Raw genomic sequence first — 55925 nt, 5'->3', positions numbered from 1 at the left:
TCACCGTTCCGGCGCTCACCGCTCGTGGCGGCAAGACGGGTCAAATCGGTGGTTTCGATGCGCATCTGCTCAAGGAAACCGTCGCCGAAATCGTCGGTGACGTCCATCTTGTCGGCGTAGACGACATTGCCGCCCGGCTCGATGAACTGGATTTCCCCGGATGCATAGATGCGGCCATTCTTCTGGTCGTATTCGACCTGACGGGCCACCATCTTATAGCCGCCGTAGTCGATCTGCACGTTGCCGCGCACGATCACCTTCTCGGCGTCCTTGTTGTAGACGAGCTCATTGGCGGACAGAAGCAGCTTGACGTCTTCTGGCATGTTCGGCCGCAGCGAATCGAGGCGGTCCGAAGTCTGCTGCGCCATCGCAGGCGCACTCATTCCCATGGCAAGTGTCTGCAGCGCCACGCCTGCAAGCAGGGTAGCGTTGATCAGCGTCATGCGTTTGCGGTTCACTACCGCCACTAGCCATCCTCCTGATTTAAAAGAATCGTCGAGCCCAGCGCCATCGCTACAACAACTGGCAACCAGGCTGCAACGAAAGGAGGCACAATGCCGCTGCTCCCGAATGCTTTGACAAGCACGGTGACGACATAAAGCACGAAGCCTGAAAGGATGCCACCGAGAATTACGGAGCTAGATTGGTTGAACCGGCTAAACTTGAGCGACACGCAGGCGGCTATCAGCGTCATGGAGACGAGAAGGAGCGGCAGCGAGAGCATCGAGTGAAATTGGGTTTCCATGCCATTGGTTGAAAAACCGAAGGAGCGAGCCACCTCGATCTTTGCCGGAAGGTCAAAAAACTGAATGGAATCAGCCTTTGCAAGACGTTCCTGAACAAACTCGGCTTTCAGATTGGTGCTGAGTTGTGCTGTTTTCAAACGCCGCGGCAGCTGCCCGTTGCGCGTTTCAGTTACTTCGTTAAGAAGCCAGTAACCATCTTCGAGTTTCGCGGACGTCGCATCCTGTCTCAGAATGATCGTTCCCTGTGGATCGAAGTGGATAACGGTGACGTTGAGGAGCGTCGTGCCATTGTCCTGGACCGAGCGCGCGCCGATGATTGTATCGGTACCGTTGTAGATCTGTCGCAGCCACGGAATCGATCCGGAATCCGAGGATCGCGAGGCGCCCCATTCCGCCAGCAATGCCTCCCCACGCTTCGTTCCCCAGGCCGCCAGTGGGTTGAGCGCAACGACAGCGAGCACGCCGAAGAGGAAGGCGCCAAGGACGAAGGGGCGCAGGAACTGCCAGACGGAAATACCGGCGGCGCGGGTCACGACCAGTTCGTAGCGCCGGTTGAGGGAGATCAGCGCGGCCATTGCCGAAAACAGTGCCACAAACGGAATCGTCTGCTGCAGGATCAGCGGGATGCGGAGGGCGGTCATCAGCAGAGCGCCGGTGATCGAATAGTGCGGCAGGTTCGCCAGGCGGCTCGCCTGCTCGCTGAAGTCGATGATGAAGATCAGCGAGAAGATACCGACGAGGAACCAGAAAGTGGTGATCACATAGCGGATGAAGAAATAGCGTCCGAGCGTGCCCATCATGACGGCTGCCCTCCCTCGGCGTCACGCCGCACCAGGCGCAGGCGAACCAGGAGATCCTGCAGCTTTTCCTGCCCGGTCATCGGGATATCCAGACGTTTGTTGCTCACCAGCTGGTGAATGCAGAGCCCGCCGGCTGCGAGCGGCACGATATACATCAGCGGCACGAACCAGATGGAATCCTCGGCGCTGTTGCCGGCATAGAAGGTCATCCAGCGGATGAGCAGCGCCGTTCCGAGCGCGCTCACCATCGGATGGACGCGTGCTTCCCGGTGAGAGCGCGCATCGCTGCTGAATACCAGTGCGATCAGGCCGAAGAGCAGCGGAAAGGTCCACTCCGTCAGGCGGCGGTTGATCTCGGCTGTGAAGGCAAGCGGATTGTTCTTGTAGACCTGATCGTCCGGATCGGGATTGAGAAGCCCGGCCAGGTCGCGGTCCTTCGCCCGGATCGTCGCCTCGCGCGTGGTCTTGGTCATGTCGGCGAGGTCGAAGGCATAGGAATCGAACTTGATGATCGAGACGCTGCCGTCGGGCAGTTTGCGTTGCACCTCGCCGTCCTTCATCACCAGCGCGGAGCTCTTTTCATCCACCGCGCCTTCGCGGGCGTAATAGACGAGCTCGAAGGCGGGATTGCGCGAATCGGCAACGAAGATGCCCTGCAACACGCCGCCGCTGCGCCGCGCTCCGACCTGAACGTAGAGCCCGTCGGCAACCTTGCGGAACGAATTCTCCTGAACGACCGACGACAGAAGGTCGGCGTTGGCCGTCGCCAGCATCTTGCGTACCGAAACGCGCGAATAGGGCTCGACGAAGTTGTCGACCGCGAAGGACAGGACGCTCAGGGCCGCCGCCAGATAGATGACCGGCCGGATGATGGCCATGCGCGAACTGCCAGCGGCGTTGAGCACGGTCAGTTCCGAATCGGTGTTCATCGTGGTCAGGGTCTGGGTGACGCCGATGACCAGTGCGAAGGGCAGGATGATCGGGATGACCGAAGGCAGGATGAGGGTTGCCAGTTTGGCGAAGGCCAGAACCGACTGGCCGCTGTCGGTGACCAGGTTGACGTTGGCAAGCGCCTGCGTTGTCCACACAATGCCGAGCAATGGCAGGAGTGTCGCGAGGAACATGACCAAGGCACGCCGGAAGATGTAGCGTTCGATCAGCTTCATGCCCGTGTCCGGTCCAAAATCCTGCTCATGTTTCTGTCCGGCGGCGGCGTCGGACCGGGCATTGCCCGGGTCCAAACCGAAGCCCGGTTCTTACCCGCTATTTCGTGTCGCTCAAACTGTGAAGCAACAGGGATAATTTAAGGCGAAGAACCTCGGTTAACCGCATGTAAACATCCAGGGGCATCTTGCCAAGCGGTTGAAAAGCGAGAAGGGTGCCGGCCACAGCTTTGACGGTGGCGAATGTTGCGAATATTTTCCACTGTAACCGCCCGGTAACAGGGCGGATCGCCATAAGCCTCGCCGTGTCATCCAGATGCGTCGCGGCCAGATCACCTTGCCCTGGCGCCCGGCTCTCGGAAGCTACTTTCGATTCTCCGGCTGCGCACCGAAACAGGAAATATCCCGGAGTTTTTCAATGCCGATGAAGTTCGAGTTCAGCTTTGCCAAGTCCCACCGGCCGAGCGGCGGCGTTGCCGTGCTCCTCAAGACGTCGGGCGGCGGAGCCGCGGCCGGCGCGGATGTCGCCGATCCGGAAGACGTCGTGACAAAGGCAGCCAAGGTGAAGAAGTTCACCGGAAAGGTGTTCTCCAGCCTCGATATCGTTGCGCCGCATGGCTCGCCGGCTGACCGAATCATTGTGTTTGGGCTTGGAGAGGCGGATGCGCTTTCGGATCACGATTGGCTGAAGGCCGGCGGCGCCGTTGCGGCGAAACTCGGCTCAGTCGACAAGGTGACCGTATTCGTCGACGCTCCTGGGGTCGACGTGACCGGCAGGGCGGCTGCAGATTTCGCACTCGGCATGGAGATGAACGCCTATAGCTTCGACGGCTACAAGACCAAGAAGGCCGATGACGACGCCAAGTCCTCCGGCAAGCCGACCAAGGTCACGATCGTCACCGGTACCGTCATTGCCGCGAAGAAGGCTTTCGGCACAGCAGAGGCGGTGGCTGAAGGCGTGTTCCTGGCGCGCGACCTGGTGAACGAGCCGGCGAACGTACTGGGGCCGGTCGAGTTTGCCGCCAAGGCGAAGGAACTGGAGAAGCTCGGCGTCGAGGTCGAGATCCTCACGGAAAAGGAAATGAAAAAGCTCGGCATGGGCGCGCTGCTCGGCGTCGCCCAGGGGTCTACCCGACCGCCGCGCCTCGTGATCATGCAGTGGAAGGGCGGCAAGGCCAAGGAACGGCCGCTCGCGTTTGTCGGCAAGGGCGTCGTCTTCGACAGCGGCGGCATCTCGATCAAGCCGGCCGCCGGCATGGAGGAAATGAAGGGCGACATGGGCGGTGCGGCCGCCGTCACCGGCCTCATGCATGTGCTGGCCGCGCGTGAAGCGAAGGTCAACGCCATCGGCATCATCGGCCTTGTGGAAAACATGCCCGACGGCAGCGCCCAGCGCCCCGGCGACATCGTAACCTCGATGTCCGGCCAGACGATCGAAGTGATCAACACGGACGCCGAAGGCCGTCTCGTGCTCTGCGATGCGCTCTGGTATTGCAACGACCGCTTCAAGCCGCAGGCAATCATCGACCTTGCGACGCTGACCGGCGCCATCATGGTTGCGCTTGCGACCCATCACGCCGGCCTGTTCTCCAACGACGACCGTCTGGCCGGGCAGCTCCTTGCCGCCGGCATGGCGACGCAGGAACGCCTGTGGCGCATGCCGCTCGGCAAGGAATACGACAAGATGATCGACAGCAAGTTCGCCGACATGAAGAACACCGGCGGCCGCCACGGCGGCGCGGTGACGGCGGCGCAGTTCCTGAAGCGTTTCGTCAAGGACACGCCCTGGGCGCATCTCGATATCGCCGGCACCGCCATGGGCGCGCCGACGGATGAGGTCAACCAGTCCTGGGGCTCGGGCTTCGGCGTCCGGCTGCTCGATGAACTGGTGCGGGCGAGCTACGAATCCTGACCGGCCGTGCTGGACGTGACGAAAAGCGGGAAGCGATCGGCATGACCGAAATCCTGTTCTATCACCTGACGGAATCGAAGCTCGAAGACGCGCTGCCGCCGTTGCTCGACAAGAGTGTCGAGCGCGGCTGGCGGGTGGCCGTGCAGACGATCGATGCCGAGCGGCGTGACGCGCTGGACACGCATCTCTGGGTCTATCGCGACGAGAGCTTCCTGCCGCATGGCACGGATGTCGGCGAGTTCGCTGCCGATCAGCCGGTGTTGCTGGTGGCGGACGAAGGCAATGCGAATGCGGCGACGGTGCGTTTCGTCATCGATGGCGCCAGCCCGCCTGATGTTTCGACCTATGAGCGCATCGTCTTCATGTTCGACGGCTACGATCAGGATCAGGTCGAAGGCGCGCGCGCCCATTGGAAGCGGCTGAAGGGGGAGGGGCACAGCCTCACCTACTGGCAGCAGAACCGCGACGGCCGGTGGGAAAAGAAGGCCTGAGTTTACAGCGCATTGCGACGAACAAAGCCCGCGGCCGATACCGCGGGCTTTGCGTTTCTGCCTGTCTGGAAAATCAGTCGTGGAACGCTTCGACGAACTTGCGCTTGCCGAGCATGAAGGCGTCGGCGACGTGACGCAGCGGCGCGAGATCGACGTCCGACCGTCCGGCTTTGACGATCTCGGCGAAACGCCGATAGAGCATTGGGTATTCCTGTTCCGGCTCCTGATGCACGAGCTTGCCGTCGACGGCGAGCTTGGCGCCGCCTTCGGACAGCACCATCTCGCCCGCCGCCGTCCGGGCGACGATATCCCAGCTTTGCTTGCCGGTCTGGCGCCAGTCGAATTCGGCGGAAACCGGCAGTTTCTTCCCATCCGTGAAGGTGATGGTGGCAGCAATCGGCGCGTCGCGATTCTCGGGGAATTCGAGCACGGCCGAGGTCACGAACAGCGGGCGCGGCAGAATGTGGGTGACGATCGAAAGCGCGTTGATGCCGGGATCGAAGACGCCGAGGCCACCCGCCGCCCAGATCCATTCCTGGTTCGGGTGCCAGTGGCGCACGTCTTCCTTCCAGATGACCTGGACATCATTGATCGTCGTTGCCGCCAGGAAGGATTTTGCCGCTTCCACGGCCGGCGCGTAGCGGGAGTGCCAGCTCGCAAACAGCGACAGCCCCTTCGATGCCGCCAGCGCCTCGAGGTCTGCGACCTCGCTGAGGGTGGCGCCCGGAGGCTTTTCCAGGAACACATGCTTGCCGGCGTCGAGTGCTGCGCGGGCGGCCTCGTAGCGATACTGCGGCGGCATGCAGAGCGATACGGCCTCGATCGCAGGCACGGCTTCGAGCATCGCCTCGATCGATTTGAAGTTGTCGATGCCGTCGACCGTGCCATGCCGGCTTGCGGCGGCGATCAGGTGATAGTCGCTGTTCTTGGCGATCGCCGGCAGGTGCTGGTCGCGAACGATTTTGCCGACGCCGACAAGGGCAATTTTGATGGGGGCCATGGTGTTCCGCTCGATTTGTATGACTTATTGTCGGCTCTTGTAGCAGATTGCGCAGGGCGGACAAGCGCCGCCGGTCCGTCGCCAGCATATGCCGTCAATGTCGGGGAAATCGACAGATTATCATTCCCTCTGAACGCCACTGCGCTAGCTCTACCACCGGACGTGCCGTTTCGTCCCGTCAACCGGGCTGACGATAGGGCGATCTGACCGCCCAAGAGGAGTGAACCATGCAGCAGCAAATCCGTCGTGCCAGCCGCGCCGAACTCGACGTCATGATCGAGTGGGCGGCCGAGGAGGGGTGGAATCCCGGGCTCGGTGATGTCGGCCCCTTCTGGGCGGCCGATCCGGACGGCTACTGGATAGCCGATGGAGAGGACGGGCCGGTCGGCGCCATCTCGCTGGTGCGATACAACGAAAGCTACGCCTTTCTCGGCTTCTACATCACGCGACCGGAACACCGCGGCAAGGGGATCGGTCGGCAACTGTGGCAACAGGCGATGGTCGTCGCCGGGAACCGCATCGTCGGCCTCGACGGCGTGGTCGCACAGCAGGAGAATTATCGGCGGTCCGGCTTCACCTATGCCCATGCGAACATCCGCTACGGCGGTGTCATCGACGTAATCGAGCCGCCGGGCGCCGACCTCCTGGAGGTCGCCCCGGTCCATATGTCGCTCCTCACCGAGTATGACCGCCGCTTCGTCCCGGCGCGTCGCGAGGCGTTCCTTCGTGAATGGCTGAAGTCGAGCGATGGACGGCGCAGTGTCCTGCTGCTGCGCGACGGCGCAGTCGCGGCCTATGGAACGATCCGGGCTTGCCGAAACGGGTTCAAGATTGGACCGCTCTTCTCCGACACCGAGACCGGCGCCGATCTGGTCTTTCGCAAGGTCGCCGCCGGTGTCAATGGCAGCGAAATTTACCTCGACATCCCCGAACCGAACGCCTCGGCCAAGGCGCTTTGCGATCGCTACAATCTGCGGGCAGCGTTCGAGACGGCGCGCATGTATCGCGGGCCCGACCCCGGGCTGCCGTTGGCACGGATCTACGGCATCACCACGTTCGAACTGGGCTGACCGGTCGGGCAGGCTTCTGTCAGCCGGCCATTGCCTCTTCATACTCGGCGGAAAGCTCAAGCCATTGCTCTTCGGCGTGAGCGAGTTTCACTGCCGCGTCGGAGCGTTCCTTGGCTTTCTGGGCGGCTTTCGCAGGCGACTTTTCGTAGAGCACCGGATTGGCCAGTTCCACATCAAGTGCCTGAATCAGTTTCTCCAGTTTTCCGGTCAAGGATTCGATTTCATTGATCTTCTTGCGGAGCGGCGCCAGCGAAGCGCGCTTGTCGGCATTGACCTTGCGCTGGTCCGCCTTCGAGAGGCTGTCATCGGCTCCGTTCGGCTTGGCCTTGTCGTCCTTGGGCTTGGGTCCGCCGACGATCAGGCTGCGATAATCCTCAAGGTCGCCGTCGTAGCTCGTCACCGTTCCGTCGCGCACCAGCCACAGCCGGTCGGCCGTTGCCTCGATCAGATGGCGATCGTGCGAGATCAGGATGACAGCGCCGGAATAGTCGTTGAGGGCGGTGATCAGCGCGTTGCGGCTGTCGATGTCGAGGTGGTTGGTCGGCTCGTCGAGGATCAGGAGGTTCGGTGCGTCGAAGGCGGCAAGGCCCATCAGCAGCCGTGCTTTCTCGCCACCCGAGAGATCCTTGGCAGGCGTTTCCATTTTTTCCGTCGCCAGCCCCATCTGCGCCACGCGCGAACGCACCTTGGCTTCGGGGGCGTCCGGCATGCGCCGGCGCACATGCTCGACGGCGCTCTGCGTGGGGATGAGGTCGTCGAGCTGGTGCTGGGCGAAGAAACCGACCTTGAGGTTCGGCGCGATCTTCAGTTCGCCCGCCTCCGGCGCCAGTCGGCCGGAGATGAATTTGGCGAAGGTCGACTTGCCGTTGCCGTTCGAACCGAGCAGCGCGATGCGGTCGTCGGTATCGATCCTGAGGTTCAGCCGCTTGAGGATCGGCTTGCTGGGCTCGTAGCCAACGGTACCGCCTGTGACGGCAATGATCGGCGAGGCGGCTTCCTTCTCCGGGTCCGGGAAGGAGAAGCCCTGGACGTGATCCTCGATCACCGCCGCAATCGTGCCCATGCGCTCAAGTGCCTTCACGCGGCTTTGCGCCTGGCGGGCCTTGGTGGCCTTGGCCTTGAAGCGGTCGATGAAGCTCTGCAGGTGCTTGCGCGCCGCATCGTTCTTGGCTTTCGCCTTCATCTGCAGCTCGTCGGCCTCGGCCTTCTGCCGCTCGAACTGGTCATAGGGTCCGCGATAGAAGGTAAGCTTCTTCTGGTCGAGATGCACGATGGCGTTGACCGCAGTGTTCAGCAGATCGCGGTCGTGGCTGATGATGATGACCGTGTGCGGATAGCGGCGAATGTAGTCCTCAAGCCAGAGCGTGCCTTCGAGGTCGAGATAGTTGGTCGGCTCGTCGAGCAGCAACAGGTCCGGCTCGGAGAAGAGCACGCCGGCGAGCGCGACGCGCATGCGCCAGCCGCCGGAGAAGGAGGAGGCCGGGCGCAATTGCGCTTCGTGATCGAAGCCGAGGCCGGCGAGAATGCTCGCGGCCCGCGCTTCGGCCGAGTGGGCGCCGATATCGGCAAGCCGGGTCTGGATCTCGGCGATGCGGTGCGGATCGGTTGCGGTCTCGGCTTCGGCGATCAGGGCCGAGCGTTCCTTGTCGGCCTTCAGCACGATCTCGATCAGCGGTTCCTCGGTGCCGGGCGCTTCCTGGGCCACCTGGCCGATACGGGCGTTCTTCGGCAAGGAGACGCTGCCGGCCTCGGAGGCAAATTCACCGGTGATGATGCGAAACAGCGTCGACTTGCCGGCACCATTGCGCCCCACGAGCCCGGCCTTCGTGCCCGCAGGAAGCGTCACGGATGCGTTTTCGATGAGGAGACGGCCCGCAATGCGGGCGGAAAGGCCGGAAATCTGGATCATTGCGGCCTTTTGCCCGGACTCGTCCGGGAAGGCAAGAGGCGCGGCCTCGACCGCATCCGCCTTGGCTACCCTCTTGTGACCGTTCGCGATTTCAAGGGGTCATTGTTATCGATTTTTGAACAAGGCGTTCCGTCAATCGATACTACACATCCTCATCGTGAGGGACCATCTCATAAACGGAAGGGCGGGGAACGCTCTTCTGACCGGCCTCGATCGACTGAACGCCATCGGCAAGGGCCCCGCGTTTAGAGGGACGACCGATCCGGCCACGGACAATTTAGCTGAAACCTCGTTCATGTGAACGAGCCTCCCAGGAGTGAAGATCATGAAAACTGCAATCCAGACCGCTCTTTCCGCCGCTCTCGTTGCAACCGCTATCCTCGGTGGCGCCTCCGCTGCCTTCGCCGGCGGCAGCTACTACGAAGGCGTCAGCCCGACGCCGCTGTACACCGAGCGCACGCCTGCCGTCACCGGCAAGACCTCCTTCACCATCGGCAATTCGGAAGCTGGCTATGTTGACAGCACCCGGACCGGCTCGGTCGTCAACTACGGCGTTGCGCCGAAGAGCGTGATCGGCGGCGAAGGTGAGTACTATCAGGGTATTTCGCGCTAACCGCGACGAAGAAGGGGTGCGGGTTTCTCCCCCCGCACCCTCTTTCGAGGGATTTGATTGATCATTGCCATGATCCTATGAGGCGACCTCCCAAGCGCCCAGGCGGGGCTTAGCCCCACCGTCTATCTCCACCAAGGAACCGATCTATGAAGAAGTCCATTGCCGCGATCCTCGTTGCGGCCGCCATGCTTGGCGGCGCGTCGGCCGCTGTGGCCGGCGGCAGCTACTATGAGGGTGTGAGCTCCACGCCGCTCTTCACCGGCCGCGCCGAAGCTTCCGCCGGCACCGGTGTCTCCGCGAGCACGACCAGCCGCGGCGACTATTATGCGGGCATCGAAGACAGATCCGTCGACACGACGGCAACCGGCGCGATCGCCGACAGCGGCGCCAAGGCTCTCGGCCAGGCCGACGAAAACAAGCAGTAAGTCACGCCAAACGGTTGACCGAACAGCCCGGTCCCGCCACGCGGGGCCGGGTTGTTTCGTTTGGCGTTGCCAAATGAGGTACATTGCCATGACAGAAAAAATCGAAGTCGCCGAGCGGCTCTTCGATCTCTATCAGTGCGTTCATCGCCTGGTGAACACATCGATGTCGGAGGAAGGCGTTTCGCTCGCGCGCAGCAAATTCCTGTTCTATCTCAACAGGCTGGGGCCCTGTCGCTGCGCGGATATCGCTTCAGCGCTCGGTTTTGCGGCGAGAACCGTCACCGAAGCGATCGACGGGTTGGAACGCGACGGCATGGTCATCCGTGAAGCGGACCCGGAGGATCGCCGCGCGAAGATCATTTCGATAACCGATCGCGGCCGGTTGGCACTGGAAGCGGCGCTACAGCCACGGCATCGCACGATCGACGAATTGTTCTCGGCGCTCGATGATTGCGAGCGCACCGAACTCTTCCGCTTGCTTGGTTGTCTGCGGGAGAAGGCGACGGAGATCGACGAAAACCGCCAGCCGGTTGCCGCCTGACGCGCAACACTCAGGCGGCGTTCTGACCGTAGGTCCAGCCGCGGTCGCGGCCGAGTGCCGCCGAATAGCTAAGGATGCCGGCGCCATCGCGCGCGCCGGCCAGTGCCAGCTCGGCCTGGGTCAGGAGATCGGCGCTCGTTGATGCCGGTTGCGCTATGGTGATGCCGGCCGCAAGCGAGAGCGTCTCGGCGGTGTGCGCGCGCCCGGGAAGGGTGACCTTCAGTTCCTCCACGGATTGGCACAGGCGCCGAACAATGGCTTCGGCGTTTTCGACGCTGACGTCCCGGCAGACGAAGGCGAAGTCCTGCTGACCCACGCGGGCGACGAAGTCGTTCTTCTTGATCGACTTGCGAAATAGCGTCGACAGCTTGGTGAGCGCCTTGCTCGCCACCGTGCCACCGTGTTGCTCGGCCATCTCGCGAAGTCCTTCGACAGAGACGAGAAGCAGGGCAACCGGCTGGTCGGTTCGCTCCGTTTCGAGAATGGAGTCGAGCTTCGCTGTCAGCGCCAGACGGTTCGGCAAGCCGGTAGCGGGGTCGCGGTTGAGCGACCGGCGGCTTTCGGCGAGATCCCCCTCGAGCTCGGCCATGCGCTGCGCGCTGGTTTCCAGGGCGTGCTGCAGGGCATTCTCTTCGTTCATCAAACGGCCTGCCGCTTCGCGCAGCCGCGCGGCGTCGTCCGCGAACTCCGACAGGCCGGCGACGGGGTCAGCTGCCAGCCGACTGGCGAAATGATCGAGTTCCGTCTTGAATGATTGCTTCTGCGCCAGCGCAAGCTTGAGCGTACTGGCCATGTCGGCGAGGGCTTCCTGGGCTGCGGCTCTCGCCCGGTCCGCGGCGAGGGCTGCGTGGGAGACGAGGTGATGTTTGAGGCCCAAGGCGTCCAGCGAGTCCTGTTGCGGCTTGTGCCCGAGCTCGGCAAGCTCCCGGGAAAGCTGGGGCAGGCGACCGGACAGCGCCTCGTAGAAAAGCTCGTAGTTGCGGGGCAGGGCAGCGACCCCGTGCGCGGACATTGCGTGCGCCACTTTCAGAATGATCGCCGCCTGCCTCGCCTGTGATCGGCTGGCGTCCGCTGGAACTTGCCTGGTCATTCTGTCGTGGTCCCCAATGTGTGCCGGATAGTGGTGTCCGGATCCAACGGCACTATGGAAGCCTGCATTTAAGGGAGTCTGAAGATTTCGGCCGGCCGCCCATTCGCGCCCGGTATGGTTGCTGAATTCCCTCTGCTCGCGGTCGGACGCAACCGAGAATCGCATGCCAACTGACAGCCGTCAGTCCGGGCAATCTTTATACTTGACGCCTTTAGTCACCAATTATATTCGGCGCTGCTAATTCGGGCATGGGGGCCCGAGGCAAACAGCGACGGTCAAGGATGTCCCTCTCGTTCATTGCGGATCTGGCGAAATGGGGCGACCGGCCGGCGCTGGTCTTTTCCGGGCAGCGGGTCGTCACTTATCGGGAACTCGGCGAGCGGGTCGCCCGCCAGGCGCTTTCCTTCCGCGGCCCGCGTGGGCTGGTGGCGATCGAGGCCGAGCTTTGCGAACATGCGATCGTCGCTTATCTGGCAGCGCTGACAGCTGGACATGCCGTGGCGATGCAAGCCCCGAAGAACGGGGCCGCCGGCTCCTGGGTCGATGCCTTCGATCCCGATTATGCCTTTCGCCGGATCGGGGGCCGCTGGCGCACGGAACAGCCGCTGCGGCAAAGTGACAGTGCGCCGCATTCCGAGCTGGCGGTGATGCTCTCGACATCGGGCAGCACCGGTTGCGGCAAGGCCGTCCGCTTGTCCCGGGAAAACATCTTCGCAAACGCCGCGTCCATCGCCGACTATCTCGGCCTGACGGCGGATGACCGCGGTTGCCTCATTCTGCCGCTCCATTATTCCTACGGCCTGTCGGTGCTGAATTCTCATCTGACAGTCGGCGCCAGCCTCTATATTCCCGGTGGATCGATCCTCGATGCCGGTTTTCTCGATGGCCTGGCCGAAAGCGGCAGCACGAACCTTGCGGGCGTTCCCTATTCCTACGAATTGCTGGAGAAGGTGGGCTTCCGCGATCGGCGGTTCCCGCGCTTGCGCTTCATGACCGTAGCCGGCGGTCGGTTGAGCCCGGACGTCATCCGTCTCTACAACGACCACCTCAAAGCCCAAGGCGCGGCCTTTTTCGCCATGTACGGCCAGACCGAGGCCACCGCTCGGATCGCCTATGTGCCGCCCACCCTGCTTGCCGGTAACGAAGACAGGATCGGCGTCGCGATCCCCGGCGGGCGCCTTCTGATCGAGAACGAGAGCGGAGCGCCGATCGAAAACGATGGTGTGGCCGGCGAACTCGTCTATCACGGCCCGAACGTCATGATGGGCTATGCCACATCGCGCGACGATCTTTGCCGCGGCGCCGAACTCGCCGAATTGCGCACCGGCGACCTCGCGATGCGCCATGCCGACGGCCTGTTCCAGATCGTCGGCCGCATGAAGCGGATTTCCAAGATCGCCGGCCTCAGGATCGCTCACGATGTGTTGGAAGCGGCGCTCGAAAGGCGCGGCATCACTGCTTCTGTCGTCGGTGACGATGCCGGCCTTCACGCCTTTTATGCCGGCAGCCGCGATGCGGAAGAGATCAGACGGTTCCTCGCACAGGCAAGCGGGCTGACGCTTTCGCATCTCAAGGCCACCCCCCTTGCCGAAATGCCGCGGCTTGCCAGCGGCAAGGTCGACTACAACGCGCTGAACATGGCGGCCCGCCAGGCTGCGGCGAACGTTGACGACGACAACGGCGGCATCGAAGAGCTTTTTGCGCAGGTCTTCTATCCGAAAAGGGTAAAGCGCTCCGACAGTTTTGTGTCGCTGGGCGGCGATTCCCTGCGCTTCGTTCAGCTCTCGATCGGTCTGGAAAAGGCGCTGGGGCAAGTTCCGGACGCCTGGGAGACCTTGTCTATCGCCAAGTTATCGGCCGAGGAGCGTCGCGAGACCGCCACGCGGCGGATCGGGATGGATCTGCTGATTCGCGCACTGGCCATTCTGCTGGTCGTGCTGCACCACGAACTACTTTGGCCCATCCCCGGCGGATCGGCAGCCATGGTCGTTCTCGCGGGCTTCAGCCTCGCCCGCTTCCAGATGGGCCCACTTCTGGCGGGAGACGGCCTGGCCATCCTGCGCCCGCTCGCCCAGGTGCTCGTGCCATACTATCTGATCGTCGCCGCCTATGCGGTCGCCTGGGGCGAGGTGCCCTGGGCCTCGGTCTTCCTCGTCGGCAATTTCGGTGTGGCCCTGCCGGAGACGCACGGCATGGTGCCGTATCTCTACTGGTTCATCGAAGCCTATTGCCAGATGATGCTCGTCTTCGTCGGGCTCTTCGCCATCCCACAGTTCCGGCGGTTCGTGTCGGCAAGGCCTTTCGCCGCCGGTATGAGCCTGCTCCTGGCGGCGCTCGCCGCCAGGCTGGCGCTGCCGCTCCTGTGGCCGATCGGCAATCGCCAGATTTTTACCCTGCCGTGGATCTTCTATCTCGCGGTCATCGGCTGGTGCGCCGCTGTCGCCGAAACGGGCAAACAACGGCTGCTGCTGATGATGGCCGGCACAGGGGCGTTCCTGTTCTTCGGTCTATACGAGGGGGTCTGGATCGGGACGAAGGTCAAGTACCTCCTGCAAATCGCCGTCCTCGCGGCGCTGCTTTATCTCCCGCGCACCAGCGTGCCGCGCTCTGCGGCACAGCTCATCCTGCCTTTGTCGGCGGCGGGCTTCCACATCTACATCCTGCACCGCTTCGTTCCCGAACTTCTGTTGGCGCCGCTGCAACCGGCATTGCCAACCGTGGCGTTTTCGGTCCTGTCGATCGTCGGCGGTGTGGTTCTCGGCCTGGTCGCCTGGCTCGGCCAGCGTCAGGTGCTCAAGAAGCTTGCGGAGTGGCGGGAGCGTGAGCTCCGGCCACTGCGGTCGCCTGGGTTGGGGGCGCTCCGGTCTCCGCTACGCCCACTTTGACCCTTCGGTTCTCAGGAAATACGCGAGATCCAGCGTTATGGATGGGCGGCCGAGTGCGGTCAGCGTTGCATGCGCCTGGCCGCGATGATGGGTCTGATGGTTGAAGAAATGCCCGAGCGTCGGCGCCAGCTTCTGCGTGATGACCGTGGGGTTGGTGAGCGGTGTATAGGTGAGGTCGGCGCTGAGGCGTGCATCACTCAGGCCGTCGATCCAGGCAATGATGCGTTCGTCCTCAGCAGTTCGCGCGGCGGCGAGCGCCGAGAGGTCGTCGTGGAGGATCGTGTCGAGCGAGGCCGGGGTGTCGCCCTCGTGCGTAAAGCGCTTCATCCAGACCCGATCGGCAACGAGGATATGGTTGAGGGTCGAAAGCAGCGAGCCGAAGAAGGCGCCGCGGCTTTCCCGCAATTCGGCATCGGTCAGTTCTGCCGCAGCGGCATAGACCAGGCGGTTCGCCCAGCGGTTATAGTCGGCGAACATGCGAAAGTGATCGAGCATCGGGTATCTCCTTTGAAGGGGCGGCGACGCTAACTCGAAACCGCATTTCTGTGGCTGATATCACTCATGAAATTTACTGATTTGATGACGTGGCCGATTTGTCGTTCAAAGGGACGCCAACCGACCGGGAGTTCATATGTCGAGAAAACTCTATTCGCTTTGCGGGGCCGACAGGACGCGTCCGTTCTCGCCGCATGTGTGGAAGACGAAGATGTCGCTCGCGCACAAGGGGCTCGATTTCGACGTCGTGCCGATCGCCTTCACCGAGATCCACGCGGTCGAGGATGGGGCGACGAGCCTGGTGCCGCTGCTGCGGGACGGAGAACGTCTGGTGAAGGACAGCTTCGAGATCGCGCTTTATCTCGAACAAACCTATCCGGATCGCGCGCTGCTCTTCGCCGGTGAGGGGGCGATGGCGATCTCCCGCTTCGTCGAGGGCTGGTCGCAGACGACGCTGCATCCCGCCATCACCCGCATCATCATCAGGGATATTCACGATCGCCTCGATCCGATCGATCAGGCCTACTTCCGGCAGAGCCGCGAGAAGCGTTTTGGCACGTCGCTTGAAACGGTAGCCGAAAGCGGCGGCGCCGCGCTCGAATCCTTCGCTGAAAAGCTCGAACCTTTGCGCCATATGCTGAAGTTTCAGGAATTCCTGGGCGGCGCCTCGCCGCTTTTCGCCGACTACATCGTCTTCGGCGCGTTTCAGTGGGCGCGCATCGTCTCGCCGCAGCGCCTGCTTCAGCCAGGCGATCCCGTCACCGATTGGTTCGAGCGGTGCCTCGATCTGCACGGTGGGCTCGGACGTAGTGTGACGGCTGCGTGAAACCCGCTTGGCCCGAGCCGAATCATCGGTGAACCCCCTTGTTTTGCGCGGGATTGGCGGCTAATGAACCGCCACTTCTCAAGAAACAAGGGATTTGAGCCAATGGCTATTGAACGTACCTTCTCGATGATCAAGCCGGACGCTACCAAGCGCAACCTGACCGGCGCCATCACCAAGATGCTCGAAGATGCCGGCCTGCGCGTCGTCGCTTCCAAGCGCGTCTGGATGAGCCGCCGCGAAGCCGAAGGCTTCTACGCCGTTCACAAGGAACGTCCGTTCTTCGGCGAACTGGTCGAGTTCATGTCCTCCGGCCCGACCATCGTTCAGGTTCTCGAAGGCGAAAACGCAATCGCCAAGAACCGCGAAGTCATGGGCGCCACCAACCCGGCAAACGCTGACGAAGGCACCATCCGCAAGGTTCACGCCCTGTCGATCGGCGAAAACTCGGTTCACGGTTCGGATGCTCCGGAAACCGCTGCTGAAGAAATCGCCTACTGGTTCTCGGGCACCGAGATCGTCGGCTGATTCAAAATCTTCGGTTCGAGCCGCAAAGGCTTGAATTGACTCGGATTTGAACCGGAGCGGAAACGCTCCGGTTTTTTCATATCGGGCAAGTCGCCGTCTCGAAATGTTCGGGCGCCTTGCCGTCCCTGAAGACCTCGGGGTTCTTGTCGTAAGCGGGGCCTTCGACCAGCGGCTTCGCCGGCAGGATGTCCTGGTCGATATCGGAGACGACTGTGGTCTCCAGTTTCTGCAGCGTTTCGCCGGCAGGTCCTTTGACCTCGATCGTCACCGCATAAGGCCTTTCCTTTTTCACACAGGTCAAATCAGGACTTTCCAGCACCACCCTGTCGAGCTTTGGAAAAAGTTTGCGCGTCAGCGTGAACGGCGCGCCGCCCACTGGATTCTCGAAGGTGGCAATGACGACGCTGCCCTCGGGAACGGGCTCTGTTTTCTGAAGCGTGATCGTGTAGACCGCATAGGCGAGACGATAGTTGAAGACGAACATCTTTCCCGTCAGCTTCAGCGGATCCGGACCGGTCTCGCGCTGGCACCCGGCGGCGAGCAGTGTGATGGCGGCCGCCGCAAGCGTAACGATCATCCTCGTCATAAGCCGGTTTCCTCCCTGTTGCGATGGTAGTGGCGTTTGGCCTTGGTGCGATTGCCGCAGACGGCCATGTCGCACCAGGTCCGGCTGCGGTTGCGGCTGCGGTCGAGAAACAGCCATCCGCAGTTCGGACAGATCTTCAGCCGGTCGGGCTCGGTGCTGGCGGCAAGGCTGAGGGCGGATTGCGCGGTTGCGGTGTCGAGCGAAAGTGCGCCGCCGTGAGGCAGGGAACGGCGGAGAACCGCGGCGATCGCCTCGAGCAAATCGGCCAAGAACTCCGGCCGTCCATTGGCCGATATCGCCGCGCGAAAGTGCCGGTCAGTCGCTTCGCGCAGTTGCAGCAGCCGGCGGCGATTCTCCGCTGCGACGGGCGCCAGCGCACCGAAGCGGGCACTCTCCGCCCCGAAACGGTTGGCCGCTTCCGCAAAAGAATCGATTGCCGCGACATCGGCGAAACGGTCGATCCGGCGCTCCGGATCGGCGCGCAGGATGATGGAATTGGCCACGTCTAGCGCCAGCGCGCCGCCGGCAAATCGATGGGCTGTCCAGGTGAAGGTCATACGAAAATCCTAACTGGTAAAATTGATTTTACCAGTTATATTGATCTTGTCACGCTCCGGATGCGCCATGCTCTATTTTCTGCAGCAGCTCGCCAATGCCGTCCCAATCGCTGCGCTCTATGCGGCGCTCGCCTTCGGCTATGCCATCGCCTTCGCGGTGACGCGTCGGGCGGATCTTACCTATGGCGCGCTCTTTGCCTTCTCGGGCCAGATGTTCGTGCTGTTTGCTGATTTCGGCTGGAACCGGCTGTGGCTGGTGTTGCCGGCCGCCCTTGGCCTCGGCGCGGCTGCGGCCCTGAGCTTCAGCGTTGGCGCCGGGCTCGTCGCCGGGCGTTATGTCATGCGGCCGCTCGCCTTTTCCTCCGCCAACACCGTCGTCGTCGCTTCGCTCGGCTGCCTGCTGGTGCTGATGGAAACGGCGCGGCTCGCCTCTGAGACACGCAGCCTGTGGCTGCCGCCGTTCCTGAACGGGAATATCGTCTTCTGGGACGATCCTCGCTTTCCGGTGACCTTGACGGTCATCCAGCTCGGCAACACCGTGCTCATGGCTGCGCTCGTGGCGGCCGGGCACTGGTATCTCACGCACTCTCGGGCAGGGCGGTTCTGGCGCGCCGTATCGGAGGACAGGGGGGCTGCAGCGCTCTGCGGTGTCGACGCCGCGACCGTTTACATCGCCGCCTATGGCGCGGCATCTTTGATCGCCGCCGTCTGCGGCATTCTCGCAGCCTCCTACTACGGCAACATGGATTTCGGCACGGGGCTCACCTTCGGCGTCAAGGTGCTGTTCATCGCCGCAATCGGCGGCCAGGCTTCGCCGCTTTTTGCAGCCCTTGGCGCCGCCGGGGTCGGTTTCCTCGAAACGCTTTGGAGTGCCTATGGCCCCATCCTCTGGCGCGATTTCGTGATCTTCGGTTTCCTGGTGATCGTGCTGGTCGTGACGCGCCGGGAGAAAGTCATTCCCTAGTCAAACGGGAGGGGAAGTCCCCGCATGTAGCGCTATTTCGTCGACCAGCGGTCCCGCGCCGTGTCGTCGGCATCCTTGGCGCTGACCCAGCCGCCGGTGGTGCCGTCGCCGAGGTGTTCCTTCTTCCAGAAAGGCGCTGAGGTCTTCAGGAAATCCATGATGAAGTTGGCGCCGTCGAAGGCGGCCTGCCGGTGCCGCGAGGCGGCGACGACCAGCACAATATTGTCGCCGGGCATGATCTTGCCGTAACGGTGGATGGCGGTGGCGGCCTGCAGCGAGAAGCGCTCAACCGCCTCGTGGCAGATGCGCTCGATCTCCGCTTCGGCCATGCCTGGATAATGTTCGAGCTCAAGCGCAGCGAGCGTGCCCGCCTCATCTCTGCAAAGCCCGGAGAAAGTGACGACCGCGCCGACGTCCGCCCGTCCGGCAGAGAGCTTCGCGACCTCCGTATTGAGATCGAAGTCCTCGCGCTGAACGCGCACGTTCACCGGCGCGTTCATGGGCTCAGCCGCCCGTCATGGGCGGAAACAGGGCGATCTCACGGGCGCCGGCAATCGGCTCCTTGTGGTCGACATGTTCCTGGTTGATGGCCGCGCGGATGACGTTTTCATGTTCGAGCGCCGCTTCGTATTCGTCGCCGAGCGTCTTCAGATGCTGGAGCAAGTCGGCAATGGTGACGACGCTGGCGGGAACGTCCAGGGTCTCTTCGCCCTTGCCGATGCGCTCGCGCACCCAGGAGAAATAGACGAGATTGACGGTGCTCATTCGTTGACCACGTGCTTGAGGCCGGCGCGGAAATAGTCGTAGCCCGTGTAGAGCGTGATGGCGGCGGCGATCCACAGGAGCACGATACCCGCTTCCGTCGTGTAGGGCAAAATCTTGTCGCCAGCAGGACCGGCGAGCAGGAAGGCGATGGCGACCATCTGGATCGTCGTCTTCCACTTGGCGATGCGGGTGACGGGCACGCTGACCTTGAGTGCCGCCAGATATTCGCGCAGGCCGGACACCAGGATTTCTCGGCAGAGGATGATGATCGCAGCCCAGATCGACCAGCCGGCGATCGTGCCGTCAGCGGCGACCAGCAGCAGGATCGAGGCGACAAGCAGCTTGTCGGCGATCGGATCCAGCATCTTGCCGATGTTCGACGTCTGCTTCCAGATGCGGGCGAGATAGCCATCGAAGAAGTCGGTGATCGACGCAATCGCGAAGAGCGTGACCGCCGTCCAGCGCGCGAAATCCGAACTGTGCAGCCGCCCTTCGATGAAGAAGCAAAGGACGATCAGCGGCACGATCAGGATTCGGAAATAGGTGAGCAGGTTCGGGATGCTGTAGGCGACGGGCGTGGGCATGGATTCGTGTTCTCTGGTTCGTCAGGTACAGAATGACTTTGCTGACCGGAGGTCAACAGGTCATCACGCGGCAATTGTCATATTTGCCTGATTCCATGTGAACGCCCGGTGAATTGTGACACCCGGTTGTCATTTGGCACCATCGTCGTGGAAATGTTCGTAGACCAGCCGGGCCACCGTCTCGGAAATCCCGGCGACGGCCATCAGGTCGTTGATGCCCGCGCGCGAGACGGCCTTCGCGGTGCCGAAATGCGTCAACAGCGCGCGCTTACGCGTCGGCCCGATGCCGGCGATTTCGTCGAGCGGGTTCTTGACCATCTCCTTCTTGCGGCGGGCGCGATGCGAGCCGATCGCAAAACGGTGCGCTTCATCGCGCAGTCGCTGAATGAAGTAGAGCACCGGATCGCGCGGCGGCAGCGTGAAGCTGTCGCGGCCAAGCGCGAAGAAGCGTTCGCGTCCGGCGTCGCGGTCGACACCCTTGGCGACGCCGATCGCGGTGACGCAGTCTTCGACATCGAGCTCCTTCAGGATGGCCCGCACGGCGGTCATCTGCCCCTGGCCGCCGTCGATGAGGATTACATCGGGCCAGGCGGGGAAAGCGCCGTCGTCAGACTCTACGGTCCGGTCCGGCTTGCCTTCTTCCTTCAGCAGTCGCGAGAACCGCCGCGTCATCACTTCCCGCATCATGCCGAAGTCGTCGCCCGGCGTAATGTCGGTCGATTTGATGTTGAACTTGCGGTACTGGCCTTTGACGAAACCTTCCGGCCCCGCCACCACCATGCCGCCGACGGCATTGGTGCCCATGATGTGGGAGTTGTCGTAGATCTCGATGCGGCGCGGCACCCGCTCAAGCTTGAAGGTTTCCGAGAAGCCTTCGAGCAGGCGCGATTGCGAGGCGGTTTCCGCCAGCTTGCGGCCATGGGCTTCGCGCGCGTTGGCGAGCGCATGATCGACGAGATCTTTCTTCTCACCGCGCTGCGGCACCTGGATCGCGACCTTGTATCCGGACTTTTCGCTCAGCGCCTGGCCGAGCAATTCCTGCTCCTCCACCGCCTCGCAAAGAAGGATCTGCCGGGGACAGGGCTTGTCGTCGTAGAACTGCGCCAGGAACTGCGAAAGCACCTCCGCTGTCGGCAGCGACGGGTCCGCCTTCGGGAAATAGGCGCGGTTTCCCCAGTTCTGACCGGTGCGGAAGAAGAAGACCTGGATGCAGGATATGCCGCCCTCGTGATGGATCGCGAAGACATCGGCCTCCTCGACACCGGCGGGATTGATGCCCTGGTGGCTCTGGACGTGGCTGAGCGCTGCCAGCCGGTCGCGGTAAAGGGCGGCCCTCTCGAAGTCGAGGTTCTCCGAAGCCTCGCCCATGGCAGCCGCAATGGTTGCCTTCACCGCCTGGCTCTTGCCCGACAGGAAGTCCTTGGCTTCGCGCACCAGTTCCGCATAGTCGGGGTCGCTGATTTCGCGGGTGCAGGGCGCCGAACAGCGCTTGATCTGGTAGAGCAGGCAGGGGCGCGTCCGGGTCTCAAAGACGCTGTCGGTACAGGTCCTGAGCAGGAAGGCGCGCTGCAGCGAATTGATCGTTCGCCCGACGGCACCAGCCGACGCGAAGGGGCCGAAGAAGTCCCCCTTGCGGCTGCGTGCGCCGCGGTGCTTGTAAAGCGCCGGCGCCCGGCTGTCGCCCGTCACCAGAATATAGGGAAACGACTTGTCGTCGCGCAAAAGCACGTTGAAGCGCGGCCGGAGGCGCTTGATCAGGTTCGCTTCGAGCAGCAGCGCCTCGATCTCGGTGCGCGTCGTCACGAACTCCATGTTGGCGGTCTCGCGCACCATGCGCGCGATGCGGTTGGAATGGCCGCGTCCCTGGGCATAGTTGCTGACGCGCTTCTTCAGGCTGCGCGCCTTGCCGACATAGAGAACGTCGCCGGTCTCGTTGAACATGCGGTAGACGCCAGGGCCGTTTGGCAGGAGCTTGACGAAGGCCTGGATCAGCTCTGCGCCCTTCAAGCCTTCCATTTCGGCGCGATTCTCGTTCCACTCGACGGGTGGCGTGGCACTCGTGCTTTCTGTGACCTCGATCAGATCGTCGTCGTCTTCCGCTTCGCTGCCGTCATAGAGGATGCCGCCGTCTGTCGGCACGCGTCCGTTCATTCCACTATCTCCCTGATGTCGGGCGTTTCCCAGGCGAGGTGCTGGCCCCCGTCGAGCGCGATCATCTGTCCGGTAATCGACGGCGTGTCGAACAGGAAGCGGATCGTCCGTCCGAATTCGTCGAGCGTCGGCCCGCGTCTGAGAATCAGGGCTTCGACCTGCGCCTCAAAATCCTGCGGGTCCTGCCGCTCGTTTGGCAAAGTCGGCCCGGGGCCGATACCGTTGACGCGGATGCGCGGGGCGAGCGCCTGCGCCATCGTCCGGGTAGCGGTCCAAAGCGCCGACTTCGACAACATATAGGAATAAAAGCGCGGATTGGGAGCCCAGACGCGCTGGTCGATCACGTTGACAATGAGTCCATTGGCGTCCGCCGGAAGCAGTTCAGCGAAATCGCGCGCCAACAGGGAAGGGGCCTTCACATGCAGGGCGAAGTGCTGATCCCAGATTGATTCGTCGAAAGCGTCGAGGCTGTCCTTCTTGAAGACCGAGGCATTGTTGACGAGCAGGTTCAGCGGGCCAAGCGCCTCTGCGGCGCGTGCGATGAGCGTCGAAGTCTCCGCCGTATCGGTGAGGTCGGCGCGAAGCGCGATGGCCTTCGTTCCACCTTTCGAGAGTGCTTCGACCAGAGCTTCCGCTTCGTCAAATGAGGCGTCGGCATGAATGGCGACCGAAAAGCCATGGGCCGCGAGGTCCTCAACTATAGCTTTGCCGATCCGCTTGGCGCCCCCGGTCACGAGGGCGGCCTTTCGTGCTTTCTTCAACGTTTCATCCCGCTTTTTCGAATCTTCGCGTCAGCCGACCAAGATATAGGCAAGAAACGTGAGCCTGAAACACTCCCTGACAGTTCCTTGCCGAAAAATTAATGGAATTGGCGTAAATTGTATTATTTTGTATGTGTATAGTATATCTTTCGTTAATCTTGAATCATGGTTAATAAATCCCCTGTTGCGCCAAGGCAACATCAAATTTCGGGCGTGTTTGTGCCACCAAAATTTCACATTTTGGCTCTTGTGAATCCGCATTTGCTGACCAATTTCAGCTCAACCGGGCGGGTTAATTGAAAGTTGTCCGATGTTTCACTGTGGGACCCCAAGCCCAAGGGGCATCGGTACGAAAAGGAGAATATTTATGCGTACGCTCACCACCACCCTCATGGCTTCGGCTATGACCCTCATCGCCTTCCAGGCCGCCCAGGCTGCTGATGCGATCGACGAAGTTCCGGCTGCTCCGCAGGCCGAATACACCGAGCCGGCGCAGAAGAACTGGTCGGGCGCCTATGTCGGTGGTACCGCCGATTGGCACCATGGTCAGTTTGACGCGACCGGCAGCAACACGGCAGCCGGCTTCGGCGGCGGTCTCTACGGCGGCTACAACATGCAGAGCGGCCAGATCGTATACGGCGGCGAAGCGGATGTCGGCTACTCCGGTCAGGATTCGAGCAAGGGCAACCTGCGCATGAAGCAGGGCGTCAACGGCTCGCTGCGCGCACGCGTCGGCGTCGATCTGAACCCGGTTCTGCTTTACGGCACCGCCGGTCTCGCCGTCGGCCAGGCCAAGGGCACCGTTGGTGGCGCTTCCGACAAGAACACCATGGTCGGCTGGACCGCAGGTGCCGGCGCGGAAACCTTTGTCACCGACAACATCACCGCACGCGTCGAGTACCGTTACACGGACTACGGCTCGAAGGACTTCCGGATGGGCGGCACCAACGTCTCCTCCGGTTACGACGAACACAGCGTTCGCGTCGGTATGGGCGTGAAGTTCTGATCGGCTCTCGCCGGATCAAACAAGAAGGCCGGGGCGACCCGGCCTTTTTTGTGCGCGTTTCCTACGCTTTGAACTTGGAATAGTCGGGAAAGTGCTTTTCGAACTTCGCCGGCCAGTTCTTGAGTTTGGCGCGACCCTTCTGCCATTCGCCGGCAAAGCGCAACTCGATGTAGCGCAGCATCGCCGCAAGGGCGAAATGGCCGCCATGGAGCTTGGCTCCGGTCTTCGGCAGGTTGGCGTTCAGATGGTCGAGGCTGCGTTCGACCTTTTCCCATTGCCGGTCGATCCAGGGCTGATGCACCTTCTCCGGCGGGTGTGAACGTTTCTCGTAGACGATCGCCAGCAGGCTGTCGCAGACACCGTCGCACAAAGCTTCGAGGATCTCGACATCGGTCCGCTTGCCCGCGTTCTTCGGGTAAAGCTTGCCCTTCGTTTCCCGATCGATGAAGTGCATGATCGCGCGGCTGTCATAGACCGAACGCCCATCGTTAAGGATGAGTGTCGGTATCTTGCCGAGCGGATTGTTGCCGATCAGTTCGGGTGGATTGGCTCCGGTGTCGGTCAGGACGCTGTCGGCGGAGAACCCGGCATAATGCGCCGCCATCCGAACCTTGTTCGAATAGGGCGAGGCAGGAGAGTACAGTATCTTCATCGAGCGTCTTTCTTCTGGTCCAGAGCAATTCCGACGAGAGTGCGAAGCGGAATTGCGTCCGGAATTGCCTAAGAACAAATACCTATGGAGCCGGAGGCAGTGAAACGCTGTCTTTCCTGCATGCCTGGCGATCGACCGCCGGGCAGGATCGGAAATTCAGCGACTTGTCGAAGCAGATCCGGATTTCTTCGAGCATGTTGCCTTCGCACGTAACCGCGACCGCGTCTTTTGTCATGCCAGGGTTTTGGGCGACGAGCGTGCTTTCGATCGCGTTGACGGACATGTTCGTTTGTTGCCGGGGCGGGGAGAGTTCTGCTGGTAGCGCGAGCCTGTTCCAGGCCGCGCGTGTGACGGCGAAGTAGTCCTCCTGACTGAGCCCGGAACAGGTGCCGTGCTTGCGCCACTGATGGCCGATCAGGCCCATCGACGGAATGAGATCGAGATACCGCTTGCCGAGCGAGGAGGGCACACGGTCCGATTGCCGCGTCGGGCAGAAATCCGGGAAACCTCTTTCGTTCTGAGGCCATAGGCCGTGCACAATCAGGCCGCGGTTGCTGCCGATCTCGCATTGGCTGGATTTTCCGTTGGGATCGTTGTCGCCGCACCAGGTCGGCGACCAGGAGAGCGAAAGCACATAGAAATCGAATCCGCTGCCGACCGGCACCGCGGCGATTGCTTTTGCAGGTTTCGTCTCGGCAGCCGGCGGCGCCTTCTCGGTACTCTGATCGCTGCAGCCGGCCAGGCTAGCCGCAACGAGAAGCGCCGGCAGAAGCCGGCGCGCATTCCGGATTGCTTTCATGATTAGCGGAGCGAGGCGCAATGCGCGCCATAGACATACCAGGGATCAAGCCCGCCGACGCAGAACTCGATGCTTCTGCCGACGCCGGCAAAGCCCCAGGGGCGTTCGACGAGGTAGTAGAGCGAGCGCTGCTGGCCGTCGGTCATGACCGCCGTAGCATAGCAATATTCACGCTCGACCAGATGAGTCTCATCGCGGAACTCTTGCCGGTTCTGTCCCATGTTGCGGATATCGGCGATCGACAGATTGGCGTGCAGGTAGTTCGCATCCCGGTATTCGAAGCGCGAAGTGATGAAACCGAGCACCGAGGACTCGCTGCAAACACCTGCGTTATAGGATTGGACCTGGCCGCTGCCGATATAGTCGGCGGCGGATGCGCCCGGCGCTGCGGCGGCGGCGAGGGAAAGCGAGATGAGAAGCGTTGCTGCGAGCGTGCGAGTCATGGGCGTCTCCCTATATCGTCACAGGAGATTGCGGTGTGTCGCGCCCGTCCGTCAAGCCCCTCGGGTTGCCTGTTCTTCACCGCGCAGCCAGAAGCAGCGGGCGGAGGCGAAGCGATCCTGCGCCAACCGTGCTTTCAGGAACGGCAGCAGCAGATCGAGTTCGCCCTTCAGCGTGAAGGGTGGATTGACGATGATGAGACCGGAGCCGGAGAGGCCGGTGGTTTCGCGGTCGCTGCGGACCGACAGTTCGGCGCAGAGCATCTTCGGAATTTCGAGCGCCTTCAGTGCTTCGTGGAAAGCCTTGATGGGCGCGCCCTGCTTCAAAGGATACCAGAGGCAATAGATGCCGCCGGCAAAGCGCCGGTAGGCGCGCGCCAGGCCATCGGCGAGGCGTTCGTATTCGCCTTCCTTTTCAAAGGGCGGATCGACGAGGATCAGCCCGCGCTTCTCTTTCGGTGGCAGGTGGGCGCCGAGCGCCAGCCAGCCGTCCAGTTCGGTGATCCGGCTCTGGAAGTCGCCGTCGAAAAGCCGATGCAGGGTTTCATAGTCGTCCGGGTGCAACTCCATGGCAGACAGCCGGTCCTGCGGACGGAAGAGCATGCGCGTAAGCTTCGGCGAGCCGGGATAAAGCTTCAGCTCGCTGCCGGGATTGAGCGTACGGATGGTTTCGAGATACGGGGCGAGGATCGCAGCGATTTCGGCGGGTAGATCACCCTCGAGAAGCCGGCCGACGCCGTCGCGCCATTCCCCGGTCTTTTGCGCTTCTTCGCTCGATAGGTCGTAAAGCCCGGTGCCGGCATGGGTGTCGAGCACGCGAAACGCCTTCTCCTTCTGTTGAAGATAGCTGACGAGCCGCGCCAGCACCGCGTGCTTCAGGACGTCGGCGAAATTGCCCGCATGGTAGATGTGCCGATAGTTCATGAGCGCCGCCGATGGCTGGATCAATTGTTGCGATGGGTGAACGATTGGCTCTTTGAGCCCGTTTGTCGATGCCATATAGAAAAGCCATGAACGTTGCGACCCCCATCAAAGCAGAAAAATCGATCGGCCATTCGGTCTGTCCGCACGACTGTCCCTCCGCTTGCGTGCTGGAAGTGGATCTGACTGCCGAAGGGCGGATCGGCCGCGTGCGTGGCGCTTCCGCCAACACCTATACCGCCGGTGTGATCTGCGCCAAGGTGGCGCGCTATTCCGAGCGCATCTACCATCCCGGCCGCCTCATGGTGCCGCAGCGCCGCAAGGGTGCCAAGGGCGAGGGCAACTGGCAGGACGTCAGCTGGGAAGCGGCGCTCGACGAGATCGCCGACCAGTTCATCCGCGCCGAGCAGAAACACGGTGCGGAGGCGATCTGGCCCTACTTCTATGCCGGAACCATGGGGCAAGTGCAGCGCGATTCAATCGAGCGCCTGCGCCACGCCAAGCGTTACTCCGGCTTCTTCGGCTCGATCTGTACCAACATGGCCTGGACCGGCTTCGCCATGGCGACAGGGGCGCTTCGCGGTCCCGATCCGCGCGAGATGGCCAAGGCCGATTGCGTGGTGATCTGGGGGACGAACGCTGTCGCGACCCAGGTCAACGTAATGACGCACGCGGTGAAGGCGCGCAAGGATCGCGGCGCAAAGATCGTCGTCATAGACATTTACGACAACCCGACGGTCAAACAGGCAGATATGGGTCTCGTCTTGAAGCCCGGCACCGACGCAGCGCTCGCCTGCGCCGTGATGCACATCGCATTTCGCGACGGCTATGCCGACCGGGCCTATATGACGGAATTCGCCGACGACCCCGCCGGGCTCGAAGCACATCTCAAGTCGCGCGGACCGGAATGGGCTTCCGCCATCACTGGTCTTTCGGTCGATGAAATCGAAGCCTTCGCCAAGCTTGTCGGAACGACGCCCAGAACCTATTTCCGCCTCGGCTACGGCTTTACCCGCCAGCGCAACGGCTCGGTCGCCATCCATGCGGCGGCCTCCGTCGCCACCGTTCTTGGCTCCTGGAAGCATGAAGGCGGCGGTGCCTTCCACTCCAACAACGACATCTTCAAGCTCGACAAGCGCGAGCTGGTGGGCTCGGCCTTCCACGATCCGGATGTCCGCATGCTCGACCAGTCGCAGATCGGCCGCGTGCTGACCGGTGATGCCGAGGCGCTGCGCCACCGTGGTCCGGTGACCGCGATGCTGATCCAGAACACCAATCCGGTGAACGTCGCGCCGGAACAGCGGCTGGTGAAGCGTGGCTTCCTGCGCGATGATCTCTTCGTCGCCGTGCACGAGCAGTTCATGACCGATACGGCCGCCGTTGCCGATATCGTGCTGCCGGCCACCATGTTCCTCGAACATGACGATCTCTATCGTGGCGGCGGTCACCAGCACATCCTGATCGGCCCCAAGGTGGTGGAGCCGCCGTCGACCGTGCGCACCAACCTCTTCGTCATCGAGGAACTGGCCAAGCGCTTGGGCGTTGCCGACCATGGCGGCTTCGGCCTGACGGAGCGCCAGCATATCGACCGGCTGCTCGCCAATTACGGCATCGGCTACGAGGAGATGAGACAAGAGAAGTGGCTGGACTGCCAGCCGGCATTCGAAGACGCGCACTACCTCAAAGGCTTCGGTCATCCGGACGGCAAGTTCCGCTTCAAGCCGGACTGGACGGGAACGCCGGCGGCGAACCGGCCGCCGAAGTCCATGGGCATTCAAGGGCCGCATGCAGCGCTGCCGGAGTTTCCTGATCATGTCGACCTGATTGAGGTCGCTGATGCCGAGCATCCCTTCCGCCTCGCGACCTCGCCGGCCCGCTCCTTCCTCAACTCGACCTTTGCCGAGACGCCGTCCTCCATCCAGAAGGAAGTGCGCCCGGAAGTGATGCTCCATGCGGAAGACGCCGAGGCACTCGGCATCGCCGATGGCGATATCGTTCAGCTCGGCAATCAGCGTGGTGAGATCCGCCTGCATGCGAAGATCGGCGGGGGAACGCGTCGCGGCGTTGTGATCGCCGAGGGGCTCTGGCCGAACGGCGCCCATCTCGACGGGGAAGGGATCAACGTGCTGACCGGTGCCGATGCGGTGGCGCCCTATGGCGGTGCTGCCTTCCACGACAATAGGGTCTGGGTCAGGTTGGCGCGCTAAATCAGGTTGTTCAACGGCAGACGGAACCCTCCATGAGCGGCGACCACCACCATGCAGATGTCAGTAGCACGCCGGTTTCGAGGCTCTGGGCTTCGCTCGGCCTGACCGGCGGCTTCATGCTGGCGGAGGTCGTCGGCGGTGTACTGACCGGCAGCCTGGCGCTGATTTCCGACGCCATGCACATGTTGACCGACACCGCGGCCCTTGCGATCGCGCTCGTGGCCATCCATGTGGGCCGCCGCCCATCCGATCTGCTGCGCACCTACGGTTATGCGCGTTTCGAAATCCTCGCGGCCGCCTTCAACGCGCTGCTCTTGCTCGCCGTTGCCTTCTACATTCTCTACGAAGCCTGGAAGCGGCTGTCGGAGCCGCAGGAAATCCAGTCGGGCGGGATGCTGGTGATCGCCGTCATCGGCCTGCTCGTCAATCTCGCCTCGATGCGCCTCCTGACGAGCCACAAGGACGAGAGCCTCAACGTCAAGGGTGCCTATCTCGAGGTCTGGTCGGACATGCTCGGCTCGCTCGCCGTCATCGTCGGTGCCGCGGTCATCTGGTTCACCGGCTGGCAATGGGTGGACTCCCTGCTCGCCGTCGGTATCGGCTTCATGGTCTTCCCGCGCACCTGGGTGCTGCTGAAGGAGTGCATCAACATCCTGCTCGAAGGCGTGCCGCCGGGCATACGGCTCGCCGATGTCCACGCGACGATCGCCGCGGTTCCGGGCGTCTTGTCGGTGCATGACCTTCACCTATGGGCGATTACCCAGAGCCAGCCGTCGCTGACGGCGCATGCGGTGCTCACGGATGGCGCTGACGGCGAGACCGTGCGCCGGGCGATCGAGGCGCGCTTGCGCGAAGACTTTGACCTTCACCACACGACGTTGCAGATGGAGCGGGAAGACCGCGCGGCGTTGGAACATGTTCACTGAAGGCAGGAACGGCCGGATTGCCCCCGCCAAAGAAGGATTTCGCATGAGCACACATCACGATCCGCGCGTCAGGATCATCGGTCGCCGCACGCTTTGGGACGGGTTCATCCATCTTGAGGAAGTGACGCTCGAACAGGACATGTCGAACGGCATGACCGCGACCTTGAAGCGCGAGGTTCACGATCATGGCAGTGCGGCGACCATCCTGCTCGTCGACGCCAAGCGGCAAAGCGTGGTGCTTGTGCGGCAGCTGCGCGTTCCCGTGCTCTTGCAGGGGGACGAGGCCTACATGATCGAAGCGGTGGCCGGGTTGTTGGACGACGACACCCCGGAAGTTGCGATCGCCCGCGAGGCGTTGGAAGAGACCGGCTACCATGTCGAAGGCGCCACCCACCTTTTCGATGCCTATATGAGCCCGGGCGCGCTCACCGAGCGCACGAGCTTTTTCGTCGGCCACATCGACGTCACGGAAAAGCGTGGGGATGGCGGCGGGCTTGCGCATGAGGGAGAGCACATCGAAGTTCTCGAAATACCGCTTGATCGGGCCTTCGCTATGATCGCCACCGGCGAGATTTGCGACGCCAAGACGATCATGCTGCTGCAATGGGCAAAGCTCAACCGCAACGAACTCAGCGGCTAAATCATTGTTTTATAAGAAGATAATTTATTACGGATATTTCACTTTTTGATCGGTATCGGGTAAGCTAAAGCGCTGATGTTCTCATCATTGACATGGGCGCCCCATGACATCCTCCCTTTCGGAAAGCGCAACCGACGACGAGCAGCAGGCGGAGGGGGGCTGGATTTCCTTCCTGCGCCGCAACCGTCGCTCTCTTTCGGCCGCTGGTACGCTATTTGTGATCGCTCTCTTCGGCTTTGCGATCTTTCACCTGACATCCGAAGTTCAGTACGATGAAGTCGTCCAAGCCTTGGCAGATACGCCCTGGGCGTCGCTTGCGGCGGCGGTGTTCTTCACGGCGCTGAGCTTCCTGGCGCTGACCTTCTATGACGTCGGCGCGCTCGATTATGTCCGGCGCAAGCTGCCCTATGCCGATGTGGCGCTGACGGCCGCTTGCGCCTATGCGGTCGGCAACACCGCCGGTTTTGGCGCCTTGAGCGGTGGCGCGATCCGCTACCGGTCCTATTCCCGCCTCGGCATCGAGCCGGAAAATATTGCCCGGATCATTGCCTTCGTGACGCTTGCCTTTGGGCTCGGCCTTCTGACGGTGACCTGCCTCAGCCTGCTGGCGGTCGGCGAATATGTGGCGCCGATGACCGGGCTCGATCCGCTTTTGCTGCGCCTGATCGCCGTCGTCATCCTCGGCGGGTTGTTCACCGTGTTCTTCCTTGCGCGCGACGGCCGCGAGGTCAGCCTCGGACGCCTGACATTGCGGCTGCCGGATTCGCGCACGGTCTCGCGCCAGTTCCTGGTGACCGCGCTCGATCTCGCCGCTTCGGCAACCGTCCTCTATGTGCTCCTGCCGGCCGGCACCATCGGCTGGCCGGCTTTCCTCGCCGTCTACTCGCTCGCCGTCGGCGTCGGTGTTCTCAGTCACGTTCCAGCCGGCCTCGGCGTCTTCGAGACGATCATCATCGCGACGCTCGGCCACAACACCGATGTCGACACCATTCTCGGCGCGCTGGTTCTCTATCGCGTGATCTATCACGTGCTGCCGCTGGTGATTGCGATCGCCGTCGTTATCGGCATCGAGCTCCGCCAGCTCTCCGGCCATCCGGTCGCCTCAAGTGTGCGCCGCGTTGGCGGCCGGATGACGCCGCTGCTGCTGGCGACGCTCGGCGTCGTGCTCGCGATCATGCTGGTGCTTTCGAGCGTGACGCCGACACCCGACGAAAATCTGGCCTTTCTTGAAAGCCTGCTGCCCCTGCCGATCGTCGAGGGCGCCCATTTCCTCGCAAGCCTGCTCGGCCTTGCGCTCGTCGTCGTCTCCCGCGGCCTGGCGCTGCGCCTGGATGGTGCCTGGTGGGCGTCGATCGTGATTGCGATCGCCGCACTCCTGCTGTCGCTGATCAAGGCGATCGCGGTGGTGGAAGCGGGCATGCTCGCCTTCTTTCTCGTGGGGCTGCTCGTCAGCCGGCGCCTGTTCGTCCGTCCGGCATCCCTCTTTGGCCAGGCGCTCACCATACCGTGGCTGACGGCGCTTGGGGTCATCTGCCTCGGCGGACTGGTCGTCCTGCTCTTTGTCTACCGCGATGTCGAATACAGCCACGAGCTCTGGTGGCAGTTCGAATTTTCGGCCGAGGCGCCGCGCGGGCTGCGGGCGCTCCTGGGCGTCACCATCGGTGCCAGCATGCTTGCGATCTGGAGCCTGATGCGCCCGGCAACCGGGGCGGCGGAGCCCGCCTCCGACGATGCGATGGAGCGCGCCTTGGCGATCGTCGAGGCGCAAAACATGTCCGACGCCAATCTGGTGCGCATGGGCGACAAGAGCATCCTGTTCTCGGCCGACCGGCGGGCCTTCATCATGTACGGCCAGCGGGCCCGTTCCTGGATTGCGCTCTTCGATCCGGTCGGGCCAATCGACGCCTGGCCGGAACTGATCTGGCATTTCATCGAGAAGGCGCGAGCCGCCGGTTGCCGGGCTGTGTTCTATCAGGTTTCGGCCGAGGGGCTTGCCTACTATGCCGATGCGGGGCTGCGCGCCTTCCGGCTCGGTGAACTGGCGCGCGTCGATCTCGCCCGTTTCGAGATGAAGGGCGGCAAGTGGGCAAACTTGCGCCAGCAGGTCAGCCGCGCCCAGCGCGACGGGCTGGAGTTTCAGGTCGTGCCGCCGGCGGACGTTCCTGAAATCATGGCCGACCTGACGGCTGTTTCCGATGCCTGGCTCGCGCATCACAACGCCAAGGAAAAGGGCTTCTCGCTCGGCGCCTTCGATCCGGACTACCTGGCCGAACAACCGGTTGCGATCCTCACATGCAACGGACGCATCGTCGCTTTCGCCAATATCCTCGTGACCGGGACGAAGGAGGAGGGCACCGTCGATCTGATGCGCTTCTCGCCGGACGCGCCGAAGGGAGCCATGGATTTCCTCTTCGCCCAGGTAATGGAATATCTGAAGGGGGAGGGGTTCCGCGCCTTCAATCTCGGCATGGCACCCCTGTCCGGCATGTCGACGCGCCAGATCGCGCCGGTGTGGGACCGGGCCGGCCGTACCTTCTTCGAACACGGCGAGCGCTTCTACAACTTCAAGGGCCTGCGCGCCTTCAAGTCGAAGTTTCATCCGCAGTGGCAACCGCGCTATCTTGTCGCCAGTGGCGGCATCAATCCGATCCTCGCCTTGATGGATGCGACATTCCTGATCGGCGGCGGTCTCAAGGGAGTGGTGAAGAAATGATCCGTGTCGCGAACGCCTGGAAATGCCTCACCTCGGCGGCGTTGCTGCTTTCGGTTTCCATTCTTCCTGCTGCCGCGGAAGACGCGCCGAAGAGCTACGATACCGGGATGATCCCGTCGCCGCGCATCATGTTGCCCAAGGAAAAGGCGACCGCACTGGTCGTGCTGCTTTCGGATGCTTCAGGCTGGACGGACAAGGAGCAGGCGGTCGCTGATACGCTCACCGGTGACAAGACCATCGTCATCGGTGTCGATCTCAAGGCTTATCTCGCGTCGCTCGCCAAGGATGACGGCGACTGCATCTACATGGTCTCCGATATCGAATCGCTCAGCCAGCAGGTACAGCGCGCCATCGGCAGCGATGCCTACCAACTGCCGATCGTTGCCGGTGTCGGCGCCGGTGGCGCCATGGCGCTCGCGATTGCCGCCCAGACGCCGCCAGCCACGATCGGCCAGACGCTGGCGGTCGATCCGGAGGAGGGCATCGCGCTCAGGAAACAGCTCTGCACTCCGGCCGATAAGGTGAAGAAAGGCGACCGCATGGTCTATGGCTTGACCGATGGTGCCTTGCCGGACCCGGTCTCCGTCGTCTTCTCGCCGGCAGCCTCCGCGGATGGGCGCTCGCATGTGGCCGCGCTTATCGCAAAGCATCCGGATGTCGATCAGGAAGACAGTGACGATGATGCCTTCACGGCATTGTCCGACCATCTCTCGGATATCATCGACAGCGAAAGCGACGCCGGCAACCCGTTCGGCCTGCCGCTGACCATTCTCGACGCCAAGCCGACGCGCGATACGATGGCGGTGATCTATTCGGGTGACGGCGGCTGGCGTGACATCGACAAGGAAGTCGGCGACGTCCTCCAGCAGCAGGGGGTGCCGGTCGTCGGCTTCGATTCCCTGCATTATTTCTGGTCGGAACGCGATCCCCAGGCGACGGCGGACGACCTTGCCAAAGTGATGAGCTACTACCGCAAGCACTGGAACGTGCGCAACGTACTGCTGATCGGCTATTCCTTCGGTGCCGACGTTCTGCCGCGAACCTTCAACCTGCTGCCATCAGGCGAAAAGGCGCATGTCCGCCAGGTGACGCTGATGGCGCTGTCGCACTTGGTCGACTACAAGGTGTCGGTGCTCGGCTGGCTGGGTGCGGAAGGCGATGGCAAGGGCGGCGATCCGCTCGACGACATCAAGCGCATCGATCCGGCGCTGGTGCAATGCATCTACGGCACCGACGAAGAGGATGATGCCTGCCCTGAATTGAAGGGAACGGGCGTCGACATCATCGGCATCGACGGTGGCCATCACTTCGACGAGGACTATCCGGCATTGACGCGGCGTGTGCTCGATGCGCTCGATCGCAGGCTGGCGTCGGCGAAGTGATGAATTGATCCAGCGCATCTTCCGCTTCCAGTAATTTCACTGAAAGCGGGGTGCTCTAATCAGGCGGCAGGCGAGATCAGCGTGGCGGTTGCTTCGGCAGCGCTATGGCTCACCGCGCGACCATCTTCCATGCGCACCTTGCCCTCGGCCATCAGCCGGAGCGCCATCGGATAGGTGCGGTGCTCGACGGTCAGCACCCGCGCTGCAAGGCTTTCGGATGTATCGCCGGGGAGAACCGGCACCACTGCCTGCGCGAGGATCGGGCCTTCGTCCATGCCTTCGGTCACGAAGTGCACCGTGCAGCCGGCGACCTTCATGCCGGCGTCGATCGCCCGCTGATGGGTGTGCAAGCCGGGGAAGAGCGGCAGCAGCGAGGGGTGGATGTTGAGGATCCGCCCTTGATGGCGCTGGATGAAGGTTGCCGAAAGCAGCCGCATATAGCCGGCCAGGCAGATGATATCCGGCGATAGGCGATCGAGCTCGGCAAGGATTGCCGCCTCGTGGGCGTCCTTGCTGTCGAAATCCTTGCGCAGGAAACTGCGTGTGGCAATACCGAGTGCTGCCGCCTTGACGAGGCCGCCGGCATCCGCCTTGTCGGCGATGACCGCAACGATCTCGGCGGGAAAACCTGGCTCGGCCGCGGCTTTCGCCAGCGCCAGCATGTTGGAGCCGCCACCCGAAATGAAGACGACGACCCGCTTCTTGCCCGTCGAGACCTCAGTCGTCATAGGGCGAGGGTGCCCTTGTAGATCGTGCCGGCAGCACCTTCGTCGCGCGCGACCATCCGGCCGAGCGTGAAGACGGTTTCACCTTCGCCGGTCAGCACAGAGGCGATCTCCGCAGCCTTGTCCGCCGGGACGACGACGATCATGCCGACGCCGCAGTTGAAGGTGCGCAGCATCTCGTTGGCAGCAACGCCGCCGGTCTGTGCAAGCCAGGAGAACACCTTCGGCGCCTTGATCGCATCGAGGTCGATCTCGGCGGCGAGGTGCTTCGGCAGCACGCGCGGAATGTTCTCGGGGAAGCCGCCGCCGGTGATATGGGCGAGCGCCTTGATCGCGCCGGTCTCGCGGATCGCCTTCAAGAGCGGCTTCACATAGATGCGCGTCGGCGTCATCAGGAGATCGGCAAGCGTGCCTTCGCCGAACGGCGCGGGTGCGTCCCAGGCAAGGCCCGAGAGCGTGACGATCTTGCGCACCAGCGAATAGCCGTTGGAGTGAACGCCCGACGATGCGAGGCCGAGGATGACGTCGCCTTCGCCGATGTCTCCGGCCGGCAACAGTTGTCCGCGCTCGGCGGCACCCACGGCGAAGCCGGCAAGGTCATAATCGCCACCCGAATACATGCCGGGCATTTCGGCCGTCTCGCCGCCGATCAGCGCGCAGCCCGCTTCGCGGCAGCCGCTGGCGATGCCAGCGACGATCGCGGCACCCTGGTCCGGGTCGAGCTTGCCGGTCGCGAAATAGTCGAGGAAGAACAGCGGCTCGGCGCCCTGGACCACGAGGTCGTTGACGCACATGGCGACAAGGTCGATGCCGACAGTGTCGTGCTTGTTGGCATCGATGGCGATCTTGAGCTTGGTGCCGACGCCGTCATTGGCGGCAACCAGAACCGGGTCGGTGAAGCCTGCCGCCTTCAGGTCGAAGAGACCGCCGAAGCCGCCGATCTCACCGTCGGCGCCCGGACGCCTCGTCGAGCGCACATGCGGCTTGATCTTCTCGACCATCAGGTTGCCGGCGTCGATGTCCACGCCCGCGTCGCTATAGGTGAGGCCGTTCTTTCCCGACTGGCTCATGCTCGTTCTCCAAGGCTCGTCGTGCGACAGGTATTTTGCGGATGCGATTGGCACGGCAGGCAAGGGAGTGCAAGCCGAGACCACGGATTGGCGGCGTTTTTTCAACATTTTGCCCATATCCCACGGTAGAAGCAAAGCAGCATAGCTCCAAACCGCGCGGCCTCACCCGGTTGGACTTGACCGGCGCCCGCGCCGCCCCCTATCTCCTTTAAAGGGTTGTGATACGCGATCGGCGCATGCGGCGCGCCAGGGCGGGATGTGGAAAAGTGTGTGCGGTGTTACGCCGGCATCCTGCTCTCGCTTACGAGAAACGGTCACGTTGATGATTTCAGGTCGATCCGACCTAAGAGCACGTGATCTAAAGGAGTGTCATGGATATCAAGGTCAGCGGTTCCGGATTGCAGCGCCAGGTCATCTTCTGGCTGCTGGTGCTTGCCGCCTTCATTGCATTCCTCATGGTTTTCAGCTCGATCCTGCTGCCGTTCCTTGCCGGCATGGCGCTTGCCTATTTCCTCGATCCGGTCGCCGACCGTCTCGAGCGGCTTGGCCTCAGCCGGTTGATGGCGACGGTCGTCATCTTGATCGGCTTCGTCGTGGTCTTCGTGCTGGCGCTCATGGTCATCATTCCTGTTGTCGTCAGCCAGGCGGCCGATTTCATCGCGAACATCCCCGGCTACGCCTCGAAGCTGCAAGTGCTGGTCAACGAAGCGCAGACGCGTCTGATCCCCGATTGGCTGGCGAGCCAGATGCCGTCGCTCAAGCAGAGCTCCGGCAAGCTGCTGGAACAGGGAGCCGCTTTCGTCGGCACGCTCTTCCAGCAGATCTGGAACTCCGGCGTGGCGCTGCTCGATGTCATCTCGCTGCTGGTCGTTACCCCTGTCGTCGCCTTCTATATTCTGCTCGACTGGGACCGGATGGTGGAGAAGGTCGATAGCTGGGTTCCGCGCGACTACGTCTCGGATGTGCGCCAGATCGCCCGCGACATGAACACGACGATCGCCGGCTTCGTGCGCGGGCAGGGCTCGCTCTGCGTCATCCTTGGCCTTTATTACGGTATCGGCCTGTCGCTGGTCGGTCTCAATTTCGGCCTGCTGATCGGCCTCTTCGCCGGCATGATCAGCTTCATTCCCTATGTCGGATCCATGGTCGGCCTCGTGCTCGCTGTTGGCGTTGCCCTGGTGCAGTTCTGGCCGGACTATCTTTGGATCGGCCTCGTGCTTGCAGTTTTCTTCAGCGGTCAGTTCATGGAGGGCAACATCCTCCAGCCGAAGCTGGTGGGCAAAAGCGTCGGCCTGCATCCGGTCTGGTTGATGTTTGCGCTCCTTGCCTTCGGCGCGCTCTTCGGCTTCGTCGGTCTGCTGGTGGCGGTGCCGGCAGCAGCGGCCATCGGCGTGCTTGTCCGCTTCGGCATCCAGCGGTACCTTGATAGCGACCTCTATCACGGGCACGGCAAGGCCGTGGAAAAGAAGGCGAAGAGCGACAAGGCCGCCTGATTTCCGACGATTGTCCCGAGTACAGCATGACAAAACGCGCATTCGAACAAATACCCCTGGCCTTCGGCCACGACCCGGCGACGGGCCGTGAGGACCTGCTCGTCTCCGACAGGCTGAGCGCTGCGATCGCCATCGTCGACCACTGGCCGGACTGGCCGTCGCCGGTCGTCATCATCGCCGGGCCCGTCGGCTCCGGCAAATCGCATCTCGCCAGCATCTGGAAAGAGCGGGCAGGGGCCGAAACGATCCATCCGCTCGCCGGCTCGGATGCCGCGCTGATTGCGGCGGAGAAGCCTGTCCTCTTCGAGGACGCCGACCGCAGTGGCTTTGACGACACGACGCTTTTCCACGTCATCAACAACGTGCGCCAGCATGGCACCGGTCTCCTGATGACGACGCGGCTATGGCCGATGTCCTGGCCGGTGACGCTGCCGGATCTGCGCTCGCGCCTGAAGGCGGCGACCATCGTCGAGATCGGCGAGCCGGATGACGAGTTGCTGACGCAGGTGCTGATCAAGCTTTTCGCCGACCGCCAGCTCTTCGTCGACGAGCGGCTCGTGGGCTATATCGTTCAGCGCATGGAGCGGTCGCTGGAGGCGGCGCAGACGATCGTCGAGCGCATCGACCATCTGGCACTTTCCCGCGGAACGAAGCTCAGCCGGGCACTTGCTTCCGAAGTTCTCGAAGAACTGGGGAATCGGCGGCGGTCCGATTGACTGTCACAGAACCGTCGTCAAACTGAGATAGCCGGTGCAACCGGAGCAATGGGATCGAATGAGCATGGATAACGCGGTATCGGCGGTGAACGAAAACCAGGCGGCAGTGGAGGACATCGATCTGCTGACCAGCCCGCGGCGCTTCATCAACCGCGAATTCTCCTGGCTGCAGTTCAATCGTCGCGTGCTCGAAGAAACGCTGAATACGGCACATCCGCTGCTGGAGCGGATTCGCTTCCTGTCGATCTCCGCTGCCAACCTCGACGAGTTCTTCATGGTGCGCGTTGCGGGCCTGGAAGGGCAGGTGCGCCAGGGCCTTTCCATGCGCTCGCCCGATGGTAAGACGCCGGTCGAACAGCTCGAAGACATCCTCAAGGAAATCGACAATCTGCAGATGGAGCAGCAGGCCTCGCTTGCGGTCCTGCAGCAGTATCTCGCCAAGGAAGACATCCTGATCGTGCGCCCGGCGTCGCTGTCGGCGCAGGACAGGAGCTGGCTTGCCAACGAGTTCGACCAGTCGATCTTCCCGGTGCTGACGCCGCTCTCGATCGATCCGGCGCACCCGTTCCCGTTCATTCCGAACTTAGGCTTCTCGATGGGCCTGCAGCTCGTCAGCAAGACTGGCCGCGAGCCGATGACCGCGCTCTTGCGCCTGCCGGTCGCGCTCGACCGCTTTATCCGGCTGCCCGACGTCAAGAACGTCATCCGCTATATTACGCTCGAAGATATGGTCAGCCAGTTCATCGATCGGCTGTTCCCCGGTTACGAGGTCAAGGGTTCCGGTACCTTCCGCATCATCCGCGACAGCGATATCGAAGTGGAGGAAGAAGCCGAAGACCTGGTGCGCTTCTTCGAAACCGCGTTGAAGCGCCGTCGCCGTGGTTCGGTGATCCGCATCGAGACCGATTCGGAAATGCCGGCGTCGCTGCGCCAGTTCGTCGTGCAGGAACTCGGCGTTCCGGAAAACCGCATCGCCGTTCTCCCCGGCCTGCTGGCGCTCAACACGCTCTCTGAAATCACCAAGGCGCCGCGCGACGATCTGCGCTTCGACCCCTACAATCCGCGCTTTCCCGAGCGCGTCCGCGAGCATGCCGGCGATTGCCTGGCGGCGATCCGCGAGAAGGACATGGTGGTCCACCACCCCTACGAATCCTTCGACGTCGTCGTGCAGTTCCTGTTGCAGGCGGCACGCGATCCTGAAGTGGTCGCCATCAAGCAGACGCTCTACCGCACCTCGAACGACAGTCCGATCGTGCGCGCGCTGATCGATGCGGCTGAAGCCGGCAAGTCGGTGACGGCGCTGGTCGAGCTCAAGGCCCGTTTCGACGAGGAGGCCAATATCCGCTGGGCGCGCGACCTCGAGCGCGCCGGCGTGCAGGTCGTTTTCGGTTTCATCGAACTCAAGACTCACGCCAAGATGTCGATGGTGGTGCGGCGTGAGGAAGGCAGGCTCAGGACCTACTGCCACCTCGGCACCGGCAACTATCACCCGGTGACGGCGAAGATCTATACCGACCTGTCGTTCTTCACCTGCAACCCGGTGATCGCCCACGACATGGCGAACATCTTCAACTTCATCACCGGCTATGGCGAGCCGGAAGCCGGCATGAAGCTCGCGGTTTCGCCGCACACGCTGCGCCCGCGCATCCTCAAGCACGTCGACGAAGAGATCGAACATGCCAAGGCCGGGCGCCCGGCGGCGATCTGGATGAAGATGAATTCTCTCGTCGACCCGGAAATCATCGACGCGCTCTACAAGGCGAGCCGCGCCGGCGTCGAGATCGACCTCGTGGTGCGCGGCATCTGCTGCCTTCGGCCGCAAGTCCCCGGGCTCTCCGACAACATCCGTGTCAAGTCCATCGTCGGCCGTTTCCTCGAACATTCCCGCATATTCTGCTTCGGCAACGGCCATGGGCTTCCATCGGAAAATGCCCTTGTCTATATCGGCTCGGCGGATATGATGCCGCGCAATCTGGACCGGCGGGTCGAGACGCTCGTGCCTCTCATCAACCGGACTGTGCACGAACAGGTTCTGTCGCAGATCATGCTGGGCAATCTCATCGACAACCAGCAGAGCTACGAAATTCTTCCTGATGGCACCTCTCGCCGGATGGAAGTCGGCAAGGACGCCGAGCCTTTCAACGCACAGCACTATTTCATGACCAATCCCAGCCTCTCCGGCCGGGGTGAAGCCCTGAAGTCCAGCGCACCGAAGCTCATAGCTGGCTGGAAGAGCGGCTGGCACAAATAAACTGGAATTGCATGGTCGAATCAGAAGCGCAGGGGCGTCTGCCCGGCATCCGCCCGGTTTCCGTTATCGATATCGGTTCGAACTCCATCCGCCTTGTCGTCTATGAAGGCCTGAGCCGCTCGCCGGCCATGCTGTTCAACGAAAAGGTGATGTGCGGTCTCGGCAAGGGCATCGATGCGACCGGACGCATGGACGAAGAAAGCGTCGAGCGCGCGCTCAGGGCGCTGCATCGCTTCCACGCGCTCTCGAAGCAGGCGCGTGCCATATCGATGTATGTGCTCGCCACGGCGGCAGCACGCGAAGCGAGCAACGGTCCGGCCTTCATCGAGAAGGCGGAGGCGATCCTCGGCCATAAGGTCCGTATCCTCACCGGCGAGGAGGAGGCCTATTATTCCGCGATGGGTATCGTCAGCGGCTATCACGATCCTGATGGCGTCGTCGGCGACCTTGGCGGCGGTTCCCTTGAGCTCGTCGACGTCTCGGGCACGAAGATCGGCAAGGGTATCACCCTGCCGCTCGGCGGCATCCGGCTGTTCGAACACAGCAATGGCTCGCTCACGAAAGCGCGCACCTGGGTGCGCAAGTTCATGAAGAACTCGGCCGTGCTGAGGACCGGTACGGGCCGCACCTTCTACGCTGTCGGCGGCACATGGCGCTCGATCGCCAAGCTGCACATGGAGACCCGGGACTATCCGCTGCACATGATGCAGGGCTACGAGATTTCCTACGACGAGGCGATGGCGCTGCTGCCTGAAGTGATCGAGCCGAAGAGCATCAAGCCGTCGGCCTATGCGACGATCTCGAAGAGCCGCCGCAGCCTTCTGCCCTTCGGGGCGATCGCCATGCAGGAAGCGCTCTCGATCATGAAGCCGGAGCGGATTTCCTTCTCGGCACTCGGTGTGCGCGAAGGCTATCTGTTCTCGTTGCTGAAGGACGAGGAACGCGCCCAGGATCCGCTGCTGACGGCGGCGAATGAAATCGCCATCCTGCGCGCCCGCTCACCCGAGCATGCGCGTGAACTGGCCGACTGGACGGGCCGCATGGTGCCGTTCTTCGGGATAGAAGAGACGGAAGAGGAAAGCCGTTATCGTCAGGCCGCGTGCCTGCTCGCCGATATCAGCTGGCGCGCGCATCCCGACTATCGCGGCCTGCAGGCGCTGAACATCATCGCCCACTCGACCTTCTCCGGTATCACCCATGCGGGCCGCGCCTATATCGCGCTTGCCAACTACTACCGCTTCGAAGGGCTGAACGATGACGGCGCCACGAACGCGCTTGCCGGTATCACCACGCCGCGCTTGCTGGAACTGGCGAAGCTGCTCGGCGGCCTGCTGCGTGTCGCCTACCTGTTCTCGGCGTCGATGCCGGGGATTACGCAGAACCTGACGTTCCGCAAATCGTCCCAGCCGGACGTGGATCTCGAGATCGTCGTTCCGGCCGCCTATTCGGAGTTTGCCGGCGAGCGGCTGAATGGGCGCCTGCAGCAACTCGGCAAGCTCACCGGCAAGAGGCTCGCTTTCCACTTCGAAAGCTGAGGCTGAGGAAAATCTTGTTTCTTGCGGAAAGGGCGCGCCAACCTGGGCTGGCGCGCCCTTTTTGATTATTCGGCCTTCAGGAAATCGCCGACTTCGAGCAGCACGAATTCATTGTCATCGGCCTTGTCGAGCGCGCGACCGGCCGAGAACGGCAGGTTGTTGTCGTTGCCGACGATGATGTGGGTCTCATTGACGCGGTCGACGTTCTCGATGGTGACGAAGGGCATGTCGTAGAAGCCTTCGCCGCCGCCCTGGCGCCTCTTGTTATCCGGGTCGGCGATCTTGAGCAGGTCGATGTAGCCGATCTTTCGCACGGCCTTGCCGACATCGCTGTCATCGAAGGCGATCTTGTAGATGCGCTTGACCTTGGAGCCGGTGGCGAAGCAGTCCGGCTTCGGGTCCTTCGGGTCGGCACACGCCTTGTCGACCGTGCCGGCGCCGTTGTCGCGTTCGATCACCAGCGCGGTCTTGTCGTCGAGCATGTTGAAGTCGCCGATCGCCTCGCCGCCTTCAGCCAGCGGATAGAGCCAGCTGCGACCGGTCCAGGCCTTGCTCGCGACATCGAGTTCGATGATGCGCAGCGCCGGGCGACCATCGGCCTGCTCGACCGTTTCGCCGTCCGTCCAGAGGGGGCCTTCGAGCAGGCCATAGAGCTTGCTGCCATCCTTGGAAAGGGCCATGCCTTCATAGCCGCCGGAGCGCTTCAGGTTGAAAGCGGGCGTCTTCTTCGACGGGTCGGCCTGCAGCGTCAGCGTCGGATTGTCGGGCGACAGGACCGGCTTGCCATCGACCGTCGTCGCAACGACGTCCGTCAGCTTGCCGTCGAGATCGAACTTGAGGATGTAGGGTCCGAATTCTTCGCCAACCCAGAAGCCGTCGGCGACCGGCTGGATCGATTCGACGTCGAAATCCGCCCCGGTGAGATAGCGCTTGTCAGAACCTTCCATGACGATCGGGAAGGGTGCCTTCTTGTCCGGGTCGGTGAGGAAGAGGGTCTTCAGCGCTTCGACCTTGCCCCCATCCCAGTCCATCTTGACGTGATGCAGCATCAGCATGGCGTCGGTGGAGTTCAGCTTGTTGCCGAAGCCATTGTCGGAGAGGCTCCAGAACGTACCGTCCTCCATCGCCTTGATGCCGGAAAAGCCTTGCATCGGCTGGCCGTTGAAGGGCAGCGAAAGCCCGGTCGGGCGAACGCCGTCCTTGCCCGGCACGGTGCCGAGCGCTTCTGCGCGCTTGCGGTCCGCGGAGGTGAACTTGCCGGAGGTCTTCAGGTAATCGGGTGCATCCGAGGGAGCGGCGATGATCGTGTTCGCCGGCAGGATCGCGTGACCCTTCAGCGTTGCGGTGAAGGACTTTTCCTCGGCCGAGGCGGCCATCGTCATCAAAAGTGAGAGCGCCGCGGTGGCGAGAAGCGTTTTCGTCATAAAAGTCACCATGGGTTGGAGCCTCCCGCATGCCTCCTTAAATCGCCCTCGATTTAAGGACAAAGACATGCAGCAATTCGAAGTGCTACAGCGACCTTTACGCGTCTGATAAGACGCGCGGCGCTGTAGACCGCAACCCGATAGGCGGCTTAGATGACGAAGGGGTGATGCTTGTCTGACAGACCGATGAAGCTTTGGTGACAGGCTCAGCCGGCGACGGCGAGGCTCGCCCAGCGTCCTGGTGTTATGCCATAGGCGCGCTTGAAATGGCGGGTGAAATGCGCCTGATCGGCAAAGCCGGTTTCGAGCGCAGCACCTGCAAGACTTTCTCCCCTGGCAATCATCTGCCGGGCGCGCTCCAGCCGGCGCATCAGGAGGTAGCGATGCGGGCTTGTGCCGAGAACTTTGCGGAACTGCCTCGCCAGCGTGAAGCGATCGAGCCCGCTGACGGCCTCGAGTTCCTGGGAACCCACGGGCCGCTCGAGATTGGCGCGAAGGTATTCGGTTGCCTCCAGAACTGCGTGCTTGTCGGCCTTTCCCGGCTTGATGTCCTTGGCGCCGGCATGCCGGTAGAGGCCCTCCGCGATCCGAACGAGGATGTCGTCAAGCGCCAGCTCGTCGATGCCATTGTCGAGGTCCATCACGGCTTCTCCGACCGCCTGCCGCAGGGCCTCGTCACCCACGACAGGTGCTGCGACGAAGGGCAGGGCGCGCCCCGTTTCGCCGAGCGCGGCGAGCAAGCGTTCCGGCTGCAGATACATCATCCGATAGCGCAGCCCGATCTCCGTTCCCGCGCCGCCATCGTGGATCTCGTCCGGGTGGAGGATGATGATGCTCCCGGGTTTGCTGAAGCGGCTTTCGCCGCGGTACTGGAACGTCTGGACGCCGCCGAGCGTCACGCCGATCGCGTAGGTGTCGTGGCGATGAGGCTCAAAGAATTTCCCATGCAGGCGCGCTTCTATGCGCTCGATGCCATCGACGGCGGGAGCGACCCGGATACCGTCACCTTGCGTCCCGCACAATCGTTCAAGATCGACGGCAGCACCCTCCGATAATGCGTCTTCCGGCACGCCCTGTCGGGCTGAAATGGAGATGACTGTCATGTTCGATACCAAATTTGCGATCGTATTGCGCGAAGACCTGGCAACCTGGCAAAAGCTGAACGTCACCGCCTTCCTCGCCACCGGTATTGCCGGGCAGAAGCCCGATATCATCGGGGAAGACTATCGCGACGGCGCCGGCAACGTCTACAACGCCCTGAGTGTCCAGCCGATCATCGTGCTCGCTGCAGATGGGAAGACACTCGGCAACATTCAACGACGTGCGATCGAAAGAGAAATACGAGCCTCGATCTATGTCGACGGCATGTTCGCCACCGGCCACGACAATGCCAATCGCGCGGTTTTCGCGGAAACCAGACCGGACGATGCCGCGGTCGCCGGCATCGCCATCCATGCGGACAAGAAGCTGGTCGACAAGATTACCAAGGGCGCAAACCTGCACGGCTGAAGCGGCTACGGCCCAACGGTGACTATTCCGCCGCACTGGGCGCAAGGGCAGGCGGTGAGCCTCCGACACGCAGTGCCAGAACGCCGAGCTTTTGACCGCGGCCCTTGATCGCGTGCTCGCCGAGATCCTCGACCCGGACATAGTGCGGCAGACGCATCTTGCGGGCGAGGTCGGTGGAGATCAGCACCTGGTGGCCGAGTGTCTTGCAAAAGCCTTCCAGCCGGGCGGTGGTGTTCACCGTATCGCCGAAATAGGTGATCTTGTGCCTGTCGAGGCCGATTTCGGCAGCAACGATGGTGCCGCCATGAAGGGCTGCGCGCAGGCGCGGGACCTCGCCGAATTCCTTCTGCCAGCGGTGCGCCTCCGCATCGATAATTTCCAGAATGTCGAAGACGCAATGAATGCAGGCCGCATTGTTGGTGGCGCGGTCGAAGGGCCAGGTGATGACGGCAGCGTCGCCCACATAGTCGTCTATCGACCCCCGATAGCGCAGCACAGGGTCGGCAATCGTCGCGAACAGCCGGCCGAGATATTCCTGCATCCTGAGGTCGCCGTGTTTCTCGGCGTAGCTGGTCGAGCCGGCGAGGTCGACGAACAGGAAGACGCGCTCTTCCTGAACCGGATTGCGGTAACGGCCCGTCAGCAGGCTCAGAAAGACATCGCGGCCCAAAAGCTCGCGAACCCGGAGGATGAAGACGAGCGAACCCGAGATACCCAATGCGAAGAGCAGGACCGTCTTGGATGGCGTCATCGCCTCCATCCAGTTGTCGTCCATAACGCCGCTTGTCTGCATGATCAGGCCGGCCGCCGCGTAGCCGACATCGAGAAGCACGAAGTAGATCGCAAGCGAGGCGACAAAGAAGACAGGCGTCGAGAAGGCGTGGATCCGCCGATTGAGGCGCCGGAAGATGATGCGCCTCTCGAAGGCAATGATCGGCAGGCACATAAAGAGCGCGTAGGTGGCGCCGATCAGGGCGCCCTTTCCATAGAAAACCCATGCGTAAACTGCCCCTGCGCCCGCGATGACGAGCAGCAGCAGAAGTCCTTCGAAAGTGGAGAAGCGCCAACGCATAGGAAGCCCCGGTACGGAAGAAGCGGCATACGTGTCAGTCGGCACGCAACGTTGCCGCTCTGCCACGCCTACAGCGGCGCGCGTCTTATCAGACGCGCAAGGGTCGCTGTAGCACTTTGAATTTCTGCATGTTTTTGCCCTTTAATCGGGTACGATTAAGGAAACATGCAGTAGTCACCTTCGTTCGAGACGATGGTGATTCTGTTCCGCCCGGCTTTCAGCTAGAGCCGGATTCGGGCGGAAACTTGACTCCGTCCGATACTATTTGCCGCTTGAAGCAAATCTAGCTGCCGAGCTCCACCGTCTCGATCTTCTTGTCGACGAAACGAAGAGCCACTTCGCCGTTGATGAGCTTCAGCGCGGTTTCACCGAAGAGTTCGCGCCGCCAGCCCTTGAGCGCGCCGACATCGGCCTTCTCGCCCTCGGCGGCGATCCTGTCGAGATCGTCGCTGTTGGCGATGATCTTCGCGGCCACGCCCTGCTTTTCGGCGATGAGCTTCAAAAGAACCTTGAGCATTTCGCCTGCGGCAGCGGCGCCTTCCGGCGTATGGTTTTGGCGCGGTAGCTTCGGCAGATCGGTCTTCGGGATCGCGAGCGCCTCGTTGACCGCCTCGATGACCGCAGTTCCGGCGCTGGACCGTTCCCAGCCCTTGGGAACGGTCCTAAGCCGTCCCAGGGCTTCCGCGTCCTTCGGCTGCTGCTGGGCAATCTCGTAGATGGCGTCGTCTTTCAGGATGCGGCCGCGCGGTACGTTGCGGGCGCGCGCCTCGCGTTCGCGCCAGGCAGCGACGGTCTTGAGGACGGCGAGTTCGATCGGTTTCTTGACGCGCATCTTGAGACGCTGCCAGGCGTCGTCCGGATGCAGGTCATAGGTGTCGCGTGCCTCAAGGATCGCCATCTCTTCAGTCAGCCACAACGAGCGCCCCTCGCGTTCCAGCTCTGCGGCCAGGTACTTGTAGATGTCGCGCAGATGCGTGACGTCGGCGAGCGCATAGTCGAGCTGCTTGTCGGTCAGCGGCCGGCGGCTCCAGTCGGTAAAGCGTGAGGACTTGTCGATCTGCGTGCCGGTCACGCGGTTGACGAGCTGGTCATAGGAGACGCTATCGCCGAAGCCGCAAACCATGGCCGCGACCTGTGTGTCGAAGATCGGGTGCGGAATGAGGTTGCCGAGATGGAAGATGATCTCGATGTCCTGACGCGCGGCATGGAATACCTTGATGACTTCAGGATTGGCCATCAGCGCGAAGAAGGGCGAAAGGTCGATGCCTTTGGCCATCGGGTCGACAATGACGGCGAGATCCGGACTTGCCATCTGGATCAGGCAGAGCTCCGGCCAGAAGGTCGTCTCGCGCAGGAATTCGGTGTCAATCGTAATATAATTTGAACGGGCCAGCTGCTCGCAGGCGGCCTCAAGGTCTGTGGTTGTTTCAATCATCAGATTTAAATCACTGTGGCAAAAATGCGGCTTAGATTTTCGTGTAGCTCTTCGCGGCATCTGTCACAATCGAAATTCTCAGACGATCTTGAAATAACCCGTCATGCCGGTCTTCTGATGCTCGATGATGTGGCAATGGATGACCCAGTCGCCCGGATTGTCCGCTACTAGCGCCACTTCCGCCTGTTCGTCGGGCAAAAGCAGGATCGTATCGGTCGGCGGCGGCAGGAAAGTCCGCTTGTTGGAATTGAGGATGCGGAAGCTCAGGCCGTGCAGATGGATCGGATGCGCGTGCGGCGTCCGGTTGGCGACCTCAAGAACATAGCTCTTGCCGAGCTTCATCTCCTCGATCGGCGCGATCGGGTCCGGCGTGTCGCCCGGCCACGGCACCTTGTTGATCGCCCAGAACGTATAGCCGAGCGAGCCGCAGATCGAAGGTGCTGCCTTGTGCTCGGCCGTCGCCGTCAGCTCGATCGGCACACGGGTCGCGACGGAGAGATCCGCCTCGGCGATCGGGTTGGCGGGCAGGGGGGCAATGTCGCGGAGATCGCGCTTGAGCGATGTCCCGACGGCTCGGAAGCTTGCGATGGTCCAAGGGTGCGACCCACGGAAGTTGCCGAGCGCGACCGTCTGGCCCTCGCCATCGGGCATGCGCACCACTAGGTCGACGCGCTGGCCTGGGCCGAAGTCGTAGCGATCGAGGGAAAAGGGTTTTTCGACCGGGTTGCCGTCGAGCGCGATCACCATCGCCTCAGCGCCATCGAGGCCGATCGTGTAGATGCGCGTGACGTCGGTCGCGGCGATGCGCACGCGAATGAGCCCGCCGGCCGGTGCGTCGTAAGTCGGTTCCTGCTGCCAGTTGGCGGTGCGCACCGTTCCATAGGTGCCGCCGCGCGCGGCATCGCGCGGCTTGAACGGATCGATGAAGGCGCCGCCCGTGCCAAGCCGCCAGTCGCGGAGGTTGAGCACGATCTCGGCATCGAAATCCGGATCCTCGGGGTTCTCGACGACGATCACGCCGGTGAGCCCGCTGCCCATCTGGGTCAGCGTGTTGCAGTGCGGATGGTACCAGAAGGTGCCGGCGTCCGGCGGCGTGAAGAGATAGTCGAAGTGGTCGCCCGGATAGACATAGGGCTGCGTCAGCTCGGGAACGCCATCCATGGCGTTGGCGATGCGAAGGCCGTGCCAGTGCACCGTCGTCGGCTCGTCGAGCCGGTTGATGAGACGCGCGGCGTAAGGCTCACCCTTGCGCATGCGCAGGACCGGCGGCACGCCGCTGTTCTCAGCCTCGCCCAAACCGTAGGTCATCACCTTCGGCGTCACGCCATCCCTGGCGATCTGCGCCTCGGTGAGACGTGCCGTCAGGGTCTGCGGATCCGGCGCGGCCCCGGCGCGTGCCGCCATGCCCGCCCCGAGCGCAAAGGCACCTCCCAGAGCAGCGGAGCCTTGAAGAAAAGTACGGCGGCTGATGACGGGCATTTCGGCAATCTCGGCTGCTGTTCAGGTTGCTGCCGGTTCTAAACCTGATTGTGGAGTTCAGCAATTATCCGAACTGCGCGCATCTTGCCGCAGGCTCAGCCATCCTTGCGCTTGTGGTTGTTGCCGGTGGCGAGCTTGTTGAAGAAGGACGAGGTGCGCAAAAGGTTGCGGAACGGCATCGCACGCTCTCCGGCGGGCACTGGCCCGCGCGCCGTCATGCGCTGCAGGGTGTAGAGCATGAACAGGAAGAGGATCGCCGCCGTGTAGATGAACAGCGCCTGCGGCCCGAAGATGTCGAGCAGGAAGGACGCAAAAAGAGGCCCGATGATCGCGCCGAGCGACCAGAAGAACAGCATGCCGGCAGATACCAGCGCATGCTGCCCCTCGGCTGCGTGGTCGTTGGCATGCGCCGAGCAGAGCGAATAGAGCGGCATGGCAAAAGCGCCGAAGAGGAAGATGCCGGCAAAGTTCAGCCATTCGTCGTTGCCGGCGCCGAAGGCCAGGAACAGGCCGGCGAGCAGCGAGCCGAAAGTGGCGATCAGGATGATCAGCCGGCGGTCGATCCGGTCGGAATAATGGCCGAGCGGATATTGCAGCACGACGCCGCCGATGATGCCGGCGCTCATGAAGGTGGCGATCGCCGTCACGGAAAGGCCGATGCCCTGGGCGTAGATGGGCCCGAGCGAGCGGAAGGCGGCGTTGGTGAGGCCGACGACGATGCAGCCGACGGTCGCGAGTGGCGAAATGTTCCAGAGCGCCTTGACGTCGAACCGGATCGCTTCCGGTGCCACCGGGCTCGACCGGTCGGCAAAAGAGATCGGCACGAGCGACAGTGTCAGTGCCATGGAGATGATGGCGAAGAGTTCGAAGCCCTCGAGGCCGATGCCGGGGATGACATATTGCGCCGCCGTCACCGATCCAAGGTCGACGAGGCGATAGACGGAAAGCGTACGCGCCCGGTTGGCGTTGGTGACGCTGGCGTTCAGCCAGCTTTCGACGGTCGCAAACAGGCAGGCGAAGCAGATGCCGGCAAGCAGCCGCATCAGAAACCACATCAGCGGGTTGATGACGAGCACCATCGAAATGGCCGCGGCGGAGGCAATTGCCGCCATGGCCGAGAACGTGCGGATGTGGCCGATGGCGCGCAGCATGCGGGTGACATAGACGCAGCCGAGCGCGAAACCGATATTGTAGCCGGCCCCGACGACGCCGATCAGGGATGTCGAGAAACCTTCCTCCAACGCACGAAGCGAGATGAAGGTGCCCTGCAGGCCATTGCCGCCGATGAGGATGCCTGCGGTGACGAGGAGGGGGATGAGCGGGCGAATCTGAGACATGGGGCAGGCGACATCCGGGAAAGCGGCCGCGACTCGGGGGATCATTGTGAGGCCTTCCAATGTGTAGCCCCGCATTCCGTGGCCGGACAGCCCCGAATTGTGACGATTGCCGTTCTTTTCGCGGCATTTCGGCCTGCTTCTGTCTCAAGCGGTCTTGGACTGGCCGTTTCCTTGGTTTAGAACGCATCTCCATCTGGGGCGGCGGCGGTCGCGCGGCTTGACAAAGCCGGCGCATCATGCGCTTTTCCGCCCGATTTTGACCATGTGCCGCGCGCCGTGTCCCACGAGCCTGCGCGGCTCTTTCGCAATTCCGGGATAAAACGATGCATCGTTACCGCAGCCACACCTGTGCCGCCCTCCGCAAGTCGGACGTCGGCTCCACCGTTCGCCTTTCGGGCTGGGTCCACCGTGTCCGTGACCATGGCGGCGTGCTCTTCATCGACCTGCGCGACCACTACGGCATCACCCAGGTCGTCGCCGATCCGGACAGCCCGGCCTTCAAGTCGGCTGAAACCGTTCGCGGCGAGTGGGTCATCCGCATCGACGGCCGCGTCAAGGCTCGCACCGACGACACCGTCAACAAAGGCATGCCGACCGGCGAAATCGAGCTCTACGCGCAGGAGATCGAGGTACTCTCGGCCGCCAAGGAACTGCCGCTGCCGGTCTTCGGCGAGCCCGACTATCCGGAAGACGTGCGTCTCAAGTACCGCTTCCTCGACCTGCGCCGCGACACGCTGCACAAGAACATCGTCAAGCGCACCCAGATCATCTCGTCGATGCGCCGCCACATGGGCGAAGTCGGCTTTACCGAATACACGACCCCGATCCTGACCGCATCGTCACCGGAAGGCGCACGCGACTTCCTGGTTCCGTCGCGTATCCACCCCGGCAACTTCTATGCCCTGCCGCAGGCGCCGCAACAGTACAAGCAGCTCTTGATGGTTGCCGGCTTCGACCGTTACTTCCAGATCGCGCCGTGCTTCCGCGACGAAGACCCGCGCGCCGACCGCCTGCCGGGCGAGTTCTACCAACTCGACCTGGAAATGAGCTTCGTCGAGCAGGAAGACGTGTGGTCGACGATGGAGCCGGTCATCCGCGAGATCTTCGTCGAGTTTGCCGATGGCAAGCCGGTGACGGAAAAGTTCCCGCGCATCCCCTATGACACGGCGATCCGCAAATACGGCTCCGACAAGCCGGATCTGCGCAACCCGATCGAGATGCAGGCGGTTACCGAGCACTTCGCCGGCTCCGGCTTCAAGGTTTTCGCGAACATGATCGCCTCGAACCCGAAGGTTGAAGTCTGGGCGATCCCGGCCAAGACCGGTGGCTCGCGCGCCTTCTGCGACCGCATGAACGCCTGGGCCCAGAGCCAGGGCCAGCCGGGCCTCGGCTACATCTTCTGGCGCAAGGAAGGCGAAAAGCTCGAAGGCGCCGGTCCGCTTGCCAAGAACATCGGCGAGGAACGCACCGATGCGATCCGCACCCAGCTTGGCCTCGATGACGGCGACGCCTGCTTCTTCGTCGCCGGCGACCCTTCGAAGTTCTACAAGTTTGCTGGCGAAGCCCGCACACGCGCCGGCGAGGAGCTGAACCTCGTCGACCGTGACCGCTTTGAATTCTGCTGGATCGTCGACTTCCCGTTCTACGAATGGCTGGAAGACGAAAAGAAGATCGATTTCGCCCACAACCCCTTCTCGATGCCGCAGGGTGGCCTCGAGGCGCTGAACACCGAAGATCCGCTGTCGCTCAAGGCCTACCAGTACGACATGGTCTGCAACGGCTTCGAGATCGCCTCCGGCTCGATCCGTAACCAGCTCCCGGAAGTCATGGTCAAGGCCTTCGAGCTGACCGGCAAGTCGCAGCAGGAAGTCGAAGAGCAGTTCGGCGGCCTCTACCGTGCGTTCCAGTACGGCGCGCCTCCGCATGGCGGCATGGCATTCGGCATCGACCGCGTCGTCATGCTGCTCGTCGGCGCGAAGAACCTGCGCGAGATTTCGATCTTCCCGATGAACCAGCAGGCGGTCGACCTCCTGATGGGGGCGCCGTCCGAGGCGACGCCGGCCCAGCTGCGTGAACTGGCGCTTCGCCCGATCCCGCAGAAGAAGGATTGAGGTCGAAGAGACCTGTCAAAAACGAAAGCCCGGCGATCGTTTCGCCGGGCTTTTTTCATGGTCTGCCTGTGATCTGGGTTCAGTGCTTGCCGTAGAACGGCGCGGCTGAATTGGCCCCAAGCCCTCGACGGTCGCGTTCGCCATGCGAGAATGAGCGTCTGGCGGCCGTCAGAAGTCCATTCCAGCACCAGACGGCGGCGTCGGTCCGTTCTTTTTCGGTTTTTCGGCGATCATGGCCTCGGTCGTCACCAGCAGGCCGGCGACGGAAGCCGCATCCTGCAGCGCCGCGCGCACGACCTTTGCGGGGTCGATGACACCCATGCGGAACAGATCGCCGTACTCTCCGGTCTGGGCGTTCCAGCCGTGGGCAAAGTCACTGTTCTCCCGCAGCTTTCCAACGATCACCGAACCTTCAGCGCCAGCATTCTCGGCGATCTGGCGCGCCGGCGCCTCGAGCGCCCGCCGAACGATCTCGATGCCGACGCGCTGATCGTCATTGGCGGCCTTGAGCCCGTCGAGCGCGTGGACGACCCTCAGCAGCGCGACGCCGCCGCCGGGCAGAATGCCTTCCTCTACCGCGGCTCGCGTCGCATGCAGGGCATCGTCGACCCGGTCCTTCTTTTCCTTCACTTCGACTTCGGTCGAGCCGCCAACCCGGATCACCGCAACGCCGCCGGCGAGTTTGGCGAGCCGTTCCTGCAGCTTTTCCCGATCATAGTCGGAGGTCGTTTCCTCGATCTGTGCCTTGATCTGGCTGACACGTCCGCCGATATCCGCCTTCGTTCCGGCGCCATCGACGATCGTGGTGTTTTCCTTCTCGACCATCACCCGCTTGGCGTGCCCGAGCGTGTCGAGCGTCACGTTTTCAAGCTTGATGCCGAGATCCTCGGAAATGACCGTGCCGCCCGTCAGGATGGCGATGTCCTCGAGGATGGCCTTGCGCCGATCTCCAAACCCGGGGGCCTTGACGGCTGCGATCTTGAGACCGCCGCGCAGCTTGTTGACGACGAGCGTGGCAAGCGCTTCGCCCTCCACATCCTCGGCGATGATCAGCAAGGGACGGCTCGCCTGGATGACCGATTCGAGAATCGGGATCATGGCCTGGAGGTTGGAGAGTTTCTTCTCGTGGATGAGAATGTACGGGTCCTCAAATTCGACGCGCATCTTCTCCTGGTCGGTAATGAAATAGGGGGAGAGATAGCCGCGGTCGAACTGCATGCCCTCGACGATCTCAAGTTCGATCTCGGCGGTCTTGGCCTCCTCGACGGTGATCACACCCTCGTTGCCGACGCGCTCCATCGCCTGTGCTAGATAGTTGCCGATTTCCTTGTCGCCGTTGGCGGAGATCGTGCCGACTTGGGCGATTTCCTCGTTGTTGGAAATCTTGCGGGCATGGATCTTCAGTTGTGCCACGATCGCCTCGACGGCGAGGTCGATGCCGCGCTTGAGGTCCATCGGGTTCATACCCGATGCGATTGCCTTGACGCCTTCCCGGACTATCGCTTGAGCAAGCACCGTGGCCGTCGTCGTTCCGTCGCCGGCAACATCGCTGGTGCGTGACGCCACCATGCGCAGCATCTGCGCCCCCATGTTCTCGAACTTGTCTTCGAGCTCGATCTCCTTGGCAACCGAGACGCCATCCTTGGTGACACGCGGCGCACCGAAGGCCTTGTCGATCACCACGTTCCGCCCCTTCGGGCCGAGCGTCACCTTCACGGCATCGGCGAGGATATCGACGCCACGCAGCATACGGTCGCGGGCATCGCTACTGAACTTGACTTCCTTGGCTGCCATCGTTGACCTCCCTCAACACAAAACACGTGGCCTGATGCTCCCGCCGCCCGCCGCGCGGGGGCAACCTTGCATGCAATCAAAAATCACTAGCGCAGCCTCGCCGCCTGATCGGCTAGGTCGCGAAGTCCCGTTCCTCGTCATTGTCCGGCGTCAGGATATCGATCAACGCCGCAACCCGGCCAGCCGGCAAGTGGCGGCCTTCGCCGATCAGCGCCTCGTCGTTGTTGACCCAAGCAATGGCCTCGGCGAGTTCGCCGGCCGTGGCCCCCGTCGCCAGCAACTCGGCCATCAGTGTCTCGTCGACCGGGCCAAGGATAGCGGTGATATCCGCATGCTTCAGTCCCATGGGCTCCTCCTTCCGTTTTATCGGTCAGGAATGCGGGGACCTCGGATCCCCGCCCAATGTAAATAGGCCGGGGTCTGAAGGCATCAAGCGCTGATCATATCATGGAAGCCAAGTGGGCGGAAAACCATGAGGCGTCATTCCGGCCGAAGCGCGTTGTCCAGGAAATACCATTGGTCGAGATGCGCGCGAACGACGGGCTCGATCGCATCGTTCAACAGCAGCATATCTTTCACGAGGCGTGCATTCGGCTCATCGGAAGCCGGAAGCCGGAGGGGCTCCAGCGCCTGGCATTCGAAACGGAAACCGTCGGTGCGCAAGCCGTACCAGGGGCAGATCGTGGCACCCGTCATGCGCGCCAGGCGGATGGCAAGCGCGAGATTGCCTTCCTGATGAGGTTTGCGATCGAAGAACGGTCCGCGGATCATGCCGCCAAAGCCTTCGTCGCAGAACATACTGACGACGCCGCCGCTCTTCAGGATCTTGATCGCCGGTCGGATTCCTTCCATGCCCGGCGGCAGAAACCGCAATCCGGCCTTGCTGCGGACGCGCTCGGCGATCCATGCTTTGGCACGGCTCTTGGGTGGTACGTAGAAGGCATGAGGCTGGAGACCGAGACTGCGGAACGCGATCGTCCCAACTTCCCAATTTCCGAGATGAAGCCCGACGAGGACGACGGGGCCGTCTTTCGCCACGTCGCGGATCGGAGCAAGGCCATCGGTCCGCAACCTCTCGCCATGCCGCTGCAACCTGTTGATGACGGAAAATTCTGTCATCAGCCGTCCCTGGGCCTGGCAGTTTTCGAGGAACAAGGCTTCCTGTTCCTCGGGGCTCAGGTCCGGACGCAGATGTTTGATCGTATCCCGGGCGCGCTGCGTGGCGATCTTGTGAAAGCGCGGCACCACGAAAAGGCCGAGTGCGGCCCCCAGGCGTGAGCATGCATCCATCGGCAGAAGCTTCATGCCGAAATGGGCAGTGAGATTGGCAAGGTTCCACAGATTGTCGGTAATCCAATAGCGCCGGAAGGCCCGGGACCGGTCACCGCCTGCCAATGCGTCCCCAAGACGCGGCGGTTGCTCCTCAGCG

Annotated in this window: 51 protein-coding genes (2 of these 51 cut by a window edge); 22 read left to right on the top strand and 29 right to left on the bottom strand. The window is 62.5% G+C overall.

Features of this window, described 5'->3' with window-relative positions:
- The 3 genes in view from ASE60_RS21195 to lptF are tightly spaced (each overlapping or abutting the next) and all read right to left on the bottom strand, a layout consistent with a single transcriptional unit that may run on beyond the window.
- Nucleotides 1-467, bottom strand: partial view of an LPS-assembly protein LptD gene (locus tag ASE60_RS21195; RefSeq protein ID WP_057252695.1) — the 5' portion only. Its footprint begins 1885 nt before the window's first position; only the first 467 of its 2352 coding nucleotides appear in the window; the start codon lies at nt 465-467; its stop codon lies off the left edge, out of view.
- Nucleotides 467-1546: an LPS export ABC transporter permease LptG gene (gene lptG, locus ASE60_RS21190; protein ID WP_057252693.1), complete on the bottom strand. Its 1080-nt coding sequence runs from the start codon at nt 1544-1546 to the stop codon at nt 467-469. The genes ASE60_RS21195 and lptG overlap by 1 nt, the downstream gene beginning before the upstream one ends.
- Nucleotides 1543-2712, bottom strand: coding sequence for an LPS export ABC transporter permease LptF (lptF, locus tag ASE60_RS21185; RefSeq protein WP_057252901.1), 1170 nt, complete (start codon nt 2710-2712; stop codon nt 1543-1545). Before lptF ends, lptG begins: the two co-directional genes overlap by 4 nt.
- A 415-nt stretch (nt 2713-3127) precedes the next feature.
- On the opposite strand from lptF, the gene ASE60_RS21175 reads away from it, so the two are divergent.
- Both ASE60_RS21175 and ASE60_RS21170 read left to right on the top strand, forming a co-directional pair.
- Complete coding sequence (locus ASE60_RS21175; protein ID WP_057252689.1) at nt 3128-4621, top strand: leucyl aminopeptidase; 1494 nt, start codon at nt 3128-3130, stop codon at nt 4619-4621.
- 41 nt (nt 4622-4662) lie between these two features.
- Nucleotides 4663-5112 carry a DNA polymerase III subunit chi gene (locus tag ASE60_RS21170; protein WP_057252688.1) on the top strand — a complete coding sequence of 150 codons (450 nt, stop codon included), beginning with the start codon at nt 4663-4665 and terminating at the stop codon, nt 5110-5112.
- Between the two features lie 73 nt (nt 5113-5185).
- Here the strand turns inward: ASE60_RS21170 and ASE60_RS21165 are convergent, their stop codons facing one another.
- Entirely contained in the window at nt 5186-6112 is a 927-nt protein-coding gene (locus ASE60_RS21165; protein ID WP_057252686.1) for a Gfo/Idh/MocA family oxidoreductase, read from the bottom strand.
- A 227-nt stretch (nt 6113-6339) separates the two neighbouring features.
- Here ASE60_RS21165 and ASE60_RS21160 point away from each other — a divergent pair, with 227 nt between their 5' ends.
- Nucleotides 6340-7182, top strand: coding sequence for a GNAT family N-acetyltransferase (locus tag ASE60_RS21160; protein ID WP_057252685.1), 843 nt, complete (start codon nt 6340-6342; stop codon nt 7180-7182).
- 19 nt (nt 7183-7201) lie between these two features.
- Here the strand turns inward: ASE60_RS21160 and ASE60_RS21155 are convergent, their stop codons facing one another.
- Nucleotides 7202-9091, bottom strand: coding sequence for an ABC-F family ATP-binding cassette domain-containing protein (locus tag ASE60_RS21155; protein WP_057252683.1), 1890 nt, complete (start codon nt 9089-9091; stop codon nt 7202-7204).
- 325 nt (nt 9092-9416) lie between these two features.
- Between ASE60_RS21155 and ASE60_RS21145 the strand changes: the two genes are divergently transcribed.
- The 3 genes from ASE60_RS21145 to ASE60_RS21135 all read left to right on the top strand — a co-directional run bounded on the left by ASE60_RS21145 (nt 9417) and on the right by ASE60_RS21135 (nt 10670).
- Entirely contained in the window at nt 9417-9704 is a 288-nt protein-coding gene (locus tag ASE60_RS21145; protein ID WP_057252679.1) for a hypothetical protein, read from the top strand.
- A 146-nt stretch (nt 9705-9850) separates the two neighbouring features.
- Nucleotides 9851-10129, top strand: coding sequence for a hypothetical protein (locus ASE60_RS21140; protein ID WP_057252677.1), 279 nt, complete (start codon nt 9851-9853; stop codon nt 10127-10129).
- An 88-nt stretch (nt 10130-10217) separates the two neighbouring features.
- Nucleotides 10218-10670, top strand: coding sequence for a MarR family transcriptional regulator (locus ASE60_RS21135; RefSeq protein WP_057252675.1), 453 nt, complete (start codon nt 10218-10220; stop codon nt 10668-10670).
- Between the two features lie 10 nt (nt 10671-10680).
- Here ASE60_RS21135 and ASE60_RS21130 read toward each other — a convergent pair whose 3' ends face one another.
- Nucleotides 10681-11682 carry a GGDEF domain-containing protein gene (locus ASE60_RS21130; protein ID WP_057252673.1) on the bottom strand — a complete coding sequence of 334 codons (1002 nt, stop codon included), beginning with the start codon at nt 11680-11682 and terminating at the stop codon, nt 10681-10683.
- A 359-nt stretch (nt 11683-12041) separates the two neighbouring features.
- Here ASE60_RS21130 and ASE60_RS21125 point away from each other — a divergent pair, with 359 nt between their 5' ends.
- Complete coding sequence (locus tag ASE60_RS21125) at nt 12042-14645, top strand: non-ribosomal peptide synthetase (protein ID WP_156414697.1); 2604 nt, start codon at nt 12042-12044, stop codon at nt 14643-14645.
- Here the strand turns inward: ASE60_RS21125 and ASE60_RS21120 are convergent.
- Nucleotides 14631-15140 carry a DinB family protein gene (locus ASE60_RS21120; protein ID WP_057252670.1) on the bottom strand — a complete coding sequence of 170 codons (510 nt, stop codon included), beginning with the start codon at nt 15138-15140 and terminating at the stop codon, nt 14631-14633. The genes ASE60_RS21125 and ASE60_RS21120 overlap by 15 nt on opposite strands.
- Before the next feature lie 136 nt (nt 15141-15276).
- On the opposite strand from ASE60_RS21120, the gene ASE60_RS21115 reads away from it, so the two are divergent.
- Nucleotides 15277-15966: a glutathione S-transferase family protein gene (locus ASE60_RS21115; protein WP_057252668.1), complete on the top strand. Its 690-nt coding sequence runs from the start codon at nt 15277-15279 to the stop codon at nt 15964-15966.
- A 102-nt stretch (nt 15967-16068) separates the two neighbouring features.
- A complete protein-coding gene (gene ndk, locus ASE60_RS21110; RefSeq protein WP_034803877.1) occupies nt 16069-16491 on the top strand; it encodes a nucleoside-diphosphate kinase in 423 nt (140 codons plus the stop codon).
- A 76-nt stretch (nt 16492-16567) separates the two neighbouring features.
- Here the strand turns inward: ndk and ASE60_RS21105 are convergent, their stop codons facing one another.
- Nucleotides 16568-17077, bottom strand: a complete 510-nt coding sequence (locus ASE60_RS21105; RefSeq protein ID WP_057252666.1) for a hypothetical protein — start codon at nt 17075-17077, stop codon at nt 16568-16570.
- On the bottom strand, nt 17074-17634 hold the full coding sequence (locus tag ASE60_RS21100; protein WP_057252665.1) for a CGNR zinc finger domain-containing protein: 561 nt from the start codon (nt 17632-17634) through the stop codon (nt 17074-17076). Before ASE60_RS21100 ends, ASE60_RS21105 begins: the two co-directional genes overlap by 4 nt.
- A 67-nt stretch (nt 17635-17701) precedes the next feature.
- Between ASE60_RS21100 and ASE60_RS21095 the strand changes: the two genes are divergently transcribed.
- The gene (locus tag ASE60_RS21095; RefSeq protein WP_057252662.1) at nt 17702-18598 is read left to right on the top strand and encodes a branched-chain amino acid ABC transporter permease; all 897 of its coding nucleotides are present in this window, start codon (nt 17702-17704) and stop codon (nt 18596-18598) included.
- A gap of 32 nt (nt 18599-18630) precedes the next feature.
- Here the strand turns inward: ASE60_RS21095 and ASE60_RS21090 are convergent, their stop codons facing one another.
- From ASE60_RS21090 to ASE60_RS21070, 5 genes are all read right to left on the bottom strand, one after another.
- Entirely contained in the window at nt 18631-19098 is a 468-nt protein-coding gene (locus tag ASE60_RS21090) for a molybdenum cofactor biosynthesis protein MoaE (protein WP_057252660.1), read from the bottom strand.
- Between the two features lie 4 nt (nt 19099-19102).
- The gene (gene moaD, locus ASE60_RS21085; RefSeq protein ID WP_057252659.1) at nt 19103-19363 is read right to left on the bottom strand and encodes a molybdopterin converting factor subunit 1; all 261 of its coding nucleotides are present in this window, start codon (nt 19361-19363) and stop codon (nt 19103-19105) included.
- Nucleotides 19360-19947: a CDP-diacylglycerol--glycerol-3-phosphate 3-phosphatidyltransferase gene (gene pgsA / locus ASE60_RS21080; RefSeq protein WP_057252657.1), complete on the bottom strand. Its 588-nt coding sequence runs from the start codon at nt 19945-19947 to the stop codon at nt 19360-19362. Before pgsA ends, moaD begins: the two co-directional genes overlap by 4 nt.
- 129 nt (nt 19948-20076) lie before the next feature.
- Nucleotides 20077-22098: an excinuclease ABC subunit UvrC gene (gene uvrC, locus ASE60_RS21075; RefSeq protein WP_057252656.1), complete on the bottom strand. Its 2022-nt coding sequence runs from the start codon at nt 22096-22098 to the stop codon at nt 20077-20079.
- Nucleotides 22095-22859, bottom strand: a complete 765-nt coding sequence (locus ASE60_RS21070; protein ID WP_057252655.1) for an SDR family oxidoreductase — start codon at nt 22857-22859, stop codon at nt 22095-22097. The genes uvrC and ASE60_RS21070 overlap by 4 nt, the downstream gene beginning before the upstream one ends.
- A gap of 367 nt (nt 22860-23226) precedes the next feature.
- On the opposite strand from ASE60_RS21070, the gene ASE60_RS21065 reads away from it, so the two are divergent.
- Nucleotides 23227-23865, top strand: coding sequence for an outer membrane protein (locus ASE60_RS21065; RefSeq protein WP_057252653.1), 639 nt, complete (start codon nt 23227-23229; stop codon nt 23863-23865).
- 61 nt (nt 23866-23926) lie between these two features.
- Here ASE60_RS21065 and ASE60_RS21060 read toward each other — a convergent pair whose 3' ends face one another.
- The 4 genes from ASE60_RS21060 to ASE60_RS21045 all read right to left on the bottom strand — a co-directional run bounded on the left by ASE60_RS21060 (nt 23927) and on the right by ASE60_RS21045 (nt 26680).
- A complete protein-coding gene (locus ASE60_RS21060) occupies nt 23927-24517 on the bottom strand; it encodes a glutathione S-transferase (protein WP_057252648.1) in 591 nt (196 codons plus the stop codon).
- Between the two features lie 82 nt (nt 24518-24599).
- Nucleotides 24600-25316 carry a ribonuclease T(2) gene (locus ASE60_RS21055; protein WP_057252646.1) on the bottom strand — a complete coding sequence of 239 codons (717 nt, stop codon included), beginning with the start codon at nt 25314-25316 and terminating at the stop codon, nt 24600-24602.
- Nucleotides 25317-25318: 2 nt separating this feature from the next.
- Nucleotides 25319-25759: a hypothetical protein gene (locus ASE60_RS21050; protein WP_057252644.1), complete on the bottom strand. Its 441-nt coding sequence runs from the start codon at nt 25757-25759 to the stop codon at nt 25319-25321.
- Nucleotides 25760-25810: 51 nt separating this feature from the next.
- Nucleotides 25811-26680 (bottom strand): 23S rRNA (adenine(2030)-N(6))-methyltransferase RlmJ, encoded by an 870-nt coding sequence (locus ASE60_RS21045; RefSeq protein ID WP_057252642.1) that lies wholly within the window; start codon nt 26678-26680, stop codon nt 25811-25813.
- A gap of 68 nt (nt 26681-26748) precedes the next feature.
- On the opposite strand from ASE60_RS21045, the gene ASE60_RS21040 reads away from it, so the two are divergent.
- The 5 genes from ASE60_RS21040 to ASE60_RS21020 all read left to right on the top strand — a co-directional run bounded on the left by ASE60_RS21040 (nt 26749) and on the right by ASE60_RS21020 (nt 34545).
- Complete coding sequence (locus ASE60_RS21040; protein ID WP_057252640.1) at nt 26749-28884, top strand: molybdopterin oxidoreductase family protein; 2136 nt, start codon at nt 26749-26751, stop codon at nt 28882-28884.
- A 32-nt stretch (nt 28885-28916) separates the two neighbouring features.
- Nucleotides 28917-29810 carry a cation diffusion facilitator family transporter gene (locus ASE60_RS21035; RefSeq protein WP_057252638.1) on the top strand — a complete coding sequence of 298 codons (894 nt, stop codon included), beginning with the start codon at nt 28917-28919 and terminating at the stop codon, nt 29808-29810.
- A gap of 43 nt (nt 29811-29853) precedes the next feature.
- Nucleotides 29854-30450, top strand: coding sequence for an NUDIX domain-containing protein (locus ASE60_RS21030; protein WP_057252899.1), 597 nt, complete (start codon nt 29854-29856; stop codon nt 30448-30450).
- Nucleotides 30451-30553: 103 nt separating this feature from the next.
- On the top strand, nt 30554-33163 hold the full coding sequence (mprF, locus tag ASE60_RS21025; protein ID WP_057252636.1) for a bifunctional lysylphosphatidylglycerol flippase/synthetase MprF: 2610 nt from the start codon (nt 30554-30556) through the stop codon (nt 33161-33163).
- Nucleotides 33160-34545: an AcvB/VirJ family lysyl-phosphatidylglycerol hydrolase gene (locus ASE60_RS21020; protein ID WP_057252634.1), complete on the top strand. Its 1386-nt coding sequence runs from the start codon at nt 33160-33162 to the stop codon at nt 34543-34545. Before mprF ends, ASE60_RS21020 begins: the two co-directional genes overlap by 4 nt.
- A 59-nt stretch (nt 34546-34604) precedes the next feature.
- Here ASE60_RS21020 and purN read toward each other — a convergent pair whose 3' ends face one another.
- Both purN and purM read right to left on the bottom strand, forming a co-directional pair.
- Nucleotides 34605-35273 carry a phosphoribosylglycinamide formyltransferase gene (gene purN, locus ASE60_RS21015; protein ID WP_057252632.1) on the bottom strand — a complete coding sequence of 223 codons (669 nt, stop codon included), beginning with the start codon at nt 35271-35273 and terminating at the stop codon, nt 34605-34607.
- Nucleotides 35270-36340, bottom strand: a complete 1071-nt coding sequence (gene purM / locus ASE60_RS21010; protein WP_057252631.1) for a phosphoribosylformylglycinamidine cyclo-ligase — start codon at nt 36338-36340, stop codon at nt 35270-35272. Before purM ends, purN begins: the two co-directional genes overlap by 4 nt.
- Before the next feature lie 371 nt (nt 36341-36711).
- Between purM and ASE60_RS21005 the strand changes: the two genes are divergently transcribed.
- The 4 genes from ASE60_RS21005 (at nt 36712) to ppx (ending at nt 42335) form a co-directional block, all read left to right on the top strand.
- Entirely contained in the window at nt 36712-37833 is a 1122-nt protein-coding gene (locus tag ASE60_RS21005; RefSeq protein ID WP_057252628.1) for an AI-2E family transporter, read from the top strand.
- A 26-nt stretch (nt 37834-37859) separates the two neighbouring features.
- Nucleotides 37860-38549, top strand: coding sequence for a DnaA regulatory inactivator HdaA (hdaA, locus tag ASE60_RS21000; protein ID WP_057252627.1), 690 nt, complete (start codon nt 37860-37862; stop codon nt 38547-38549).
- Between the two features lie 64 nt (nt 38550-38613).
- A complete protein-coding gene (locus ASE60_RS20995) occupies nt 38614-40800 on the top strand; it encodes an RNA degradosome polyphosphate kinase (protein ID WP_057252898.1) in 2187 nt (728 codons plus the stop codon).
- Between the two features lie 11 nt (nt 40801-40811).
- Entirely contained in the window at nt 40812-42335 is a 1524-nt protein-coding gene (ppx, locus tag ASE60_RS20990) for an exopolyphosphatase (protein WP_057252625.1), read from the top strand.
- A 65-nt stretch (nt 42336-42400) separates the two neighbouring features.
- Here ppx and ASE60_RS20985 read toward each other — a convergent pair whose 3' ends face one another.
- Both ASE60_RS20985 and ASE60_RS20980 read right to left on the bottom strand, forming a co-directional pair.
- On the bottom strand, nt 42401-43759 hold the full coding sequence (locus tag ASE60_RS20985) for an esterase-like activity of phytase family protein (RefSeq protein ID WP_057252895.1): 1359 nt from the start codon (nt 43757-43759) through the stop codon (nt 42401-42403).
- A 206-nt stretch (nt 43760-43965) separates the two neighbouring features.
- Entirely contained in the window at nt 43966-44862 is an 897-nt protein-coding gene (locus ASE60_RS20980; protein ID WP_082615963.1) for an AraC family transcriptional regulator, read from the bottom strand.
- Between ASE60_RS20980 and ASE60_RS20975 the strand changes: the two genes are divergently transcribed.
- Nucleotides 44861-45268 carry a DUF2000 family protein gene (locus ASE60_RS20975; RefSeq protein WP_057252622.1) on the top strand — a complete coding sequence of 136 codons (408 nt, stop codon included), beginning with the start codon at nt 44861-44863 and terminating at the stop codon, nt 45266-45268. The two genes, ASE60_RS20980 and ASE60_RS20975, sit on opposite strands and share 2 nt — an antisense overlap.
- Nucleotides 45269-45290: 22 nt before the next feature.
- On the opposite strand, the gene ASE60_RS20970 is transcribed toward ASE60_RS20975, so the two are convergent.
- From ASE60_RS20970 to ASE60_RS20955, 4 genes are all read right to left on the bottom strand, one after another.
- Nucleotides 45291-46340 carry an adenylate/guanylate cyclase domain-containing protein gene (locus ASE60_RS20970; RefSeq protein ID WP_057252620.1) on the bottom strand — a complete coding sequence of 350 codons (1050 nt, stop codon included), beginning with the start codon at nt 46338-46340 and terminating at the stop codon, nt 45291-45293.
- 283 nt (nt 46341-46623) lie between these two features.
- Entirely contained in the window at nt 46624-47775 is a 1152-nt protein-coding gene (gene rnd, locus ASE60_RS20965; RefSeq protein ID WP_057252617.1) for a ribonuclease D, read from the bottom strand.
- A 78-nt stretch (nt 47776-47853) separates the two neighbouring features.
- Nucleotides 47854-49254, bottom strand: coding sequence for a multicopper oxidase family protein (locus ASE60_RS20960; RefSeq protein ID WP_057252614.1), 1401 nt, complete (start codon nt 49252-49254; stop codon nt 47854-47856).
- Between the two features lie 95 nt (nt 49255-49349).
- A complete protein-coding gene (locus tag ASE60_RS20955; protein ID WP_057252893.1) occupies nt 49350-50591 on the bottom strand; it encodes an MFS transporter in 1242 nt (413 codons plus the stop codon).
- A 323-nt stretch (nt 50592-50914) separates the two neighbouring features.
- On the opposite strand from ASE60_RS20955, the gene aspS reads away from it, so the two are divergent.
- A complete protein-coding gene (gene aspS / locus ASE60_RS20950; protein WP_057252612.1) occupies nt 50915-52702 on the top strand; it encodes an aspartate--tRNA ligase in 1788 nt (595 codons plus the stop codon).
- A 168-nt stretch (nt 52703-52870) separates the two neighbouring features.
- Here aspS and groL read toward each other — a convergent pair whose 3' ends face one another.
- The 3 genes from groL to ASE60_RS20935 all read right to left on the bottom strand — a co-directional run.
- Nucleotides 52871-54496: a chaperonin GroEL gene (groL, locus tag ASE60_RS20945; protein WP_057252609.1), complete on the bottom strand. Its 1626-nt coding sequence runs from the start codon at nt 54494-54496 to the stop codon at nt 52871-52873.
- 112 nt (nt 54497-54608) lie between these two features.
- The gene (locus tag ASE60_RS20940; protein WP_057252607.1) at nt 54609-54842 is read right to left on the bottom strand and encodes a hypothetical protein; all 234 of its coding nucleotides are present in this window, start codon (nt 54840-54842) and stop codon (nt 54609-54611) included.
- A gap of 134 nt (nt 54843-54976) precedes the next feature.
- Nucleotides 54977-55925, bottom strand: the 3' portion of a protein-coding gene (locus ASE60_RS20935) for a hypothetical protein (protein ID WP_057252605.1). The gene runs 59 nt beyond the window's last position; only the last 949 of its 1008 coding nucleotides appear in the window; the start codon falls outside the window, past its right edge — the gene reads right to left on this strand; it ends in the stop codon at nt 54977-54979.

The organism is Ensifer sp. Root278 (assembly GCF_001429285.1).
Taxonomy (GTDB): Bacteria; Pseudomonadota; Alphaproteobacteria; order Rhizobiales; family Rhizobiaceae; genus Ensifer.
This window is presented reverse-complemented; position numbering and strand designations above follow the sequence as displayed.

What these genes read in the sequence shown, in the direction of transcription:
- ASE60_RS21165 (WP_057252686.1), bottom strand. Translation starts at nt 6,112, where the DNA reads ATGGCCCCCATCAAAATTGCCCTTGTCGGCGTCGGCAAAATCGTTCGC.
- ASE60_RS21095 (WP_057252662.1), top strand. Translation starts at nt 17,702, where the DNA reads ATGCTCTATTTTCTGCAGCAGCTCGCCAATGCCGTCCCAATCGCTGCG.
- groL (WP_057252609.1), bottom strand. Translation starts at nt 54,496, where the DNA reads ATGGCAGCCAAGGAAGTCAAGTTCAGTAGCGATGCCCGCGACCGTATG.
- ASE60_RS20960 (WP_057252614.1), bottom strand. Translation starts at nt 49,254, where the DNA reads ATGCCCGTCATCAGCCGCCGTACTTTTCTTCAAGGCTCCGCTGCTCTG.
- ASE60_RS20955 (WP_057252893.1), bottom strand. Translation starts at nt 50,591, where the DNA reads ATGTCTCAGATTCGCCCGCTCATCCCCCTCCTCGTCACCGCAGGCATC.
- lptF (WP_057252901.1), bottom strand. Translation starts at nt 2,712, where the DNA reads ATGAAGCTGATCGAACGCTACATCTTCCGGCGTGCCTTGGTCATGTTC.
- ASE60_RS21105 (WP_057252666.1), bottom strand. Translation starts at nt 17,077, where the DNA reads ATGACGAGGATGATCGTTACGCTTGCGGCGGCCGCCATCACACTGCTC.
- ASE60_RS21050 (WP_057252644.1), bottom strand. Translation starts at nt 25,759, where the DNA reads ATGACTCGCACGCTCGCAGCAACGCTTCTCATCTCGCTTTCCCTCGCC.
- ASE60_RS21100 (WP_057252665.1), bottom strand. Translation starts at nt 17,634, where the DNA reads ATGACCTTCACCTGGACAGCCCATCGATTTGCCGGCGGCGCGCTGGCG.
- ASE60_RS21115 (WP_057252668.1), top strand. Translation starts at nt 15,277, where the DNA reads ATGTCGAGAAAACTCTATTCGCTTTGCGGGGCCGACAGGACGCGTCCG.
- ASE60_RS20985 (WP_057252895.1), bottom strand. Translation starts at nt 43,759, where the DNA reads ATGACGAAAACGCTTCTCGCCACCGCGGCGCTCTCACTTTTGATGACG.
- hdaA (WP_057252627.1), top strand. Translation starts at nt 37,860, where the DNA reads ATGACAAAACGCGCATTCGAACAAATACCCCTGGCCTTCGGCCACGAC.
- ASE60_RS21155 (WP_057252683.1), bottom strand. Translation starts at nt 9,091, where the DNA reads ATGATCCAGATTTCCGGCCTTTCCGCCCGCATTGCGGGCCGTCTCCTC.
- ASE60_RS21045 (WP_057252642.1), bottom strand. Translation starts at nt 26,680, where the DNA reads ATGAACTATCGGCACATCTACCATGCGGGCAATTTCGCCGACGTCCTG.
- ASE60_RS21175 (WP_057252689.1), top strand. Translation starts at nt 3,128, where the DNA reads ATGCCGATGAAGTTCGAGTTCAGCTTTGCCAAGTCCCACCGGCCGAGC.
- ASE60_RS20975 (WP_057252622.1), top strand. Translation starts at nt 44,861, where the DNA reads ATGTTCGATACCAAATTTGCGATCGTATTGCGCGAAGACCTGGCAACC.
- moaD (WP_057252659.1), bottom strand. Translation starts at nt 19,363, where the DNA reads ATGAGCACCGTCAATCTCGTCTATTTCTCCTGGGTGCGCGAGCGCATC.
- ASE60_RS21140 (WP_057252677.1), top strand. Translation starts at nt 9,851, where the DNA reads ATGAAGAAGTCCATTGCCGCGATCCTCGTTGCGGCCGCCATGCTTGGC.
- ASE60_RS20970 (WP_057252620.1), bottom strand. Translation starts at nt 46,340, where the DNA reads ATGCGTTGGCGCTTCTCCACTTTCGAAGGACTTCTGCTGCTGCTCGTC.
- ASE60_RS21125 (WP_156414697.1), top strand. Translation starts at nt 12,042, where the DNA reads ATGTCCCTCTCGTTCATTGCGGATCTGGCGAAATGGGGCGACCGGCCG.
- aspS (WP_057252612.1), top strand. Translation starts at nt 50,915, where the DNA reads ATGCATCGTTACCGCAGCCACACCTGTGCCGCCCTCCGCAAGTCGGAC.
- ASE60_RS21130 (WP_057252673.1), bottom strand. Translation starts at nt 11,682, where the DNA reads ATGTCCGCGCACGGGGTCGCTGCCCTGCCCCGCAACTACGAGCTTTTC.
- ASE60_RS21020 (WP_057252634.1), top strand. Translation starts at nt 33,160, where the DNA reads ATGATCCGTGTCGCGAACGCCTGGAAATGCCTCACCTCGGCGGCGTTG.
- ASE60_RS21030 (WP_057252899.1), top strand. Translation starts at nt 29,854, where the DNA reads ATGAGCACACATCACGATCCGCGCGTCAGGATCATCGGTCGCCGCACG.
- ASE60_RS21090 (WP_057252660.1), bottom strand. Translation starts at nt 19,098, where the DNA reads ATGAACGCGCCGGTGAACGTGCGCGTTCAGCGCGAGGACTTCGATCTC.
- ppx (WP_057252625.1), top strand. Translation starts at nt 40,812, where the DNA reads ATGGTCGAATCAGAAGCGCAGGGGCGTCTGCCCGGCATCCGCCCGGTT.
- ASE60_RS21060 (WP_057252648.1), bottom strand. Translation starts at nt 24,517, where the DNA reads ATGAAGATACTGTACTCTCCTGCCTCGCCCTATTCGAACAAGGTTCGG.
- lptG (WP_057252693.1), bottom strand. Translation starts at nt 1,546, where the DNA reads ATGATGGGCACGCTCGGACGCTATTTCTTCATCCGCTATGTGATCACC.
- ASE60_RS20980 (WP_082615963.1), bottom strand. Translation starts at nt 44,862, where the DNA reads ATGACAGTCATCTCCATTTCAGCCCGACAGGGCGTGCCGGAAGACGCA.
- ASE60_RS21160 (WP_057252685.1), top strand. Translation starts at nt 6,340, where the DNA reads ATGCAGCAGCAAATCCGTCGTGCCAGCCGCGCCGAACTCGACGTCATG.
- ASE60_RS21065 (WP_057252653.1), top strand. Translation starts at nt 23,227, where the DNA reads ATGCGTACGCTCACCACCACCCTCATGGCTTCGGCTATGACCCTCATC.
- uvrC (WP_057252656.1), bottom strand. Translation starts at nt 22,098, where the DNA reads ATGAACGGACGCGTGCCGACAGACGGCGGCATCCTCTATGACGGCAGC.
- rnd (WP_057252617.1), bottom strand. Translation starts at nt 47,775, where the DNA reads ATGATTGAAACAACCACAGACCTTGAGGCCGCCTGCGAGCAGCTGGCC.
- ASE60_RS21005 (WP_057252628.1), top strand. Translation starts at nt 36,712, where the DNA reads ATGGATATCAAGGTCAGCGGTTCCGGATTGCAGCGCCAGGTCATCTTC.
- ASE60_RS21170 (WP_057252688.1), top strand. Translation starts at nt 4,663, where the DNA reads ATGACCGAAATCCTGTTCTATCACCTGACGGAATCGAAGCTCGAAGAC.
- purM (WP_057252631.1), bottom strand. Translation starts at nt 36,340, where the DNA reads ATGAGCCAGTCGGGAAAGAACGGCCTCACCTATAGCGACGCGGGCGTG.
- ASE60_RS21035 (WP_057252638.1), top strand. Translation starts at nt 28,917, where the DNA reads ATGAGCGGCGACCACCACCATGCAGATGTCAGTAGCACGCCGGTTTCG.
- ASE60_RS21055 (WP_057252646.1), bottom strand. Translation starts at nt 25,316, where the DNA reads ATGAAAGCAATCCGGAATGCGCGCCGGCTTCTGCCGGCGCTTCTCGTT.
- ASE60_RS21120 (WP_057252670.1), bottom strand. Translation starts at nt 15,140, where the DNA reads ATGCTCGATCACTTTCGCATGTTCGCCGACTATAACCGCTGGGCGAAC.
- mprF (WP_057252636.1), top strand. Translation starts at nt 30,554, where the DNA reads ATGACATCCTCCCTTTCGGAAAGCGCAACCGACGACGAGCAGCAGGCG.
- ASE60_RS21135 (WP_057252675.1), top strand. Translation starts at nt 10,218, where the DNA reads ATGACAGAAAAAATCGAAGTCGCCGAGCGGCTCTTCGATCTCTATCAG.
- ndk (WP_034803877.1), top strand. Translation starts at nt 16,069, where the DNA reads ATGGCTATTGAACGTACCTTCTCGATGATCAAGCCGGACGCTACCAAG.
- purN (WP_057252632.1), bottom strand. Translation starts at nt 35,273, where the DNA reads ATGACGACTGAGGTCTCGACGGGCAAGAAGCGGGTCGTCGTCTTCATT.
- ASE60_RS21145 (WP_057252679.1), top strand. Translation starts at nt 9,417, where the DNA reads ATGAAAACTGCAATCCAGACCGCTCTTTCCGCCGCTCTCGTTGCAACC.
- pgsA (WP_057252657.1), bottom strand. Translation starts at nt 19,947, where the DNA reads ATGCCCACGCCCGTCGCCTACAGCATCCCGAACCTGCTCACCTATTTC.
- ASE60_RS21040 (WP_057252640.1), top strand. Translation starts at nt 26,749, where the DNA reads ATGCCATATAGAAAAGCCATGAACGTTGCGACCCCCATCAAAGCAGAA.
- ASE60_RS20940 (WP_057252607.1), bottom strand. Translation starts at nt 54,842, where the DNA reads ATGGGACTGAAGCATGCGGATATCACCGCTATCCTTGGCCCGGTCGAC.
- ASE60_RS20995 (WP_057252898.1), top strand. Translation starts at nt 38,614, where the DNA reads ATGGATAACGCGGTATCGGCGGTGAACGAAAACCAGGCGGCAGTGGAG.